The organism is Acinetobacter sp. M5A5_2a, assembly GCF_053345265.1.
The window spans coordinates 342,573-400,243 of record NZ_JBKEZV010000004.1; the positions used below are offsets into that span (position 1 = coordinate 342,573).

Annotated in this window: 50 protein-coding genes and 2 tRNA genes (2 of these 52 cut by a window edge); 27 read left to right on the plus strand and 25 right to left on the minus strand. The window is 38.0% G+C overall.

Annotated elements, in window-relative coordinates; translation table 11 throughout:
- Nucleotides 1–127 carry the 3' portion of a hypothetical protein gene (locus ACLBWE_RS08485; RefSeq protein WP_003652849.1) on the plus strand. The gene continues 125 nt to the left of window position 1, outside the view, so only the last 127 of its 252 coding nucleotides appear in the window; the start codon falls outside the window, past its left edge; the stop codon is at nt 125–127.
- A gap of 60 nt (nt 128–187) precedes the next feature.
- Here ACLBWE_RS08485 and ACLBWE_RS08490 read toward each other — a convergent pair whose 3' ends face one another.
- Entirely contained in the window at nt 188–589 is a 402-nt protein-coding gene (locus ACLBWE_RS08490; protein ID WP_447602299.1) for a MerR family transcriptional regulator, read from the minus strand.
- Nucleotides 590–654: 65 nt separating this feature from the next.
- Here ACLBWE_RS08490 and ACLBWE_RS08495 point away from each other — a divergent pair, with 65 nt between their 5' ends.
- Nucleotides 655–1,296, plus strand: a complete 642-nt coding sequence (locus ACLBWE_RS08495; RefSeq protein WP_447602301.1) for a cation transporter — start codon at nt 655–657, stop codon at nt 1,294–1,296.
- Nucleotides 1,297–1,352: 56 nt separating this feature from the next.
- Here the strand turns inward: ACLBWE_RS08495 and ACLBWE_RS08500 are convergent, their stop codons facing one another.
- Nucleotides 1,353–1,955 carry a LysE/ArgO family amino acid transporter gene (locus tag ACLBWE_RS08500; RefSeq protein ID WP_281835576.1) on the minus strand — a complete coding sequence of 201 codons (603 nt, stop codon included), beginning with the start codon at nt 1,953–1,955 and terminating at the stop codon, nt 1,353–1,355.
- Between the two features lie 105 nt (nt 1,956–2,060).
- On the opposite strand from ACLBWE_RS08500, the gene ACLBWE_RS08505 reads away from it, so the two are divergent.
- The gene (locus ACLBWE_RS08505; protein ID WP_447602304.1) at nt 2,061–2,951 is read left to right on the plus strand and encodes a LysR family transcriptional regulator ArgP; all 891 of its coding nucleotides are present in this window, start codon (nt 2,061–2,063) and stop codon (nt 2,949–2,951) included.
- A 131-nt stretch (nt 2,952–3,082) separates the two neighbouring features.
- Here the strand turns inward: ACLBWE_RS08505 and rsmI are convergent, their stop codons facing one another.
- Entirely contained in the window at nt 3,083–3,919 is an 837-nt protein-coding gene (gene rsmI, locus ACLBWE_RS08510) for a 16S rRNA (cytidine(1402)-2'-O)-methyltransferase (protein WP_016138874.1), read from the minus strand.
- Between the two features lie 210 nt (nt 3,920–4,129).
- Between rsmI and ACLBWE_RS08515 the strand changes: the two genes are divergently transcribed.
- The 3 genes from ACLBWE_RS08515 (at nt 4,130) to ACLBWE_RS08525 (ending at nt 6,183) form a co-directional block, all read left to right on the plus strand.
- Entirely contained in the window at nt 4,130–4,531 is a 402-nt protein-coding gene (locus ACLBWE_RS08515) for a YraN family protein (protein WP_003652834.1), read from the plus strand.
- Between the two features lie 77 nt (nt 4,532–4,608).
- The gene (locus ACLBWE_RS08520; protein WP_003652832.1) at nt 4,609–5,316 is read left to right on the plus strand and encodes a BON domain-containing protein; all 708 of its coding nucleotides are present in this window, start codon (nt 4,609–4,611) and stop codon (nt 5,314–5,316) included.
- Nucleotides 5,317–5,319: 3 nt separating this feature from the next.
- On the plus strand, nt 5,320–6,183 hold the full coding sequence (locus ACLBWE_RS08525) for an alpha/beta hydrolase (protein WP_004641862.1): 864 nt from the start codon (nt 5,320–5,322) through the stop codon (nt 6,181–6,183).
- Between the two features lie 28 nt (nt 6,184–6,211).
- Here ACLBWE_RS08525 and nudC read toward each other — a convergent pair whose 3' ends face one another.
- The 3 genes from nudC to dnaQ form a co-directional block, all read right to left on the minus strand.
- Nucleotides 6,212–6,955: an NAD(+) diphosphatase gene (nudC, locus tag ACLBWE_RS08530; RefSeq protein ID WP_447602307.1), complete on the minus strand. Its 744-nt coding sequence runs from the start codon at nt 6,953–6,955 to the stop codon at nt 6,212–6,214.
- Entirely contained in the window at nt 6,955–8,598 is a 1,644-nt protein-coding gene (locus tag ACLBWE_RS08535; RefSeq protein ID WP_447602309.1) for a chemotaxis protein, read from the minus strand. The genes nudC and ACLBWE_RS08535 overlap by 1 nt, the downstream gene beginning before the upstream one ends.
- A 130-nt stretch (nt 8,599–8,728) precedes the next feature.
- Nucleotides 8,729–10,105, minus strand: a complete 1,377-nt coding sequence (gene dnaQ / locus ACLBWE_RS08540; RefSeq protein WP_447602311.1) for a DNA polymerase III subunit epsilon — start codon at nt 10,103–10,105, stop codon at nt 8,729–8,731.
- A 232-nt stretch (nt 10,106–10,337) separates the two neighbouring features.
- Between dnaQ and ACLBWE_RS08545 the strand changes: the two genes are divergently transcribed.
- From ACLBWE_RS08545 to ACLBWE_RS08570, 6 genes are all read left to right on the plus strand, one after another.
- Complete coding sequence (locus ACLBWE_RS08545; protein ID WP_348950330.1) at nt 10,338–13,547, plus strand: lytic transglycosylase; 3,210 nt, start codon at nt 10,338–10,340, stop codon at nt 13,545–13,547.
- A 15-nt stretch (nt 13,548–13,562) separates the two neighbouring features.
- The gene (locus tag ACLBWE_RS08550) at nt 13,563–15,398 is read left to right on the plus strand and encodes an extracellular solute-binding protein (RefSeq protein WP_447602314.1); all 1,836 of its coding nucleotides are present in this window, start codon (nt 13,563–13,565) and stop codon (nt 15,396–15,398) included.
- Nucleotides 15,399–15,429: 31 nt separating this feature from the next.
- A complete protein-coding gene (locus ACLBWE_RS08555) occupies nt 15,430–16,482 on the plus strand; it encodes a microcin C ABC transporter permease YejB (RefSeq protein ID WP_348950334.1) in 1,053 nt (350 codons plus the stop codon).
- A complete protein-coding gene (locus ACLBWE_RS08560; RefSeq protein WP_447602316.1) occupies nt 16,482–17,492 on the plus strand; it encodes an ABC transporter permease in 1,011 nt (336 codons plus the stop codon). Before ACLBWE_RS08555 ends, ACLBWE_RS08560 begins: the two co-directional genes overlap by 1 nt.
- Complete coding sequence (locus ACLBWE_RS08565) at nt 17,467–19,062, plus strand: ABC transporter ATP-binding protein (RefSeq protein WP_447602318.1); 1,596 nt, start codon at nt 17,467–17,469, stop codon at nt 19,060–19,062. Before ACLBWE_RS08560 ends, ACLBWE_RS08565 begins: the two co-directional genes overlap by 26 nt.
- Nucleotides 19,063–19,247: 185 nt before the next feature.
- Nucleotides 19,248–20,492, plus strand: a complete 1,245-nt coding sequence (locus ACLBWE_RS08570; RefSeq protein ID WP_447602320.1) for an NADH:flavin oxidoreductase/NADH oxidase family protein — start codon at nt 19,248–19,250, stop codon at nt 20,490–20,492.
- Between the two features lie 5 nt (nt 20,493–20,497).
- Here ACLBWE_RS08570 and ACLBWE_RS08575 read toward each other — a convergent pair whose 3' ends face one another.
- The 5 genes from ACLBWE_RS08575 to pyrC all read right to left on the minus strand — a co-directional run bounded on the left by ACLBWE_RS08575 (nt 20,498) and on the right by pyrC (nt 25,471).
- A complete protein-coding gene (locus tag ACLBWE_RS08575; protein WP_447602322.1) occupies nt 20,498–21,181 on the minus strand; it encodes a glutathione binding-like protein in 684 nt (227 codons plus the stop codon).
- A gap of 216 nt (nt 21,182–21,397) precedes the next feature.
- Entirely contained in the window at nt 21,398–23,512 is a 2,115-nt protein-coding gene (locus tag ACLBWE_RS08580) for a TonB-dependent receptor (protein WP_447602324.1), read from the minus strand.
- A 183-nt stretch (nt 23,513–23,695) separates the two neighbouring features.
- Nucleotides 23,696–23,771 (minus strand) — tRNA-Glu (locus tag ACLBWE_RS08585).
- An 18-nt stretch (nt 23,772–23,789) separates the two neighbouring features.
- Nucleotides 23,790–24,452: a ribonuclease T gene (gene rnt, locus ACLBWE_RS08590; RefSeq protein ID WP_003652803.1), complete on the minus strand. Its 663-nt coding sequence runs from the start codon at nt 24,450–24,452 to the stop codon at nt 23,790–23,792.
- Nucleotides 24,437–25,471: a dihydroorotase gene (pyrC, locus tag ACLBWE_RS08595; RefSeq protein ID WP_447602327.1), complete on the minus strand. Its 1,035-nt coding sequence runs from the start codon at nt 25,469–25,471 to the stop codon at nt 24,437–24,439. The genes rnt and pyrC overlap by 16 nt, the downstream gene beginning before the upstream one ends.
- A 149-nt stretch (nt 25,472–25,620) precedes the next feature.
- Between pyrC and ACLBWE_RS08600 the strand changes: the two genes are divergently transcribed.
- Nucleotides 25,621–26,883, plus strand: coding sequence for a GGDEF domain-containing protein (locus tag ACLBWE_RS08600; RefSeq protein WP_447602329.1), 1,263 nt, complete (start codon nt 25,621–25,623; stop codon nt 26,881–26,883).
- 62 nt (nt 26,884–26,945) lie between these two features.
- On the opposite strand, the gene argG is transcribed toward ACLBWE_RS08600, so the two are convergent.
- Nucleotides 26,946–28,304 carry an argininosuccinate synthase gene (argG, locus tag ACLBWE_RS08605; protein WP_080026529.1) on the minus strand — a complete coding sequence of 453 codons (1,359 nt, stop codon included), beginning with the start codon at nt 28,302–28,304 and terminating at the stop codon, nt 26,946–26,948.
- A 230-nt stretch (nt 28,305–28,534) separates the two neighbouring features.
- Between argG and ACLBWE_RS08610 the strand changes: the two genes are divergently transcribed.
- From ACLBWE_RS08610 to ACLBWE_RS08635, 6 genes are all read left to right on the plus strand, one after another.
- Nucleotides 28,535–28,870 carry a hypothetical protein gene (locus ACLBWE_RS08610; RefSeq protein ID WP_005042104.1) on the plus strand — a complete coding sequence of 112 codons (336 nt, stop codon included), beginning with the start codon at nt 28,535–28,537 and terminating at the stop codon, nt 28,868–28,870.
- A gap of 128 nt (nt 28,871–28,998) precedes the next feature.
- Nucleotides 28,999–31,029 carry an oxidoreductase gene (locus ACLBWE_RS08615; protein WP_447602332.1) on the plus strand — a complete coding sequence of 677 codons (2,031 nt, stop codon included), beginning with the start codon at nt 28,999–29,001 and terminating at the stop codon, nt 31,027–31,029.
- 86 nt (nt 31,030–31,115) lie between these two features.
- A tRNA-Ser gene (locus tag ACLBWE_RS08620) sits at nt 31,116–31,205 on the plus strand.
- Nucleotides 31,206–31,306: 101 nt separating this feature from the next.
- Nucleotides 31,307–32,233 carry an aminoglycoside phosphotransferase family protein gene (locus ACLBWE_RS08625; RefSeq protein WP_447602334.1) on the plus strand — a complete coding sequence of 309 codons (927 nt, stop codon included), beginning with the start codon at nt 31,307–31,309 and terminating at the stop codon, nt 32,231–32,233.
- Nucleotides 32,234–32,455: 222 nt separating this feature from the next.
- Nucleotides 32,456–32,746, plus strand: a complete 291-nt coding sequence (locus ACLBWE_RS08630) for a hypothetical protein (protein WP_348950351.1) — start codon at nt 32,456–32,458, stop codon at nt 32,744–32,746.
- A 327-nt stretch (nt 32,747–33,073) separates the two neighbouring features.
- Complete coding sequence (locus tag ACLBWE_RS08635) at nt 33,074–33,397, plus strand: hypothetical protein (protein ID WP_447602378.1); 324 nt, start codon at nt 33,074–33,076, stop codon at nt 33,395–33,397.
- Between the two features lie 154 nt (nt 33,398–33,551).
- Here the strand turns inward: ACLBWE_RS08635 and ACLBWE_RS08640 are convergent, their stop codons facing one another.
- The 3 genes from ACLBWE_RS08640 to ACLBWE_RS08650 form a co-directional block, all read right to left on the minus strand.
- The gene (locus ACLBWE_RS08640; protein ID WP_447602337.1) at nt 33,552–34,643 is read right to left on the minus strand and encodes a M48 family metallopeptidase; all 1,092 of its coding nucleotides are present in this window, start codon (nt 34,641–34,643) and stop codon (nt 33,552–33,554) included.
- Nucleotides 34,644–34,663: 20 nt separating this feature from the next.
- Nucleotides 34,664–35,752 (minus strand): YjgN family protein, encoded by a 1,089-nt coding sequence (locus ACLBWE_RS08645; protein WP_447602339.1) that lies wholly within the window; start codon nt 35,750–35,752, stop codon nt 34,664–34,666.
- Nucleotides 35,753–35,997: 245 nt separating this feature from the next.
- Entirely contained in the window at nt 35,998–36,309 is a 312-nt protein-coding gene (locus ACLBWE_RS08650) for a hypothetical protein (protein ID WP_447602341.1), read from the minus strand.
- Between the two features lie 811 nt (nt 36,310–37,120).
- Here ACLBWE_RS08650 and ACLBWE_RS08655 point away from each other — a divergent pair.
- Nucleotides 37,121–37,675, plus strand: coding sequence for a TetR/AcrR family transcriptional regulator (locus ACLBWE_RS08655; protein ID WP_447602343.1), 555 nt, complete (start codon nt 37,121–37,123; stop codon nt 37,673–37,675).
- A gap of 111 nt (nt 37,676–37,786) precedes the next feature.
- Here ACLBWE_RS08655 and ACLBWE_RS08660 read toward each other — a convergent pair whose 3' ends face one another.
- Nucleotides 37,787–38,257: a hypothetical protein gene (locus tag ACLBWE_RS08660; protein ID WP_348951567.1), complete on the minus strand. Its 471-nt coding sequence runs from the start codon at nt 38,255–38,257 to the stop codon at nt 37,787–37,789.
- Nucleotides 38,258–38,534: 277 nt separating this feature from the next.
- Here ACLBWE_RS08660 and ACLBWE_RS08665 point away from each other — a divergent pair, with 277 nt between their 5' ends.
- The 4 genes from ACLBWE_RS08665 (at nt 38,535) to ACLBWE_RS08680 (ending at nt 44,460) form a co-directional block, all read left to right on the plus strand.
- Nucleotides 38,535–41,162: a type VI secretion system Vgr family protein gene (locus tag ACLBWE_RS08665; protein ID WP_447602346.1), complete on the plus strand. Its 2,628-nt coding sequence runs from the start codon at nt 38,535–38,537 to the stop codon at nt 41,160–41,162.
- On the plus strand, nt 41,163–42,068 hold the full coding sequence (locus ACLBWE_RS08670; RefSeq protein WP_447602348.1) for a DUF4123 domain-containing protein: 906 nt from the start codon (nt 41,163–41,165) through the stop codon (nt 42,066–42,068).
- Nucleotides 42,069–42,352: 284 nt separating this feature from the next.
- A complete protein-coding gene (locus ACLBWE_RS08675) occupies nt 42,353–42,778 on the plus strand; it encodes a hypothetical protein (protein WP_348951573.1) in 426 nt (141 codons plus the stop codon).
- A complete protein-coding gene (locus ACLBWE_RS08680) occupies nt 42,778–44,460 on the plus strand; it encodes a T6SS phospholipase effector Tle1-like catalytic domain-containing protein (RefSeq protein ID WP_348951575.1) in 1,683 nt (560 codons plus the stop codon). The genes ACLBWE_RS08675 and ACLBWE_RS08680 overlap by 1 nt, the downstream gene beginning before the upstream one ends.
- 131 nt (nt 44,461–44,591) lie before the next feature.
- Here the strand turns inward: ACLBWE_RS08680 and ACLBWE_RS08685 are convergent, their stop codons facing one another.
- The 9 genes from ACLBWE_RS08685 to ACLBWE_RS08725 all read right to left on the minus strand — a co-directional run bounded on the left by ACLBWE_RS08685 (nt 44,592) and on the right by ACLBWE_RS08725 (nt 54,360).
- On the minus strand, nt 44,592–44,951 hold the full coding sequence (locus ACLBWE_RS08685; protein WP_348951577.1) for a hypothetical protein: 360 nt from the start codon (nt 44,949–44,951) through the stop codon (nt 44,592–44,594).
- Between the two features lie 379 nt (nt 44,952–45,330).
- Complete coding sequence (locus ACLBWE_RS08690) at nt 45,331–46,689, minus strand: amino acid permease (protein WP_447602351.1); 1,359 nt, start codon at nt 46,687–46,689, stop codon at nt 45,331–45,333.
- A 148-nt stretch (nt 46,690–46,837) separates the two neighbouring features.
- Nucleotides 46,838–48,283, minus strand: coding sequence for an NAD(P)/FAD-dependent oxidoreductase (locus tag ACLBWE_RS08695; protein WP_447602353.1), 1,446 nt, complete (start codon nt 48,281–48,283; stop codon nt 46,838–46,840).
- Nucleotides 48,284–48,301: 18 nt separating this feature from the next.
- Complete coding sequence (locus tag ACLBWE_RS08700) at nt 48,302–49,633, minus strand: APC family permease (RefSeq protein ID WP_198496246.1); 1,332 nt, start codon at nt 49,631–49,633, stop codon at nt 48,302–48,304.
- Between the two features lie 197 nt (nt 49,634–49,830).
- The gene (locus tag ACLBWE_RS08705) at nt 49,831–50,538 is read right to left on the minus strand and encodes a cache domain-containing protein (RefSeq protein WP_017391632.1); all 708 of its coding nucleotides are present in this window, start codon (nt 50,536–50,538) and stop codon (nt 49,831–49,833) included.
- A gap of 65 nt (nt 50,539–50,603) precedes the next feature.
- Nucleotides 50,604–51,323 carry a FadR/GntR family transcriptional regulator gene (locus tag ACLBWE_RS08710; RefSeq protein WP_151745179.1) on the minus strand — a complete coding sequence of 240 codons (720 nt, stop codon included), beginning with the start codon at nt 51,321–51,323 and terminating at the stop codon, nt 50,604–50,606.
- A gap of 55 nt (nt 51,324–51,378) precedes the next feature.
- Nucleotides 51,379–52,149, minus strand: a complete 771-nt coding sequence (locus ACLBWE_RS08715) for a nuclear transport factor 2 family protein (RefSeq protein ID WP_447602356.1) — start codon at nt 52,147–52,149, stop codon at nt 51,379–51,381.
- 28 nt (nt 52,150–52,177) lie between these two features.
- Nucleotides 52,178–53,608 carry a gamma-aminobutyraldehyde dehydrogenase gene (locus ACLBWE_RS08720; protein WP_056478623.1) on the minus strand — a complete coding sequence of 477 codons (1,431 nt, stop codon included), beginning with the start codon at nt 53,606–53,608 and terminating at the stop codon, nt 52,178–52,180.
- A 329-nt stretch (nt 53,609–53,937) separates the two neighbouring features.
- Nucleotides 53,938–54,360: an Lrp/AsnC family transcriptional regulator gene (locus ACLBWE_RS08725; RefSeq protein WP_002120489.1), complete on the minus strand. Its 423-nt coding sequence runs from the start codon at nt 54,358–54,360 to the stop codon at nt 53,938–53,940.
- A 135-nt stretch (nt 54,361–54,495) separates the two neighbouring features.
- Here ACLBWE_RS08725 and ACLBWE_RS08730 point away from each other — a divergent pair, with 135 nt between their 5' ends.
- The 3 genes from ACLBWE_RS08730 to ACLBWE_RS08740 all read left to right on the plus strand — a co-directional run.
- Nucleotides 54,496–55,731 (plus strand): bifunctional succinylornithine transaminase/acetylornithine transaminase, encoded by a 1,236-nt coding sequence (locus ACLBWE_RS08730; protein ID WP_447602359.1) that lies wholly within the window; start codon nt 54,496–54,498, stop codon nt 55,729–55,731.
- A complete protein-coding gene (gene astA / locus ACLBWE_RS08735) occupies nt 55,728–56,822 on the plus strand; it encodes an arginine N-succinyltransferase (RefSeq protein ID WP_447602361.1) in 1,095 nt (364 codons plus the stop codon). Before ACLBWE_RS08730 ends, astA begins: the two co-directional genes overlap by 4 nt.
- 400 nt (nt 56,823–57,222) lie before the next feature.
- On the plus strand, nt 57,223–57,671 hold the beginning of the coding sequence (locus ACLBWE_RS08740) for an amino acid permease (RefSeq protein WP_056478627.1). 1,015 nt of this gene lie beyond the right edge of the window; the window shows 449 of its 1,464 coding nt (coding positions 1–449); its start codon is at nt 57,223–57,225; its stop codon lies beyond the right edge, outside the window.

Here is a 57,671-nt window from a genome sequence, read left to right on the forward strand (position 1 = left end):
GGCAGAAACGCTGACTGTCACTGCTAAACAGAAACAGCGCCAAGCGCTGGAAGATGAAATCGCTGCATTTTTAGCTCGGGGTGGGAGAATTACCGAAGTTCCTCCTGATGAACATAGCGACCATTAATCTTAAAAAAGCATCACATGAGTGGTGCTTTTTTATTTGTATGAATTTACTAAAACAGGTTTAAGGAGAGCTTTGCAGTTCTTTTAAAATCCCACACTCATCCACTGTTCGATTGGTAGAGCAGTGCTGTTTTAAATCAATTAAAGATTCTTTTAGAAGCAATAATCGTTCAATTTTTTCTGATACTTCATTTAAGTATTTATCTACTAAATTATCAATTTTCGTACATGCCTGTTTAGGTTCAGCTTTCATTTCTTTTAACGTTTTAATATCACTGAGTGAAATATCTAATTCGCGGCAATGTTTAATAAACAGTAGGTCGCCAAGTGTTTGCTCGTTGTAAATACGATAATTATTCTCTGAACGTTGGATACGATCAAGTACACCTACTTTTTCGTAATAACGGATCGTATCAATGGGAACATCCGCTTTTTTTGATAATTGACCAATAGAAAGACTCATAAGGCTTGACTCTGGAGCTACTCAAGGGTTTTTAATCACTATAAAAGAGTTTTAGAGGAAATAAAATGGCTGGATGTGGTTGTGCTTCAACATGTTCTCCTTCAAAGAAAGTGAGTCCACGGTTTAGAAAAGCGTTATGGATTGCACTTATCATTAATGCATTGATGTTCGTAGTTGAAATCTTGGGTGGTTACAAAGCCCAATCTGTTTCACTATGGGCAGATGCATTAGATTTTGCCGGAGATGCAGCAAACTATGCGTTATCGTTAGTTGTTCTTTCGATGAGCTTATATTGGCGTGCAACAGCGGCATTAATGAAAGGATTAACGATGACAGCTTTTGGCGTTTTTGTTATTGCAAAAGTGGTGTGGTCATATTTTCATGGTGTTCCACCTGAACCTATGGTCATGGGCGCAATTGGCGTGATGGCTTTAATTGCGAATGTTTCAGTTGCTCTGATGCTTTATGCATTCCGTGATGGAGATGCCAATATGCGTTCTGTTTGGTTGTGCAGCAGAAACGATTCTATTGCCAATGTTGCTGTAATCTTAGCGGCGGTTGGGGTATTTGGAACAGGCAGTGTATTTCCCGATTTATTTGTTGCCTTTGTCATTGCCTACTTAGGTGTATCTTCTGGTTATGCTGTTATAAAGCAATCACAGCAAGAAAGAAAACAGTCAAAGCTGGTGTTGGGTTCTCAAGCATAATTTTGAGCGCATAAAAAGTACCATTGAAACATGGTACTTTTTACTGTTTGAATGCATTAGATGAGAAGCGATATTGCGATACTCCACATGACAATACCGATAATGAAATCTAAAACTTTCCATGCTCTAGGATTGATAAATAATGGTTTTAATAATCTTGCGCCATAGCCCAAACTGAAAAAGAAAATCCAAGAGGCAACAATGCTACCCAAAGCAAAACTAACTTTGTCTTCTAGCTGGGTTGCAACTGAACCGATCAGAACGATGGTATCTAAATAGACATGTGGGTTAAGCCAAGTAAAGGCAAGACAGGTCACTAGGGCTTGAGTTAAAGTCTGTTTCTGGCTGCTATCAAGCTCCATGCTTTGAGTGGTTTTTAAGGCCGCATAGAATGCTTTCGCACCGTAGACGAATAAGAATGTTGCCCCTAAATATTTAGCTACCGTAATTAGAATAGGAGAGGCCGTCATGATTTCGGCAAAACCTAATACACCAAAAGCGATTAGAATCGAGTCGGAAAGCGCACAGATTAAACATAGCCAAAATACATACTGCTGTTTAAGCCCTTGTTTTAAAACAAAAGCATTTTGAGCACCAATTGCTACAATAAGCCCGCTACCAATACCGAAACCTTTAAAAAATATACTAAGAGAGAACATAACAGTAAGGTGAAAAAATCAGATGTGAGAATTATCTGACTTTTTATTAAAAAATAAGTAAAATTAAGAATATTTAGGTTTAGCTAAAAAAAATTTAGGTTTGATATGTTGGATAGCAAACAATGTGAAGCCTTTCTTGCAGTAGCAGAAATTGGAAGTTTTGATGCAGCAGGTGAGCATTTATATATTACTCCCTCGGCAGTATCCTTACGCGTGCAGGCTTTAGAAAAGTATTTAGGCCAAATTTTAATTATACGCGGACGCCCATGTGTACTCACGCAAGCTGGACAAACGCTACTAGAGCATTTACGTCATACACGATTAATGGAGCAAAACTTATTACAAGGTTTGATGGGTAAATCATCTGAATCAGAGTTCTATAAAATTGCTCTGGCTTCAAATGCAGATTCATTAGCCACTTGGCTTTTACCTAGCATTCAGCAAACGCTTTTTAAAGAGAAAATAGTATTAGAACTAAAAATTGATGACCAATCGCATACACATACTTTATTAGAAACAGGACAGGTCAATGCCTGTATCTCGGCAGAAGAGCAGGTCATGTCAGGTTGTTTAGCTCAACCACTCGGAAAAATGCGTTATAAAATGTTGGCTTCGGCGGAATTTGCTGCTGATTGGTTTAAACATGGCGTAACCAGAGAAACTTTAAGAAAGGCACCAGCTGTAATTTTTAACCATAAAGATCTCATGCATTCAGAGGTATTACTGAAACATTATGGGTTGCCTTTGCAAAGCTATCCTTACAGTTTTATTCCAGCTACAGATGCCTTTGTGAAAGCGATTCAATTGGGTTTAGGATATGGCATGGTTCCAGAACTACAGGTGCAATCTTTGTTAACCAATGGAACTTTAGTGGATGTTATACCTGAGGCAGAGCTCGACATCCCGTTGTATTGGCATCATTGGAAAAGGCAGTCTAAACAGTTGGATGCACTGACGGAGACTATTGTGGAGTCAGCAAAATACATATTGAGATAGAATTTAGGTACTTTTAAAAGCCATAAAGTTTGTTCTGATTTTGAAGTTATTTTTATCTTTAATACTATTATGCAAAATTTAGTCATGGTGATGACACAGACTATTTGTCATCACCATGCTTAATTAAAAAATTACGATTGTGTTAACTCTAACGCACGTTGATAAGCGACTTTCTTCTTAATTCCTGTTAAATCGGCTGCAAGTTGAGACGCTGCTTTAACAGATAAGTCCTGAAGTAAACGCTTTAAAAGCTCGTCTAGTTTTTCTTGCTCTAGATCTGTTTTTGCAGCTGCACCACCTACAACAACTACAATTTCACCTTTTTCTTGGTTATGGTCATTTTCAATGAAGCTGACTAAATCTTTTAAGGTCATTTTTTTGATGGTTTCAAAGGTTTTAGTAATTTCACGTGCAAACCCTACAGGACGGTCTTCACCAAATACTTGAGCCATATCTTTAATAGACTCTAAGATACGATGAGGTGCTTCATAAAAAATTAAGGTCTGTGTTTCGTTTTTTAGTTTTTCTAATTGAGAAATACGTTGTGAAGCTCGAGATGGAAGGAAACCTTCAAAGCTAAAACGATCACTCGGTAAACCTACAGCACTTAAAGCAGCAATCGCTGCACACGCACCCGGCACAGGAACGACTCTAATGCCGTGCTCTTGAGCCGCGCGAACTAACTTAAAACCAGGGTCACTGATGAGCGGTGTACCTGCATCACTAATTAAAGCAACGCTATCGCCAGCAAGTAGTTTTTGAACTAACTGCTCAATTTTATTGCTTTCATTATGGTCATGACATGCAGTAAGTTGAGTCGATATATTATAGTGCTTAAATAATTGTGCTGATTGGCGAGTATCTTCGGCAGCTACAATAGAAACTGATTTTAAAATATCAATTGCACGGAAAGTCATATCATCTAAGTGCCCGATTGGGGTGGCTACAACAAATAACTGAGCACTCATTTGGTTTTACTCCGTACAGATAAACAATTTTAATGGGGTAGTTTACCCGAAATTATGATTTGGGCGTGAACAATGTCTGCTAGCTTGAGCTTTTTGAAAATGATCTGATTTTCATTTGTTCAATTCAGATCTGAATATGGTAGATGAATTTAAGAAAATAACTTACGCATAAAAACATGTAGAGCTACTTTTTAATTTGGGGAAATAGAAATGTTATTAGCACAGCAGTTGGGGAAATGGGCAGAGCAAACTGCGTTAAACCTTTTACAAGCCCAAAACTATGTGTGGGTCACAAGTAATTACCATTCACGCCGTGGCGAAGTTGATTTAATCGTCAAAAGAGGGCAAGAGCTAGTTTTTGTTGAAGTAAAAGCACGCACTATAGGAAATTATGGGCAAGCTTGTGAAATGGTAACGTGGACAAAACAGAAGAAAATTATCAAAACTGCGATGCGTTTTTTACAGCGCTATCCATCTTATCAGGATTTTTATTGTCGTTTTGATGTGATTTGTTTTGATTTTCCACAGAAAATTGCAAAAACAGTACAGCATGACTTTTCAAAATTCCATTATGATCTGCAATGGATCGAAAATGCATTTACTTTGGATTAAGAGTTCATTACTCTTTTGAGCAAATTTAAGTCTGATGCTTTATGATCAAGCCAAGAAATTGATAGGAGTCTGGTGGAGTGTTAAAACGTATTGCTGTAACAATGCTTTGTGTCGCAAGTTTATCAGGTTGCGCAAGTTTTATTTCTGGTGGAACAGGCACAGCTCCAGTGGGCACAGATAGCGGTGTCCGCAGTCTAGGCCAAGTATTCATTGACTCTTCAATTAAACGTACAGCCAATATCAACATTTATAAACTTGATCAACGTTTCAAGCAGTCACGTATTAATATCGAAAGCTTCCATAGTACAGTTTTATTAACTGGCCAAGTGCCAGACCCGTACTTGAAACAATTGGCAGAAGACAATCTTAAAGCCATGAGTGATGTGAAAGCTGTACATAACTATATTACGGTGGGTAACAAAGTCAGCTATAACACCATCATGCAAGATGCAGGTGTAACAGCAAATACGCGTGCTCTTTTAATGAAGGCACCTGTAGTTTCTGATAGTAAGGTTCTGGTACATACCGAAGATGGCGTACTTTATGTAATGGGACGTTTAAATACAGCTGAAATTAATGATTTAAATAGCGTCTTACAAAACGTCGGTAACGTTACCAAAATTGTCACTTTAATTGATAACGTTGATTTAGCGCCTGCGCCAGCCGCAAGTACAGGTAGTGCAACAACTACACCGATTATTAATAATGTCATTGCTCAACCAACAGTTCAAACACCTGTTGCAATTGATCCTGACCAAACAGATCCTGCTTCGACTGCACAGTAATATATGAATCTGATTGAACAACTACAAAGCAAAATTGAACAGGCGCGAACTCTCTATAAAGAGTTCCGCCTGTATGATTTGGGGAGTTTTGCTTTAAACCGTTTTACGCCAAAAGATGGTTTTGAACAGGTTCCAAATGTTCGTTATGGCCTAAAGCCTCGCCACCGTTTGGATGTTTACCGGTCTGTTAAAAAGCTAACTCATCAGCCTCTCATTGTTTTTGTGCATGGCGGGGCTTGGCAGCATGGTAATAAACGAGATTATCTTTTTATTGGTGAGACATTTGCCAAAGAAGGTTATGACGTTGCTGTTATTAACTACCAGCTAGCACCTAAAAATATTTTCCCAAGTTTTGTTGATGACTTAACTCAGGCATTGAATTATTTGCATCAAAACCAAGGGAAATTGGAAATTTCTACAGAAAATATTGTACTTATGGGGCATTCGGCAGGGGCATTTAATGTGATGTCTGCTGTTTATCACCCTGATTCAACTAAAATTGAGTGTTTAGGGAAAATTAAGGCAATAATCGGTTTAGCTGGCCCATATCATTTTGACTATAAAGGTGATCCACTGGCCGAAGATGCTTTTGATCAAAGCACCTCTTATAAAGAAGTCATGCCATATTATTTCGTTAATCAAAATAATATTAAACATTACCTTTTGATGGCTGAAAATGATCAGATTGTAAAAAAACACAATACTTTAGATATGGATCAAGCGCTTAGAGAGAAGGGTAATCACAGCCATATCGCCGTGATTCCTAAAACTGGACATATTACAATTTTGGCCAGCCTTTCTAGTTTTATTAGTCATTATTTCAGGACTAAAAGAACGATCTTACATTTTCTTGAAGAAGTGTTTTAAACGAGAATATCGTTTAAAACACAACAGATTACCCAGCTTGGGTAATCTGCATAATCATTGAATGAGCAATACTACCTTTAAATGGAATTTCAGGTAATTGATCAATTTTGAAGAATTGTGCATCTGCAATTTCTTCTTCTTGCAGCTTAATTTCACCAGACTCATATTCTGCTCTAAACGCAAGCATAAGGTTACTTGGGAAAGGCCAAGGCTGACTTGACATATATTGAACATTTTTGAGTCTTAGGCCTACTTCCTCAAAAGCTTCACGTTGTACCGCTTCTTCAAGAGTTTCACCAACTTCAACAAAACCTGCAATCAAACCATACATATTGGTTTTATTGTGGACTGACTTCGCCAGTAAGATTTCATCATCACCTCGAGTAATGACGGTAATAATGCACGGGTTTACACGAGGATATTGGTGATAGCGACAAGAAGGGCACACCATTGCATATTCAGTTGGATGAACTTCTGTCGGGTGTCCGCAGTGACTACAAAACTTATGATTGCGTCGCCATTCAAGTAACTGTACAGCACGGCTCGCTTGCAAAAACTGTTCTTTCGACCAACTTGTAATGAGTTGGCGAATTGGAACCAGTTGTAAGCCTTCTGGTATAGTTTCCTCAGCAAGCAAGTCACGTGCAATGACCTGCTCATCATGAGTGAAAAGTAAATCACTTGCTAACTTTTCGACTTTGGGTAGTTGAAGGTTTTGATCAACCAGTAATTGTTGATGATGGAAAATATAAGCAAGTGATAATTCAGACATTAAGCTGCCTTTTTTTGAAGTTGTTGACTACTCGACAATGCTACATTAAACATGGATTGTAGAACAGGTTGTTTATTTTTTAAATTGTCAACCAACATGTCAAGGCCTGCTAATACATTAAAAATACAGTGAATTTGGTCTGTATTAAACGGCTGGTTTTGTTCAAGTTGTTGTTGAACAAATTGAGCAGTTTGAAGTAAAGCATCTTGTTGAATTGTACTTCCTAGAAATTCGGCTGCGCCAGCTAGCTCTTTTAATGAACCTGCAATTGCTTCAATATTTTGTGTCTGATCATTTGCATACAACGTAAGACTCTGACAAATGAAATCAATTAAATTTTTTGTCTCGGTGAGTAAGGCTTGATGTGCCTCATCAAGACGATCTAAAGAAATATTTGTATTATTCACATTAAGCTGTAAACGACTAGACGTATATTGGCGTACCAAAATACCAATTGAGTTCATGGCAGACAAAATGCTGTCCATAAGCTGCTGAGCATAGTTTTCATTACTTAGTATGTTGAGCTGACTTAAACTATTTGCTTGTTGAGATAGTTCAGATGCAGCTTCATCAAGATTAAGCAGTTTAAATGTATAGGCTAATTGCAAAAGGCTCGTTTGTAATTGTTGTGCTTTTTCAGTCGACATATTTTGATAGTTATATTCAATATCATTACGCACTTTGTTCATTTCGCTCAATATTAATTGGCTGACTGTGTGCATAGTATCAAAGTCAGGCCCATAAAGATGACGGCTTAAAACGAGCAATTGAGTGTCTGTAGGTATTTCTTCACCGATATGGAGTTGGTTGCGAATATGGTGAGCAACCTCATCTTCTTGAGCGATAACTATACTTAAAATATCTGCAAGTGCAGCCAAATCAGGCTTAAAAGTTTCAGGACTTGCTAAGAACTGATCAATATAACTTTCAATATTAATGAGTACACGTAGGCGTGAATCATTTAAAAACAGGTTATCAATATGACCGAAAGCATAATTTACGAGTTGCCAATATTGTTGGCTTGGCTGATGGTTTGCCATGCTGACCAAATAGGTACCAATAAGTTTAAAAGCTTGAAAATTATGATTAGCTTCTGTCTTGTTTAAAAATTGATGTAGAGATAGCTTATAGAGTTGATGGATAAACTGAGTTTTTTCATTAATGAATACTTCTGGTAATGGGAGTTCAAGCGCAGTATTTGCAAGTAAAGGAGCAATTGCTTGTCCAGAAGATGTCAGTGGTTTATTTAAAGCTAATTCTAAATTGTTTAAGGTATTAAGAAGGAACTGAGGTACTTGTAATTCACGTAAACAGATAAACTCAATATACCGTTTTACCATGGTCGTGCCTTCACTCAGTGCAACGACATCGTTGGTGTTAATTTGCGTTGGCTTCGCAATAATTTTTTGCATCAGCTCAGTTGAATATTGAGTGATTTTTGCAAGATAGGGGATATCAATTAAACGGAGGACTTGAGTACATTGCTTAAATTGTTCTAATGCATCATCAATACCGAAAGGGAGTGTTTGTTCCTCAATTAAAGTACTTACTGCGCCTTCAACCAGTTTTATTGAACGATCAATTTCATGTTTAATGATGAGTAAAGCTGTTGGATCGAAATGAATCGAAGTATGCTCAGACATAAACGTTCCCCTTTGCAAAAAAATCAATTGTTATATTCGTAGTGCTCGGTAATTTGAGCTAAAAATCTATGTGACTAATATAACTTAACTTACAAAGGGGAAAAGCGAAAAACGCTAAAGAATCAAAAATTTATTTTGCAAAAAGGCAAGGTTCTCCATGCTTTTTCTCAAATTCTTTGACCCAAGTCTCATGTCTATTTAGCTCTTCTTCGGAAGGAAGAATAACAGGTAGTTCAATTTGAACTCTGGTTTTATTTGCTGTGTTCAGGCTATTTTCACTTTGAGATAAGGCATCTATATCAAAAGAAACCTGCCCACCTGTCATTGCTAGGTAAACATCTGAAAGAATTTCAGCATCGAGTAATGCACCGTGGAAAGTACGATCACGTGCTGGAATTTCATAACGTCTTACGAGGGCATCAAGTGAGTTTTTTTGTCCAGGATGTTTGCTTTTCGCTAAAGCTAAAGTATCTGTTACCTCGCATACTTCGGAAAGCGCAGGAAGGCCTGCGCGTCTAAACTCCATATCAAGGAAGTTCATATCGAAGGTCGCGTTGTGGGCAATAATCTCTGCGCCTTTTAGATAATCAAAGAGCGTATCGGCAATGTCTGCATAGAGCGGTTTATCTTTTAAGAAATTATCACTGATACCATGGATATTTTCTGAATCGCCCACTGGTTTTTGCGGGTTAATATAAATATGAATCGAGCTACCGGTGAGTTTTCGGTTAATCATTTCAATGGCGCCGACTTCAATAATGCGGTCACCATCTTGGAAATAGAAACCAGTGGTTTCTGTATCAAGAATCAGTTGTCGAGGCCCTTGTAATTGTAATTTGGCTTCGGTCACAACAACTTGAGGATGAATATTATTAATTGGTTGCTTACTTTCTGGCTCAGCAACTTCAACTTCAATAACTTCTTCTTCCACAATAATCATCTCAACTTCTTCGGACTGTTCAAGATCAATATTATCTTCTTCGGTTACTTCTGCCATATCAAACCCAAAAGGGTCATCAAGCAACCAATCCTCTTCAGGCTTTTTTATATCTTGCAGGGCAGTCGCTTGAACTGTTTTTTTTTGCAGGGCAGTTTGATCAGCTCCGATATTTGCAAGCTCATCGGCCATTTCGTTGCCTGCATGTCCAGCATGGCCTTTAATCCAATGCCATTCAATATTTCGACCGGCACAGACGGCATCTAATTTTTGCCAAAGGTCAGGATTTTTTACATCCTTCCAGTTTTTCTTTTTCCAGCCATGAATCCATTCAGTAATCCCTTGCTTCACATAATTTGAATCTGTCCAGATAATTAAATGAGCATCGGTTGGGCAAAATGAAACGCCTTCAATCGCAGCAGTGAGCTCCATGCGGTTATTGGTTGTATCCGGTTCACCGCCAAATAATTTATGTTCACCCTGCTCGGTAATGACATATGCGCCCCAACCACCTAAACCCGGATTGCCACGACATGCACCATCAACATACAGTGTGATTGTTTGAGACATAAATCGAAACCTAAACTAAAAGAAAAAGAACTGAATATGGTGTATTGTATACGCAAAAAGTTCGGTTCCATCGTAACAAAGCAAGGTTTTTTTAATTTCTTGTAACATTTCCATGCAAATGACATCAAATTATTGCCTTGTCTATCTTGCACGCTTTAATACAATGGCATCGAAGACCTAGGGTTTGTGGCCAGACCCCAAAAAATATTACGCGAGTTGTTTGGAAGTTTTTATGTATAAACCAACCACATTTGTGTGGCAGCCATCTGCGGCATCATTGTTCAAAATTACCGTACTTAGCTCTGCTTTAGCTGCGTTGGGTATTACAACAGGCTGTTCATCGACTCCGCAATCTGCAAAAACCTCTAAATCGAAACAGGTGAGTGGTGCAGGTTATTTAGATGCAAGTAGTCTTGACTCTTTGGAAGACTTACTTTCAGCAACCGATATGCGTGCTGTAGAAGGTGATCGTCTGCTTATTTTAAAGCATGGTGATGTCTGGAAGCGTATGTCTGTTGGTTTCAAAATGGACTTGAATCATTGGGATTCACGTATTGAAGCTCAGCGTAGCTGGTTTATTTCTCGTCAGCCTTACCTTGATCGTTTAAGTGCTCGTGCCAGCCGTTATTTGTACCATACTGTGAAAGAAGCAGAACGCCGTGGATTACCGACAGAACTCGCATTATTACCGGTAATTGAAAGCTCTTATGACCCAGCTGCAACAAGTAGTGCAGCAGCAGCAGGGCTATGGCAGTTCATTCCAAGCACTGGTCGTATTTATGGCTTAAAGCAAACAGGTATGTATGATGGGCGTCGCGATGTGGTTGAGTCGACTCGCGCAGCTTATGAATTTTTAGGAAGCCTCTATAATCAATTTGGTTCTTGGGAACTTGCTTTGGCGGCCTATAATGCTGGCCCGGGACGTATTCAACAGGCGATTAACCGTAACCAAGCTGCGGGTTTACCGACTGACTATTGGTCATTAAAATTACCTCAAGAAACGATGAACTATGTTCCACGTTTCTTAGCTGTTGCTCAAATTATTAAAAATCCAAAGGCTTATGGCGTAGAACTACCACCTATTGCAAATAGACCCCATTTCCGTGAAGTGACTTTATCAGCACCTTTAACGTTAAATGAAATTGCTTCTACAGCAGGATTAAGCCGTGCAGAACTTTATGCATTGAACCCGGGATATCGTGGTGAAGCAGTAGACCCTGCGAGTCCAATGCGTATTTTGATTCCAGCAGATTTAAGTCCTTCAATTGATAATAAATTAAGAGGAACAAAATCGGGTGGTAGCTCAGGTTGGTGGGCAAATGTAACGTCACCGTCTACACCTACGGTTAGTCCTTCTACTTCAGTAACAACAAGAACAACTCCTAAAACGCAAGTTCAGCCAGTTAAACCTTCTTCGCCAGTGAAGACCAGTTCAACTCCTTCAAAATCTACACCACGTGGTTCCGATGCGTTAGCTGCCTTTGCCGCATCGGCAGATGTACCGAGTGCGCCGCGTATTCCTGTAGCTGTAACAAATGCAGCTAACATTAAGCAGCCTGTTAAGATGGAGCCCCCAATTTCGGCTTCTGAACGTGAAAAGATTTTAGCTGCAGTTCGTGCTGAAGGCGCAAAAGAAACTGTAGATCAAGCTTTACAACCGCAAGCAACTCAAGCCGAGAAAGATCAAGTCGTTGCTGAATTAAAAGCAATTGCACCGCAAGGAACTGAAATTGTCGATCCTTATGATGGCAAAATTAGGTTAACCGCAATTCAGACGAGCCAGTCAGTTGCAGAGCAACAAGGTAAAGAGGTAAGTAGAGGTTTTGCTTATCCAAAAACTTTAGCTGAAGATGCGACTGTAGCTAACTCTGAAGATGGACAACGTAATAAAGATAAGCCTTATATCAAAACTGATACTGATGTCGTAGTTGTACAGCCTAAAGGTAAGCGTAGTACTTATACAATTCAACCCGGCGATACTTTAGCAGTTATTGCCATGAAGAATGGTGTGAACTGGCGTGATGTTGCTAAGTGGAACCAGATTGATCCAGAAAAGACTTTGTTTGTAGGAACTAGTCTTTATCTTTATGATGCTAGACCACAAGAAACTCAAAGTACTTCGAAAAGTACGGCTAAACCAGATGTGTATGTGGTTCAAGCCAATGATAGCTTAAGCGGTGTCGCTAACCAGTTTAATTTGTCAGTAAAGCAATTAGCTGAATATAACGATTTATCAGTGACCGATGGTTTGTTTGTTGGGCAAAAACTACAGCTAAAAGAGCCGAAGAATAGCCGCTCAACTGCTAAAACAGAACCAAAAGTAGTTCAAGCAAATGCACGACGCATTGCAACTAAAAGTTATACTGTGAAGCGCGGTGAATACCTTAAATTGATTGCAGATCGTTATGCGCTCTCTAATCAGGAACTTGCTGAATTAACTCCAGGTTTAACTGCGGGCAGTAACTTGATGGCAGGCCAAAAAATTAATGTGCCTACACAAGATATTTCTGTAGATGAAGTTGCTGAAACTAAGACTGCTAGTAAATCTGAGAAAGCGACGCTAAGTGTTTCTTATAAAACAGAAGGCTATAAAGTACAGCGTGGTGATACTTTATCGAGTATTGCAACTAAATCAAAAATTAGCTTAGCTGAGTTAGCCGAATTAAATAACTTAAAAGCGAGTAGTCATGTACAGCTTGGGCAAACTTTAAAAGTACCTGCTACTAATACTGTTCCAGAACAATACGTTGTACAGTCTGGGGATAGTCTAAATGCTATTGCTAGTAAATATAACTTACAAACAGGCTATTTGGCTGACTTAAATGGTTTGTCTCGTACGGCAGGACTACGTGCGGGTCAACGTTTAAAACTCACAGGTACAGTTGAAGAAGCACCAAGTAAACCTTCTAAAAATACTAAAGAAGAAACACCTGAGAACTACACAGTTAAATCTGGTGATAGCTTAGGTAATATTGCTAACCGTTACCACTTACAGTTGGATTATCTTGCTGCATTGAATGGTCTTTCACGTAACAGTAGTGTTCGTGTAGGGCAACGTTTAAAGCTAACAGGTGATGTGCCTACAGTAGAAACAGCTAAAGTTGATACCAAGTCTTCAACTAAAACAGTTGCGGCTGGTAAAAACACTGAAAGATATACTGTTAAATCTGGTGAGTCTTTAAATAGTATTGCGAGCCGTGCGGGTATTTCAGTGCGTGAACTGGCTGAAATGAATGCATTAAAAGCGAGTGCTAATTTACAGCGTGGTCAAAATATTGTGATTCCAAAAACTGTTGTGGAATACAAAGTGAAGCGTGGTGATACGTTAATTGGCCTTGCCAGCAAATATGGTTTAGAAACCAATTTATTGGCTGAACTGAATGATTTGACGCCGTCTACTCAGCTTCGCATTGGTGATGTCATTAAAGTGCCTAATTTATAAAATAATTAGTAACTTATGCATAAGTCATATTTTCAACTGAGCCTGCTAGTCGGGCTCAGTGCCGTTTCTCATGCTGTTTTTTCTGCACAGCAAACCACCACATATATAGCGATTCATTCCAAGCCTAAATATTTAGGAATGCTGGCTATGCCATATGCAAACCCTAATGCACCTAAAGGTGGCTTGTTAAGTCAGGCGGCTCAAGGAACTTTTGATAACCTCAATAGTATGAATGGTAAGGGGAATGCGACAGAAGGCGTTAATTATCTTTTTGATACATTAATGACACAATCGCTAGATGAGGTCGGGGTTTTATATCCTCTTTTGGCAGAGAAAGTTACTTATGATCCAGAAAAAACGCAGTCTGTTACTTTCTATTTAACCCCTAAGGCGCGTTTTAGTAATGGACAGCCAGTCACTGCGGCAGATGTTAAATTTAGTTTTGATGCATATCAGACTAAGTCAAATTTAGGTTTGCAAATGTACCTTGCTGATTTGGCAAAAACAGAAGTAATAAATGCCCATCAAGTAAAGTTTAGTTTTAAGTCTACACATAATCCTAAAATGCCTTTCATTTTGGCAACCTTGCCGATTTATTCAAAAACAGATTGGCAAAAAAAAGATTTTTCCCGAATTACTCTACAACCAATTGTTGGCTCGGGACCTTATGTGGTTGAACGAGTTGATGCAGGTAGAAGCATTAGTTATAAAAGAAATCCGAATTACTGGGCAAAAGATTTGCCTATTAATAAGGGGCGCTATAATTTTGATCGTTTAAAATATGTCTATTATCGAAATTGGGATATTGCTTTTGAAGGGTTTAAATCTGGGCAATACACTTTGCACGAAGAAAACAATCCTAAAAAATGGGTAACAGATTACCGTTTTCCAGCCGTAAAAGCAGGGTTGGTTACTCAATATAAATTTCGTCACCATAACCCGATTGCCACTGAAAGTTATGTTTTTAACACCAGACGAAAACCTTTAAATGATATTCGTTTTAGACAAGCTTTAACCTATGCCTATGACTTTGAATGGCAAAATAAAGCTTTGTTTTATGGACAATATCAGCGCCTACAAAGTTATTTTGAAAATAGTGAATTAGCAGCAACGGGTCGACCTTCAAAAACTGAATTAGAGTTGTTAAAACCGTTATTGCCTAAGTTATCTCCACTCATGCAACAAGGTGTTTTAGCTGAATGGAAATATCCAGTGTCGGATGCAAGTGGGTTCAACCGTCAGAACTTGTTAACAGCCAGACAATTACTCATACAGGCTGGTTATAAAGTTAAAGAAGGGCAATTATTTACGCCAGAAGGCAAAAAAGTTCAGCTTGAGTTCTTAATTCAGCAAGATGGTAAACAACGAACACTTTTACCTTTTATTCGTAACCTAAAAAAGTTAGGTATTGCAGTTAATTTGCGTCAGGTCGATGCTCCGCAATATTTAGAAAGGACTCGTCGTTATGATTTTGATATGACCACAATGAATCTGCCGCAATCTCTCAATCCGGGCAATGAGCAGACTCAGTTTTGGGGGAGCATCGCCGCAGCGCAGGATGGAAATTACAATTATGCGGGAATTCGCAATCCCGTAATTGATCAAGTGATTTCAAAACTTGTTGCAAGTAAAAGTCGTGAACAACAGATTATTTATACTCGTATTCTCGATCGATTACTGAGGGCTGGTTATTATCAAATTCCGACCTATGGTAAAGGTGAAAACTGGTATGCTTATTGGAATATGTATCAACAACCTAAAATTAAACCAGCACTTTCGTCTGGAATAGATTATTGGTGGAGTGATGCAAATAAAGCCAAAAAAGTTGCCAAATATTTACATCAACAATAAAAAGCACCTGCCATAAAGGAAATCCTGTTATATGGGTTCATATATTCTCAAGCGACTTCTTTTAATGATTCCCACTTTGTTTTTCATTTTATTGATTAACTTTGTGGTTGTGCAAATTGCGCCAGGTGGGCCAGTTGAGCAAGCAATACATCAAGCTGAAGGTGATTTGGGAATTGGACGTGCATTAAGTGCAGACACTTATTATCAAGGTGCTCAAGGTTTAAGCCCTGAAATGGTTGAACAAATTAAGGCGCAGTATGGCTTTGATCGTTCTGCTCCTGAACGTTTTTTTCTAATGTTAAAAGGCTATTTAACTTTAGATTTTGGACAGAGTTTTTTTAAAGATAAACCAGTCGTGCAATTGCTGTGGGACAAAATGCCTGTTTCTATTTCGCTTGGGCTGGTAAGTACTTTTCTGATTTATTTAATTTCTATTCCGCTTGGTATTAAGAAGGCAAGACAGCAAGGTTCATGGTTTGATCGCTCCACTTCGTTAGTACTTGTGGTGGGATATGCTGTACCAAGTTTTGTATTCGCTATTTTGCTTGTGGTTTTTTTTGCAGGTGGCTCTTATTTTCAATGGTTTCCATTACAAAATCTTGTGTCAGATAATTTTCATCAACTCAGTCTTTGGGGTAAAGTTACCGACTATTTATGGCATATGACTTTGCCACTTATTACGATGGTATTAGGCGGTTTTGCCAGTTTAACGTATTTAACCAAATATTCGTTTTTAGAAGAACTCAATAAACCCTATGTTTTAGCTGCTTATGCAAAAGGATTGAATAGCCAGCAAGTCTTATATAAGCATGTATTTCGTAATGCTATTTTAGTCGTACTCGCAGGGTTGCCAGAAGTGCTAGCGGGTATTTTCTTTGTGGGTAATCTCTTTGTAGAAATTATTTTTCATTTAGATGGTGTGGGCTTATTGGGCTTTGAAGCCATTGTCCAGCGGGACTATCCTGTTATTTTTGGTGTCCTATTTTTCTTTACTTTATTTAGTCTAATCTTACGTCTCATTTGTGATGTGCTGTACCAATGGATTGATCCTCGGGTTCACTTTGACGCACAAGGAGGCAAATAATGTCTTTGATTGTGCGGACACGATTACAACGTTTTAGACAACATAAATTAGGTTGGGCTAGCTTTATTTTATTTAGTCTAATTTTGATTTTCTCATTAGCTGCGGAGTTGATTGCTAACGATAAGCCCTTACTGGTGAAGTATGACGATTCCTATTATTTCCCCATGTTTAAGACATATCCAGAAACGACGTTTGGTGGCATGTTTGAAACAGAAGCAGATTATAAAGATCCGGCTGTGCAAGAACTTATTCATGCTCAAGGATGGGCAGTCTGGCCGCTCATTCAATTTTCATATCAAACTCCCAATTTAGATTTAGCAGTTCCTGTGCCATCACCACCCTCTAAGCAGAACTGGTTAGGAACTGATGATCAGGGAAGGGATGTTTTGGCCCGTATTCTTTATGGTTTAAGAGTATCTTTACTTTTTGGTTTGGCCTTAACCTTTTGTTCTGCTTTGTTTGGCATTACTGTGGGGGCTATTCAAGGTTACTATGGCGGTTGGGTAGATTTATTGGGACAACGTTTGGTTGAAGTCTGGAATGGCTTACCCATGCTTTTTATGGTCATGATTTTGGTCGGCATGTTTGTACCCAATGTATATTGGCTATTTTTCATTATGTTATTTTTTGGCTGGACAGTTTTAGTGGGGATTGTCAGGGCAGAGTTTTTAAAAGCTCGCCAGCTTGATTATGTTCGTGCAGCCCAAGTTTTGGGAGTGACTGATCGCGTTATTATTTTTAAGCATATTTTGCCGAATGCAATCAGTTCGAGCTTGTCCCAATTGCCATTCATTTTAACAACTAATATTAGTGCCTTAACTGCTCTTGATTTTTTAGGCTATGGCTTACCACCCGATGCAGCATCGTTAGGGGAGTTATTGCTCCAAGGTAAAAATAATTTAGATGCACCATGGCTAGCGATTTCAGGTTTTTTTAGTCTGGCTATTGTTCTTTCACTTTTAATTTATATTGGGGAGGCTGCTCGTGATGCTTTTGACCCAAGAAAATAATACAAATGTTACTCCTGCATTGTTGAAGGTTGAACATCTTTCGATTCAAACTAAAGATCAAAAGGTTTTATTAGAAGATTTGAATTTTGAGCTGTTTGCTAAAGAAACACTGGCTATTGTTGGGCAAAGTGGCTCTGGTAAATCACTTAGCTGTTTAGCAATCATGGGGTTACTACAAGAAAAATTAGAAATAACAGGTCGTGTTTGGATTGGCCCTCAAAATATTCTTGAGCTAGATGAAAAAGCTCAATCCAATGTGCGTGGTCGACAAATTGCAATGATTTTTCAAGAACCTGCTACGGCTTTAAATCCACTACATCAGGTTGAAAAGATTGTGGGTGAAAACCTTCTTTTATTAGGTTTGAGTAAAAAGGATGTTCGACAACAAGTCATTGAGTTACTTACAGATGTAGGAATTAGTGAGCCAGAACAGATTTTAAAACGTTATCCGCATGAGCTTTCTGGCGGTCAAAGGCAACGTGTCATGATTGCCATGACATTGGCACTGCAACCCAGACTTTTGATTGCTGATGAGCCGACTACAGCACTTGATGTAATTTTACAGATCCAGATTTTAGAACTATTAAAATCTTTACAATCAAAATATGGAATGGCACTTATTTTAATTAGCCATGACCTAAATTTGGTACGTCAATATGCCGATGAACTGGTTGTATTGCAAAGTGGGCGTGTTGTAGAGCAAGGTGAGCTTAGCCAGATTTTTGAAAATCCTAAAACCGCTTATACACAGCAATTATTAGAACATGATTTTGGAAATGCAGCATCTCTTGAAATAGAAAATAATGTTTTGTCCGTTCAGCAGCTTAGCGTGCAATTCCCAATTAGAAAAGGTATTTTCAATCGCGTTCAGGGCTATGTGACTGCAATAGAAGGTTTAAGTTTTGATCTTGCTCAAGGTGAATCACTTGGGGTCGTTGGGGAAAGTGGCGCTGGAAAGTCATCTTTGGCTCTGGCTTTAGTACGGCTCATTAAAAGTGAAGGGCGGATTAATTTTTTAGGACAAGATTTGAATCAGTTGGCTCCCAAAGCTTTACGTTTGGCGAGATCTGATTTTCAACTTGTATTCCAAGACCCTTTTGGTAGTTTGAACCCCCGAATGACGGTGGGGCAGATTATTGCTGAAGGTTTAAAAGTAAAAGAAGTATTGAACAGTCAGATTCAAGAACAAGTTAAATCTGTTCTTAATAAGGTTGAACTGCCTGAAGATTTTCAACATCGTTACCCACACGAACTCTCAGGTGGCCAACGTCAACGGGTTGCTTTGGCAAGAGCTTTAGTGGTTCAGCCTAAACTTTTAATTTTGGATGAACCGACTTCAGCATTAGACCGAACTACACAAAAAGCTATCATTAAGCTTTTACGACAATTACAGAAAACTGAACATTTGAGCTATATCTTTATTAGCCATGATCTAAATATAGTCAAATCGTTATGCCATAAAGTCATGGTATTGCGCCATGCACAAGTTGTTGAATATCAGAAAACCGAACTGTTGTTTTCTAAGCCTAAAACTGAATATACAAGACAATTAATTAAAGCAAACTTTTAAAATAAATTATTAAATAATTGTTTTTAAATGGAATAGTTTATTTTTTGATTTTATGCAAAAAGTTGCATATTTTTATATTCTTTAAAATTGACATATGCTATTGTCAGTTATCGATTATGACTTGACATGCCCTATAACTCGTCTAAATTAGAGTAATTGCTCTAAAAACTAAAAAGAGGTTAACCATGAACCAGATTGCTCAACCCATCACAATTCGCAATACCACATTCAAAAACCGAATTATTAAAGGTGCAATGAGTGAGGCGCTTGCAAATCATGAAGGTCAACCAAATGACTTACATTTAGGCTTATATGGGGCGTGGGCAAAAGGTGGGCTTGGCTGTGCAATCACAGGCAACGTCATGGTCAATGTGGGTGCAAAAAATGAACCCGGTGTTGTTGTTATTGAAACCGAACGGGATTTAGAGCGCTTAAAAGAGTGGGCAGCATTAGGTAAGAAATATGGAATGGTGCAGTTAATCCAATTGTCCCACCCGGGGCGTCAGTGTCCAAAAGGATTAAATAAAGAGACTGTCGCGCCGTCAGCAGTACCATTTAGCCCAGCTTTAGCGACTATGTTTGGAACGCCACGTGAACTGGCTCATGATGAAATTCTAGATATCATTAATCGATTTGCAACCGCTGCTCGTATTTGTGAAAAAGCAGGTTTTGAAGGAGTGCAATTACACGGTGCGCATGGGTATTTGATTAGTCAGTTCTTATCGCCTTTAACGAATAAGCGTACCGACCAATGGGGTGGTTCTGTTGAAAACCGTACACGCTTTTTATTAGAAGTTTATAAGGCTGTTCGCGAAGCAACTTCCGAGAATTTTATTATTTCAGTCAAACTGAACTCTGCTGATTTCCAACGTGGTGGAATTACTGAAGAAGATGTGATTTCAGTATTTAAAGCGATCGATGAAGCTGGCATTGATTTGATTGAGATTTCAGGCGGCACCTATGAAGCACCTGCCATGGCTGGGGCTAAAGCTGACAAGCGCAAGACAAGTACAATTGCGCGTGAAGCTTATTTCTTAGATTTTGCTGAAAAGATCCGCCAACATGTTAAATGTAAACTCATGGTGACAGGTGGATTCCGTACTGTAGAAGGGATGAATGCAGCACTCGCAAGTGGGGCTTGTGATTTTATTGGTATTGCGCGTCCTCTTGCAGTTGAGACTGATTTAACAGACCGTTTAATTGCAGGGCAGGACGTACGCTATGCAGTAAAACCAATTAAAACAGGCCTACCTTTTGTCGACAAAATGGCAATTATGGAAATTATTTGGTATGCCGCTCAATTTAAGACAATTGGTAAAGGCAAAAAGCCAAATCCAAAACTTTCACCACTAGTCGTCTTTTTTAATTATGCCAAAGGCAATATTAAAGCTGTGGTAAAAGGTCGCGTGAATTCCCGTAAATCTGCGTAAATTAATTACCATGCAATAGTCCAGTAAGCGTTAAATGTAGAAGCAGACCATTGGCCTTTAATTAAAGCATTTTTAAAGGCAGGTCTGTTTTCTATTTGGGCAAGATAACGCTGTATATGTTTAAACTGGCTGTAATTTTGTGAGCAAGCCAGTAATGGGAACCACATCAAAATATCAGCAATAGTCAAATGATCTCCAGCAAACCATAACTGGTGCTCTAAATGTTTATCAATCATGCTCATTTGTCGTTGTAATGATTGATTGAGATAGCCTTGATCAAATCCATATTTTAAAAATTTAGGAATGAAACGGATTGGAAAAGGTGTACGTTGTACAATTTGGTGAAAGATTTGTTTGAGTACCAAATCGGGAATGAATGTCGCCTCACAATAATTTTTCCAATAATAAAAATTTTGGAGCTGTTGGCTTAATAAATTGTTCTGTCCCAATTGGGGGTGTAAATGAGATAAGTAATCTAAGATAGCTGAGGTTTCAGCTAAGATTGAAATCTCTCCTTGTTCAATGATTTCGATAGTAGGAAATTTTGATAATTGGTGAGGTGAGTTTTTATTTTCGTCTACGTCTGAATGGTATTTAATAATGAGCTCATAATTGAGTCCTAATTCTTCTAAAAACCAAATAATGCGTTGAGAGCGTGAATTTTGTAGATGAAATAATCGAATTTGCATGTCATGTTCAAATTATAGTTTTGATCTATTCTTAGTATAGGACAGAAGATAACTTAAGTATAATAAAGTATTTATAAATCAAAAGATTATATTTTTTATGAGAGAAGGTCAGTAAAAAGCCACTGCCTTAAAAATGCAGTGGCTTTTTAGAGTTTGACATCCTTATGGGATTAGTACTTGGGTTATCGCCGTGAAAGGATTTTTTATATTTTCAAGTTAGAACGTATAGCTCATACCAAACTGAACGGTACGTGGTTCGCCCGGATAAGCATATAAATTAAAGGCACTTTCATCATAAACTTTATCAAAAATGTTTTTCAGATCTAAGTTAAGACGAAGTTTTGGTGTTGTTTGATAATAAGAAACCAAATCAGTAACTGCATAACCTTTCATAGTGTAAGTACTATTGGCTGTTTGTCCTGCGCGCTTATCAATATATTTTTGATTAACCCCTAGACCTAAACCTTGTAAAGCTCCACCCTGAAATTCATAAATATTTAAAAGGTTAAAACTATTCTTTGGAATATTGGCTAAAGCGGTTCCTTTTTGCAAAGTGTTGTCTTTAGTCACTTCAGCATCTGTATATGCGTATCCACCAATAATTTTCCAAGCAGGTGTAATCTGACCTGCAATATTTAGCTCAATACCACGACTACGAACTTCACCAGCAGAAACCTTATAGGCTGAATCAATAGGATCGATAGTTAATACATTTTCTTTTTCAGCATAAAAAATAGCAGAGTCAACCGACAACATATTGTCGAGAGCTAGCCATTTAAAACCTAACTCGTAAGCGATGCCTTCTTCAGGGTCAAAACCTTCTCCATTGCGGCTAGCGCCAGTGTTTGGTTTAAAAGATTTTGCTGCATTACTATAGATTGAAAGATCATCACGGGCTTTAAAGACTAACCCTAAACGGGGAATAAAGGCATCATGACTAGTATTCCAGTTTACGGTGCTTGGTAATAGGTTTTTATAGTCATGCTCATAGTGCTCAAAGCGCAAGCCTAATAGCGCGCTTAAACGCTCATTTAAATCGATTTGATCTTGTACAAAAACGGCCGTGGTTTTTAAATTTTCACGATCATGGGTAGTCACACGATTAAGTTCAGGTAGTGGTTGTCCTAAAACAGGATTATAAATATTAATAGGGTAGCTACCGACATCTCCACTTGAGCGAATAATATATGACTTGTAATCATAGTTTTCATATTCAAGCCCAGTCACTAAAGTATGTGCTAATCCTAAAAGCTGGAAATTACCTGTTAGGTTAATTTGTGCATCAGTGTCTTGCCATTTTAATTCGCGGTAGTTGTAATTTCGGCCTAAAGTTTCGCCGTCATTTTGAATGCCATTTGCTTCTACCGCATAGCCATATAATTTGCCATTTAAGTATTGCACACCCGCATTAAGCTTCCAGTCATTTCCAAGGTCATGTTCGACTCGTAATTGAGTCATGTTGTTATCATTGTAGAGTCGGTTGTTATATTTACCTGTTTCCCACAAATATGTTTCTGATGAACTGTTAAAAGACTTTTGTGTAGGATAACGAGTATGCCCACGATCAAGCGGATGTTGATTCCGTAAAATATCGGCCTCAAAAGTGACTTTAGTGGCGTCAGAAGCTTGCCATTGAATGACTGGTGCAATTCCGTATCGTTTAGATTCGACATGGTCACGATAACTATCACCACCTTCTGCAATCACATTTAGGCGATAACCGATATTTTCTGCATTTGGTATCGTACCTGTGCTATCTACAGTGGTGCGGTATAAACCTTCACTGTTAAGCTGAGCACCTAAAGTAGTTTGTTGCTCAGACTTTGGTGTTTTAGAAATTAAGTTAAACGTACCACCTGGGTCACCACGACCATATAAGCTAGAAGAGGGGCCACGTAAAACGTCTATACGTTCAATGGTGTTGCTATCTGGTGCATTTGGATAACCACGATTAATTGGGAATCCGTTACGATAAAATTCGCCACTGGTGAAGCCACGAAGGTTAAAACCAGTTAAGCCTTGACCGCCAAAGTTATTCGCTCGTCCAACGCCACCTGCTAAATCAAGAGCCTCAATTAAGCGTGTCGCACCAATATCTTCAATTACTTTTTGGGTCACAACACTGACCGATTGCGGTGTGTCCTTTAATGCGATTTCACTACGTGTGGCGCTACTCGAGCTATCGACTTTATAAGTTTGGTCAGATGTCTGTTGGGCTTTAATTTTAATGGTAGCAAGAGTCATTGAAGAATGATCTGTTTCTGCAAAAGCAGTTGATAAACAGCAGATTTGAGCAATGCTCAGGGAGAGGAGGCGAAGCTTAAGATCCATTTAAAACCTATTTGATAATAAATATCAGTATGAAAATAAGAATTATTATATTGTAAAACTATGTAAAGGAAATACCGGATCAGTGATATTTAAATACAAATGTATTTTATTTGAAAATAAGAGGGGTTAAAAAATAAATAGAATGTTAAGAAAATAAAAAGAAATTTTATAAGAATAGAATAATGGCGTCCCTACGGGGATTCGAACCCCGGTTACCGCCGTGAAAGGGCGATGTCCTAGGCCTCTAGACGATAGGGACGTTGAGGATGGCGGTATCTTAAGAAGCCGCCACCAAACTGTCAAGTAGGTAAGGAGACAGTTTGTTCAAAATATAGCAAAACAGTTCAGCAGTTTTCTGAGTATCGTATAAAGCAGAGTGTGCTTCTTTACCATCGAACTCAATTCCAGCTTGTATGCAGGCTTTAGCAAGGACAGTTTGTCCAAACATAACAGCACTTAAAGTAACCGTATCCATCACTGAAAAACTATGAAAAGGGTTCTGGTTTTTTGTGCTTGTACGTGCAATTGCCGCTTGAACAAAGCCAAGATCAAAATGGGCGTTATGACCAACCAACACTGCATGGGTACAATGTTGTTGTTTACGAACTTCATTTACTGATTTAAAAATACGGCGTAATGCAGTTCGTTCATCTTCAGCCATTGCCATACGCATTGGATTGAATGGATCAATACCAATAAAGTCTAGCGAACGGCGGTCGAGGTTAGCCCCTTCGAACGGGTTAATATGCGCATGAAATGCTGGACCAGGGACAAATTGCCCCTGAGCATCATACACAATTGGAATGCACGCAATTTCTAGCAATGCATCTGTCTGGGCATTAAAACCTGCCGTTTCAACGTCAACAACAACAGGTAAGAAGCCACGAAAACGTTGGCCAATGACCGGGACAGAGGTTTCTTGTGTCACACTTTTCTCCATTGCAGCGTTTTCCCGGCATGCAGCGGGATAATTTTTTGATCATCTAAATAATCAAAAGATTCTGGTACAAGATTATCTTCTTTTACCAAAGTAATAGTAGAAGTATTACGTGGTAGACCGTAGAAGTCTGCGCCAAAATGGCTTGCAAAGCCTTCTAGGCGTTCTAATTTACCCACTTGGTCAAATGCTTGGGCATAAAGCTCAATTGCATTTGGTGCACTATAACAGCCCGCACAGCCACACGCATTTTCTTTTGCATCTTGCGAGTGCGGCGCACTGTCTGTACCTAAGAAAAATTTAGGATTACCACTCGTTGCAACTTCAAGCAAAGTTGTTTGGTGTGTTTGGCGCTTTAAAATTGGTAAACAATAAAAATGCGGTTTAATACCACCGACCAACATGTCATTACGGTTAAATAATAAATGCTGAGGGGTGATTGTTGCAGCAACATTACGGTCATGTTCTAAAACAAAATGAGCCGCATCGCTTGTGGTGATGTGCTCAAGTACCACTTTAAGTTTTGGAAACTGTTTTAAAAGCGGGTTGAGTACTTCATCAAGGAAGCGTTTTTCACGATCAAAAATATCGACGTGGTTATGAGTTACTTCACCATGAAGTAGTAACGGAACTTGATGCTCTTCTAATTGCTCAATAACTGCATAAACCTTACGAATGTCACTTACACCGTTATCAGAGTTGGTGGTCGCGCCAGCTGGGTAAAGTTTAATTGCATTTACATGTTCAGATTCTTTAATTTTACGAACTTCGTCTGGTGAGGTGAAGTCAGTAAAATAAAGCACCATACGTGGGTCAAAATTGAGACCCTCTGGAACATGAGCAAGAATACGTTCACGGTAAGCTAATGCTTCTTCCACAGTTTTTACTGGCGGAACAAGGTTTGGCATACAGATCGCACGAGCAAACTGTTTAGCCAAATCAGGTACGGTACGTTTTAATGCTAAACCATCACGTAAATGTGCATGCCAATCATCTGGCTGGAGCAGGGTAATAGAGTCCAAGGCAGTTCAAACTTCGAAATAAAACAAATGATAATCGATAAAGTGTGAAAATGGTAACGAGAATTACGGACAAATGGCAAAATAAAGAGCAAGAGGCGATAAAAAATAATGTTATATTTTGTTAATGTGTAAGAGGCAGGAAACGGGTAGTGGTAAATAGGGGAAATGTACATGAATTACTCAAAGCAAAAGAAGAAATAGAATATCTGGTAACTTTACATACCCATCGTTATGCCAATACACCTTTGCCTCATCAATTAGAAAAAAAATTCTGGTGCTTAAATCTTGAGCGAACAAAACAAAATATCTCAAAATTTTTAGCAAGTGGTGTTCTAACCTATCTTATTTTTATTTTGCTAGCGCTACCTACAGACTATTTAGTGATAGGTGTACCTTACATAACTTGGGATTTTATTTACTGCATATTAAGTGCAATTAATATTGCAGGTGCGCTACTGTTATTTTGGGTTTTTGCCAAGTTTAAAAAACTCTCCGAATATTTTTATATTGCTGCGTGCGGGATTGTATTTTTTACCATTATTGTCAATGCAATGTTGCTGCTGAGTGTAGGAAATATCGCTCTTAAAAATCAGTCGATGTTACTACTTTCTTTTTTATATATGCTCGGCTTTATCTTGAGCGGTATAAAGCCTTTGCATATGCTTTATGTGGGTTTGATCGCAGCCATTTGTGTTTTTTCTCTATTGATTTTATTGCAAGCAAATTGTGACTATATTGCTTTGGGAAGAGCACTGTTTGGGAGCTGTATTTTAGGTTTTTCAATTAGCACGATGCTCACATCTAGAGAAAGAAGCCTTTTTTTAAATAATCAGCTTGCTGAGCTTAACGAACAGATTTTACGTATTGAGGCATCTGAGTTGCTTCATTTAAGTCAGCAAGATGCGCTCACTAAAATTTCTAATCGACGTACTTTCGATGAGATGTTTGACTTTTTTTACTATCGGGCTAAGCAAGAACAACGTCCATTGGCTGTTTTATTTATCGATATCGATTTTTTTAAAAACTATAACGATTGTTATGGACACCAGATGGGAGACAAGGTTATCTCATCTATTGCCTCTGCAATTAAAAATTCAATTCGTCATGTTGATTTTGTTGCCCGTTATGGCGGAGAGGAGTTTGTCGTTCTTTTACCAAAAACACCGGCTCAAGGTGCATATGCGGTGGCTGCCAATATTTATAAAGCGATTGAACGTCAAGCGATTCCTCATGCAGCATCATTAGTTTCTCAGCATGTGACCATTAGTCTAGGTTTTACTGTTTATACAGAAGGCTTAAGAGTAACTCAGGAAAATTTAATTCATGCTGCCGATCAAGCTTTATATCGGGCTAAGGAGCTTGGACGTAATCAGATTTATTATCAGCCTTTACAAGTCGCCGAAATTGCCTGAATGAATTTTAAAAAATAAAAAGGCCACCTTAATAGGTGGCCTTTTTTGACGCTATAAGAAAATTATTTTTTCTTACTGTCTAATTGAGGAATAGCAGAACCTTGACCGATTGAAAGTAAACCAGCATCTGTATAGATCCCAAGTTTTGCACGTGTATCGGTAATGTCGAGGTTACGCATAGTCAACTGACCAATACGGTCCATAGGCGAGAACATTGAATCGCCTTTTTCCATTGTTAAACGTTCAGCTTCGTACGTTAAGTTTGGAGATTCAGTGTTCATGATGGTGTAGTCATTACCACGACGAAGTTCAAGCGTAACTTCACCGGTAACAGCTTTAGCAACCCAACGCTGTGCAGTTTCACGCAACATAAGCGCTTGAGAGTCGAACCAACGACCTTGGTAAAGTAAACGGCCTAAACGTAAACCGTTAATGCGGTATTGTTCGATCGTATCTTCGTTGTGAATACCAGTAACTAAACGCTCGTAAGCAATATGAAGAAGGGCCATACCCGGTGCTTCATAAATACCGCGAGATTTCGCTTCGATAATACGGTTTTCGATTTGGTCAGACATACCTAAACCATGACGACCGCCAATACGGTTTGCTTCAAGAATAAGTTCAACCGGATTGTTAAAAGTTTGACCGTTTAACGCAACAGGCACACCTTCTTCAAAGCGTACAGTCACTTCTTCTGGTTTGATTTCAACTTCATCTTTCCAGAAAGCAACGCCCATAATTGGGTCAACGATTTTGATACCAGCATTTAAGTATTCAAGATCTTTTGCTTCGTGAGTTGCACCCAACATGTTTGAGTCAGTTGAATACGCTTTTTCTTTTGACATTTTATAGTCAAAACCGTTGTCGATCAGGAACTGTGACATTTCAGCACGGCCACCGAGTTCATCGATGAAGTTTTGATCTAACCAAGGCTTGTAAATTTTAAGATTCGGGTTGGTCAACAAACCATAACGATAGAAACGTTCAATATCGTTACCTTTATAAGTTGAGCCGTCACCCCAGATGTTAACGTCATCTTCTTTCATTGCAGTAACTAACATTGTACCTGTTACTGCACGACCCAATGGAGTCGTATTGAAATAAGGAACACCACCTGTACTGATATGGAATGCACCACACTGAATTGCAGCAATACCTTCAAGCGCAAGTTGTAAGCGGCAGTCAATTAAGCGAGCTTTTACAGCGCCGTATTGTTCTGCTTTCTTTGGAATTGCATCGTAGTCATCTTCATCAGGCTGGCCTAAGTTTGCAGTGTATGCATAAGGCTCTGCGCCTTTTTGTTTCATCCACAATAGAGCAGCTGAAGTGTCTAGGCCTCCGGAGAAGGCAATCCCAACTTTTTTGCCTACTGGTACATGCTGCAAGATAGTTGCATTATCAGTCATTGCTAATCCTAACATTTATAAAAAAGACCCCGTGTAGGTGGTCTCGAGAATTCTGAATGGCGGCTATTGTAGCACTATTCATGGTGCTTTTTTTGGCAAAAAAAGCATTAATTCACTTGTTCTGATTTGAAGTTTTAATTTCATAAAAAATCTAAGCGTATTTATAGAATGAGAAGGGGGAATGAAGTATTGTTATTCCAAATAAGAAAAGACTTTTAATGACTTAAAAAGAAAATAGGATAAATATGAAGAAAAATTTTGGCTTATCGCGTGCACACTATGTTGTGGCTGCGATCACCGCGCTCGACGTGATTTATATGATTTACCATTATATGGCAATCAGTGGCTCAACCTCTACTTACTTATTCGGTGGAGTTACTGGAAAAGCGGTTGTGATTGGGCTTCATTTATATGCTGCTAAAAGAGTTTTAGATGGCTCAAAAAATTCTAGATATATTTCACTTTTCTTAACGGTATTTTTACTTTTTGCATTCCCAATTGGAACTATTCTTGGTGTGATTATGCTGTGCTTATTATATAAATGGGAAAAAGAGCCAGATTTCCTTAGTGTCATTAAATAAAAGTAATAGGAGTGTTTTTGATGGATTGACCATAAGCTCCAATAAATTTCTTTACTGGGTCATCCAAAAGCGGAAAAAAAGTATTAAAGTACTATGCAACAAGTTGCAAAAAACTATTGGGACGCAGCATGACAAGTTACGCCAATCTATTAAAACCATTACATTTAGGCTTTACCACTATTAAAAACCGTGTGGTGATGGGATCCATGCATACGGGCTTAGAAGACCGTTTCTATAATTACCCTAAACTGGCTGCTTATTTTGAAGAGCGTGCCAAAGGTGGGGTTGGCCTGATTGTGACAGGCGGTATTTCACCGAACCGTCAAGGATGGTTAGCACCTGCTGGCGGAACCATGAACAGTCTATTTGATGTTCCTCAGCACCGTCTGGTAACGCATGCTGTTCATAAACATGGCTCTAAAATCTTAATGCAAATCTTGCATGCGGGCAGATATGGTTATCAACCGTTTGTTGTGTCTTCAACAGCCATTAAATCTCCAATTTCGCCGTTTAAACCACGCCAGCTTTCTGAAAAAAATATTCTCAGTACAATTGAAGATTATGCTCAGTGCGCTGACATTGCCAAAAAAGCAGGCTATGACGGTGTCGAAATTATGGGCTCGGAAGGTTATTTAATTAACCAGTTTTTAAGTAGCCACGTGAACCAGCGTACTGACCGTTGGGGCGGTGACATTGAAAACCGTATGCGTTTTCCGGTCGAGATTGTTAAAGCAATTCGTGCCAAAGTCGGCGAGAAATTTATTATTTGTTTCCGCTTGTCTTTACTCGATTTAGTTCATGACGGTAACACCATGCAAGAAGTCGTGATTGTTGCTAAAGCTTTAGAAAAGGCAGGCGTAACGTTATTAAATACGGGCATTGGCTGGCATGAAGCACGTGTACCAACCATTGTAACGTCTGTACCTCGTGCTGCTTTTGTCGATTACACAGCACATGTAAAACAACATATTTCTATTCCGATTATTGCTTCAAACCGCATTAACATGCCTGAAACTGCCGAAGAAATTTTGGCAACTGGCAAAGCAGATATGGTTCAAATGGCACGTCCATTATTGGCCGATGCTTTTTGGGTAAACAAAACAGCGACTAACCGTGTTGATGAAATTAATACCTGTATTGCTTGTAACCAAGCGTGTTTAGACCATGCTTTTAAAAATAAGCGCGTGTCTTGTTTAGTGAACCCACGTGCAGGCCATGAAACTGAACTGGTCTATTTAAAAACCAAGCAGCCTAAACGTATTGCGGTAGTAGGTGGTGGAGTGGCAGGAATGTCCGCAGCAACCGTTGCGGCGAGCCGTGGTCATGCGGTCACTTTGTTTGAAGCGACTTCAGATGTGGGTGGTCAGTTTAACTTTGCCAAGGTAGTGCCGGGTAAAGAAGAGTTTCACGAAACGATTCGCTACTTTAAAGTCCAACTCGAAAAAACTGGGGTGGATGTACGTTTAAATACTCGCGTGAACCGTGAGCAACTTGAACGTGAAGGTTTTGATGAAGTGATTGTTGCAACTGGTGTAATCCCTCGCGCATTAAAAATTGAAGGTAGCAATGCACCACAAGTTCTTTCTTATGCTCAGGTTTTAAAAGGTGCAGAAGTTGGGCAAAAAGTTGCAGTGATTGGTGCTGGCGGTATTGGTTTTGATGTGTCAGAGTTTTTACTTAAACCTCCAAATCAACCACAGCCTCAACCTTTAGCCGAGTGGCAACGTGAATGGGGCGTAGACCCAGATCCTAACTATATTTCTGAAGGTGGTATGCAACCACCAGTAGTTGAACTTCCCGTTCGCCAGATTTATTTACTGCAACGTAAGACAACACCTCTAGGTATTGGCCTTGGTAAAACTTCAGGTTGGGTACATCGCGCACAGCTTAAAAAGCATGGCGTGCGTATGCTCCGTGGTGTGCAATATAAAGCGGTCACTGATGAAGGGCTTTGGATTGAGCACAATGGCCAAGACCAGCTTTTACGTGTCGATACGATTGTGGTGTGTGCAGGTCAAGAGTCGGTAAAAGACTTGATGCCAAAAGAAGGTGAGTCGACTATAGCGAACTACTACATTATTGGTGGTGCAAAGCTCGCAGCGGAGCTAGATGCAAAGCGTGCGATCAAAGAAGGAGCAGAATTAGCTGCTCGATTGTAATATTTGATGAAACAATACGCACTTGAACACAAAGTGATGATTTTTTTCTTGAATAAAATGAATAAGCTTTGTATTCTTACGCACATGGAAGCGTGGCAGAGCGGTTTAATGCACCGGTCTTGAAAACCGACGAGGGTGTGAGTCCTCCGTGAGTTCGAATCTCACCGCTTCCGCCAAATTAGAAAAGCCCCTGTAAAAGCAGGGGCTTTTTTTATGTGTATGTTTTTTAGTACATAATAAATATAAGTTATGGCTTTTAGATATTTAATAAAACACTATGAGAAATTTAGAAGGTTTGCTAAATAGACTTCACGCGGATAGATTGAAATTAGTTACGCATAGAGATGGGGCTTCTGTATACAAAGGGCAAACTACGCAGGGAGATATCTTTGTAAAAGCATATAAACGTAAAGTAGATAATGATAGATATTGTGAAATATTAAATGAACTTACAGAGTTTTCACTGGTTCCAAAAGTATTAGATAAATTTGATTGGGAAAATTATTCTATTGTTGTAATGAGTGCTTTAGAAGGGCAGCCAGTAAATAACATATTAAAAAATTGCTCAAGAATAGAAAAACTATTATTACTAAAATCCGCAGGATCAACTTTAGGAAGCTTTCACCGAACGATTAATTCTTCGCGGTTACTTGAGATGAGATTTTGGCAGGCGCGAGATAGCGCTTCGAAAATTCCAATTTTATGGAATGAACATTTGGAACTAATGATATCAAAGTGGATGTCACGTCTTGATCCATTAAAGCCAGACTATCAAGAATTTAGTCATGAATTGGGTGAGTTGGTTTTATATTGCAAAGCATTACACGAACCAACCCAGTTTAGCCTTTTACATTGTGACTATATTGGTCGGAACCTTCTTGCAACTAGCTGCAATAAAATCTCTGGTGTTTTAGATTTTGAGGCTGCTCGCATTGGCGATGCAGTTTATGATTTAGCGAAGATGGTTTGGGTCGATATAGATTTCTCTGATTTAGAGTTAAGAAATGCTTTTCTACAAGGTTGGGAAATAACTTATGGGGAAGAAGTTCCTCAAAGAGAGTTTTTATGCTATGTCGGTATTCAATGTCTCGCAGCAATAGCATGGACAGATAAAAATAAGCTTATGGACGGTAATCCTATTTTTAGAGCTTCGGCAATCAGAGCATTAAGAATAGTATTAAATGAGTTACGAACAGGTTTTTAGTAAATTCCTAGTTCTATAGCTACTACTAATTTTTAATTGAAAAAGTTTTATTAGAAATTCTCAAAAATCTTTTTGAAAGGTTATAATCTTAAAACTAAAATTAGAAAAAATGGATCAGTTTTCAGATAATGCAACTAGGGAAATTAAAGCTATTAGTTCGGCGTGAATATGTTTTATAGGTTCAATTATGATAGTGAAAAATAAACTACTTAAGTCTATTTTATGAAAAAATCTGAAATGAACAAAATTTTAATTGAAAGAATTTCATTGGAAAGTCTGAGGAAAATTTTAAATGAAAATAATGCTTATGATTTAGATATTTTTGAAGATGTTAATTCTCTAGTTTTTAAATTTGATAATATTAGAGTAGATGCTGATTTATATGAAGTATTGGTTTATGTTTGTAAGATAGATATTTTATCTGTGGATAATTTGAAAATAGCATATTATAAGACTGTTTTTGATATGGATTATAATATTGTCGATGATTTTTTTGTCTCTCTAATAGATTGATCTGTAAGTGATTTACTCTTATCTTCTCAATTTTATATACTCATTAACTAAAATGAATATTTCAAAACTATAATTTTATATTTTGTAGTTAATTGCGCCCTCATAATGGTCAATATCTTGTCATTGTTTGAAGAATTCTTTCGGGTCAACTATTGCTGCTATATGTATAATTATGGGTAAAATGGCTCCTTATAATATTAACCTCTTTGCATCCCTAACTTGTAAAGTAAAATCGATCTCGGTATACGCTGAATTTAAATTAATAGATATGGATAGTTCATGAATTTAATAAATCACTGTAGTAAGTCATTTCTTGCAATTTTTCTTATGATGAATCTTTCAAATACATATGCAGCAAAGATACAGGCTGTAGATGCTGAAGTACAGGAGAGTGCTTTAGACGTAATGGAAGCTGCGGGAGCAGAAGCTGTAGAGTTAAGTGGGCAAGAGGCTATATGCCATGCTGACGAGGCATGTGATGTTGCATCTGCTGTTTCTGAGAATGAAATGTACGGTGGCATTCAACAGGAATATGTCGTAAAAGGCTGTAAGGTAACGATTTACAATGATGGGCCGGTGAAAATGGTCAATATAAAGACGGATCAACCATGTGATGCTCCACTTCCTAAAGACCATAAATTTTCTAGATAGGCTCTGTGAGCCTATAAATTATTTTGTGGGCCTTTAAAAGAGTTTTAGTACTTAGAAACCCATATAAAAATTTGGATTGAGTTAAGCAGATTTAGATTTCAGCTTAACTTTATATTTCATAGTGTCTTGGGAATGAATCTTCGTTTTCTACTATTTAATCTTTAGCATGTTGTTTTTTCTCAAAATCATGAACCATTCGAATACGCTCTTCAGTTGCAGGATGAGAAGATAAAGTATCAAGAACAGCTGTAGATAGTTTATTAGTTGAAGATTCTTCTTGAGAAGTTGGCGGGTTGGACTGATTTTTTTTATCGATACCTTCTTTTGTTGTATCGCTTAAACGCTGTAAGAAATTTGCGAAGTGCGAGACTTCGATATGTTTCCTATCCATTAGCTGTAAAGCATATAGATCGGCTTCGGACTCAAATTTACGTGAGTAATTTGCACCAATCATAGCAGCCGGTAATGACGTAAATAAGTCTGAACTATCTCCGGTCATTGCAATGTATAATATACTTAGGCCTAAACTAGTTAACCCTTGTTGCAAACTATGGCGATAAACCAAATGGCCTTGTTCATGGGCTAATACGCCTAAGATTTCCTGATTAGTATGTGCCAATTTGATCAGTTCATCTGTGATAATAATCGTATTATTGGGTAGCGCTACAGCATTTGCTCCTAAATGATCGCCTTTACGGAAGACTAATTTGGCTGGTCTGTTTTCAGCAATAATATTCAAATATTGTTTAGTAATTTGGTCTTTTTGAGTTTGTGCTAATTGGCTGGGTGCAGTCCAATTATTTAATACATAATTCTCGGCTTCATCGCCTAGTTTCTTTAAAGTATTCTCAGGTAATTGAAAAGCAAGATAATGGGATGTAGCTGGAACACCCCATTTCACTAGACTGATCGCGAAAGTAATCACAAAAATTACACTAAAAAGAATAAGAGCTGGAGAGCGTTCAAATTTCCAGATCGAATGTTGAACCTTTTTAGTTGTGTAATTAAACCATTCAGGTAATGCGCTATGAAATTCAATCCGTGCATCATCAGATAATTCAATCACTGGGTGTAACTGTCCCAGCGCACCAATCAATTTCATATCAGTATATTGATAATGACGTTGTTGTTCTAATTGCTCACCATACTGAATGAGGACTTCAGATTGAGATTGAGCTGAAATCTGAGCACGGTGAGGTTTAGACACTATGCCATCATAGAAAATGATATCTACTGCTTGGGACATAAATTATTAAACTCAGATTATTATAGAGAGATGTCAATATCAAAAATATCACTGATTTCTTCAGCTAAAGCACTTTGTTCTTGCTGAGCGAGATTCATCATTTGATCTGGATCATCTAATAAAATTAAACTCATCGATTCAATCTGATATTTGTGAATACGAACTGCAGCCCAAGCAGACATTAAACCTATGGTTAAGATTTTTACAATCCAGTTTGAAGCTACAATCCATGCAAAACGCCATTGATTACAGTCTGTTTTAAATTGACTGTTTCCAACTGTAGTATTGTTCCATGTCGTAATAAAAATACGTGCAGCAATTAATGGATAAATAAATAATCCAATAAATGCATATACCATAACTATTCCGAAGACTGCAACGTTCGGTGAGAACCCAGCAATTGTTCCTGCCATAGCAAAGTAAATGATTGAAAAAATAGCAATTATACCAATTGCAATAAAAGCTGGTATATAAACTGCAGCCATATATGCAGACCATTTTGCGTTTAATTTAAAATTTAATTGTCCAGCATATAAGTTGTTTAGATAATATTTTTTATATAGCCAAATAGCTACAGGTGTAAAGATTCCTAATGTGAAAATATATACCAATATACTCAAAAGAAAGACTTTATAAGATTCTTTTATCGTTCCACCAAAATAAAAACGTGCGTTGCCGAACTTACTATTTCTTGCCGTAAAACGCAAAGTAGCGCGAATTAGCCAAGGTACTGCTGTATATAGTGCAACTAGTCCAACCACAGTCGCAATCATTGAATACTGTGATGAAATTGCAAATACGGCGTAAATTCCTAATGCAATTAAACGTCCAATCAAAATCTTGGTTGGAATGCCTGTAAAATCAAAGCGACGTTCAAAAAATTCTGTATTGCCATAGAAATAGCGTAAGCGACGAACTTTAGCCCAAGGTGCGTATAAGCTTAAAGTAATAATAGTCAAAAGAATATTAACGATCCAGATTCCAAAATATTCCGAGGCTTTACCATGAAACTTAAAATGATAAATTCCTGATTGTGAAATTGGTGGTGACGTAATATTTTGATCCTCATTCAAATCTTGAGGAGATGAGGGTAAAGCTTGTTCTTGCATTTTATTCTCTTTATTGAAACTAAATGATCTTGATTGAAAGTAATAGATAATTAGAAAGCTATTGAGAATATTATATATTTTTTATAAATAGAAAGAAATAGAATGAAAAGTCAACAACAATGCCACTCGTGTCCCTCTGCGGCGGAACGGGAGAAAACACCTTTTATTTTATATAAACCCTCTTATTATTTTAGTTGAGAATAATATTGTTTTCGCCAATCAAGATAGTTCAAATCTAAATAATCTTAATTCCCCAATTCTATGGAATAGTATGATCGCAAGGCTATTTCAAAAGCTCCTTCATGGTGTAAAAGCTCTGCAACTTGCTGCATAGTTAATCTACTTAATAAATTATGATAAAACTGATTCACAATTCGATCTGAGTTTTCTTTATCTTCTTTAAATATTGAGCTTAACTGAGATGATATAGTTTCTAGTAAATAAGGAATGTCACATTCAATAATAAAATCACTTTCTAATCTCTTTTCTATTGTTTCTTCTGCAATTGAGTGGATTATGAGTTTTGATATTATTTCTGAAGATTGTGAAAGAATCATTATTTCTCCTTTTTCTTCCAAATTTTCAAGTATTTTACTTACCTTGTTTATATAGTCTTGATCAGTGTTCGTTAGCATTAAATTTTTTAGCCTTAGAGATTATTATTAATATTATAAATTTTCTTCAATTAACATTGTACCCCTATACGAAATACTCGCATAAACCCAAATCGAAAAACCTATAAATCACTAAACTGTTCTTAACTTCTGTGACTTTATAAACCCCAATTTAACAATAAATTTTAATTATTTACCCTTACTTTTTAATGATCTATTTTAATGCAAATGTCGTTTTGTGTGCTTGACTGTAATAGGGTAGAGCACTATCCTTTGCCTGCTGGCCACATTGCCAGCCGGCTTTGACAGGCTGATTCAAACGAGCACTAAAGGTTTTATACTTTTGGTGTGTGCACCCTCGTGCCCCCTCTGCGGCGGAACGGGAGGGGGACACCTTTGGGTGTGCTGGCCTCGTTTGACCAGTCTGTCAACCTTCTTCCGTTCTGCCACCATAATTTTAATTTTTTGGCAGAACTCCCAATAAAAAGGAGTTGGCTTTGCACATTCATTATTTTTTGGCAGCCTTTGCCAAAAGCTATAACGACACAACTTAAACATTTAAAGCAGTTTGAAAGTCACTAGGCTTTTCGGACTTTAAATCTTTATCACTTAAAACTTAATCAACAATAAAACTTGAGATGTGCCAAGCACAGTCTTTATGGGCTTTGCTATGCCTTTTATTTGCTTAAAAAAGAGTGAAGGCATTTTTATCTCATTTATATACAACAAGAATTTATTTTATAACGGTAAAACTATGCCACATTCAGATCTTCCATTTCGTGCTTTAAGTGTGCTTCACACTTCCCGATATCTGTTTAACAACTATGGCTTTCATAATGTCGGGGTCGACCGAATTATTGAGTCAGCAAAAGTTCCCAAAGCCACTTTTTATAATTACTTTCACTCAAAAGAAAGGCTAATTGAAATGAGCCTGACTTTCCAAAAAGATGGTCTTAAACAAGAAGTGCTTTCAATCATTTATGTTCAAAAAGACTTAACTCTGCTTGAAAAGCTTCGCAAAATTTACTTTTTACATGCCGATTTAGACGGACTTTATCATTTGCTTTTTAAAGCTATTTTTGAGATTTCAAAAACACATCCCAAGGCATATCAGGTCGTGATTGACTATCGAAACTGGTTCATTAATGAAATCTATAATTTGCTTTTAACAACCGATGCAAATGCTTCAAAACCTGATGCTCACATGTTCTTGTTTGTGATTGATGGGGCAATGGTTCAGCTTTTAGATCCAAACAAGCCAGATGAAAGAGAAAGGCTTTTAGATTATTTTTTAATGCAGTTTATTTAGTGCAAATGAATAACTTAAATGACACAGCTTATAGATTATTTTGATCAGGCTTTTTGCTTTTTTGAGCCAAACAGATCGTTTGGCTTTTTATTTCCAGAGTTTAACTTCTATTTATTCGGACTCATTTAGGTCACGTTCACGACATGATAGTTCATAGTAGTTACCTTTAGGTAAGGAATTGATTTTAAATCCATAGTAATTACTATCTGACTCGATAGAATTGATATTACATTGATTAGTTTTTGCAAATTGTTGAATCAATTTCAAATGAGCTGTTTGTTTAAAAACAGCTCCCCAACCTTCGCTAACACAACATCCCACATATTCAGACATATATTCATCTGAGATTAGTACAACGTTTTGCCCCATAAATTGGTAAGACTTTTTTAATTTGTATACATCATTATAATCTGCTCTTGAAATATTGGCTTTTTTTGCTATAAAGCCTTGTTGTTTAAGTATTTTGAAATTTAAGAAATCATGATCGCTACTACCAAGTCCTCGATACACTGAACTATTATCTGCTGCAAAAGTATATGAGCTGAGAATGCTAAATAAACTAAAAAATAATATTTTTTTCATTTTAACTTTCAGAAGTTATATTGGATCGTAATTCTTTCATATCTTCTTAGCAGCGTAAAGTAAGTTACTGATTTTGATTGCTTCGCTTCACTAAAATTGGTCGTAAATATTTTTGTTATTAAAATTTAAGTTCAGTTTGTAGATCTATATAAAGCAAATTAGAAGAAGATGAGGATAAGGAAAGATACCAATATAAACAAAATATGGAATACCTTAAATTGAGACAGACAGGTCATTCTGATAAACTTATTCGGTTAATAATAAAGCGTGTTTCATAATGTTGAATAATATCTTTGGTATTTTGGAAAAAATGGGATTTGGCGTTCAGAAACGGGCGATTAGTATCCAGTTTTCAAATGCAGAGCTTAATTCTCAGATTATGTTACAACGTATAGATGGGTATCATGGGATTAATGATGGGCTATCAGCAGAGCTTATTTGCTTATCTATAAATCCATATATTGAATTAAAACAGTTTATTGGATGTCAGGTTGCAGTTGATCAAGTAACAGATGCAGGTCAGCTTTTTAGAACTACGGGTATTGTCACTGGTGCTAGCCAAGGTCAAAGCGATGGTGCTTTTAGTCTATATCGCTTGACTATGCAGGATGCAACGAGCTTATGGCATAAACGACGTAATAGTCGTGTGTTTATGAATAAAAGCGTTTTGGACATTATCGAAGTCATCTTTAAGGAATGGCAGAATAAAAGTCCGTTATTTGCGTCAAGTTTACAGTTAGATACGAGTGGTTTAACTAAAACGTATGATGTACGTCCATTCTCTATGCAGTCGAATGAAAGTGATTATGCATATTTAACTCGAATAATGCGTGAAGAATCGATTAACTGGCTTGTGGATGAGGCGAGTTATCTTGTAGCAAGTAATAGCCAAAGTATTGAAGCACAAAAACTACGTTTAATTGATGATAATGCTCAGTTTCAATCTCTTGAACGTAGAACCATTCGTTACCATCGTTCTAACGCAACTGAACAATATGACAGCATCACTAGTTTTATTGCTCAGCGACAGTTACAACCAACAGCTATTCATGTACAACGTTGGCAAGCTAATAGTCTAAGTCAGGAAGATGCCAGTGGTGCAGTACTTAGTTTACATAAACATAGTTCTCAGCGAGACAATGAAAGCTTAAGTCTAGAACAGGCATGGAATATATCTCCTGCTTGGATAAGCGATCTTAAAGGAGAGGATCAAGCCACCACTTCAAGTAACTCTCAGTTAGAAAAACTGAATATGCATTTAAACCAATATCAGTCATTACAAGCCAAGTATTTTACAGCGCATAGCAGTGTACGGGATACTCAAGTTGGTTATTGGTTCCAATTGCTTGATTACCCAGAGTTAGAAAAAAATCATAGTCAGCATGATAAGGAGTTTTTAATCCTTAATAAGCACTTTTATAATCAAAATAACTTGCCCAAAGATATCCAAGACCAAGTTGAAAAGCTATTGACCTTAAGTCACTGGCAAACCAGTAAAGACAGTGAACAAGAGCGTCAGGCCAATGAATTTGTAGTGGTTCGTAGAAATATTAATGTTGTACCTGAATATGACCCTTTGAAGCATCGTCCTATGGCTCATGTACAACGTGCCAAAGTGGTCAGTGATGGTGAAGAAATTCATGTGGATGAATGGGGACGAATAAAAGTCAGATTCTTATTCACGCGTACCGATGATCATGCTCATGATGGCGGTGCAGGCTCAAATAATAGTGACTCAGATTCGGCATGGGTCGATGTCCTCACTCCGTGGGCTGGTGAAGGCTATGGAGCACGCTTTTTACCGCGTAAAGATGAAATTGTGGTGATTGATTTCTTTGATGGCAACATTGATCGCCCATTTGTAACAGGGCGTATTCACGAAGCGCAGCGTTCGCCAACGAAGTTTGATATTAAAGGACAATTACCGGATACCAAAAAACTGAGTGGTATTCGTTCGAAAGAAGTTGGGGGTATGGGCTATAACCAACTTCGCTTTGACGACACAACTGGCCAGATCAGTGCTCAGCTACATAGTAGTCATGGTGCTACACAGCTTAACTTGGGGAATTTAAGTCATCCTAAGGAAAGTGCGACGAGTGAGGGGCGTGGTGAGGGATTTGAATTAAGAACGGATCGTGCAGGTGCAATCCGAAGTAAAGGATTATATATCTCAACATTTGTTCAGAGTAATGCAACGGATATACATTTAGAGGCAAAAGAAGCAGTTCAAAACTTCACAGAAAGTTTAGAAAGTATGAAAGCTTTATCTGAGTATGCTGTGAAACAGAAAGCAGAAGCTGCTGACATGCTTGAAAATATTAATCAGTATATTAAAACGATCGAATCTCAGTGGTCTGACTTAAAAGCTACCAAAGAAGCTTTAATGTTATTAGCTTCTCCAGATAGTATTTCTTTAGTTTCTGGAAAAGATATACATATTAATGCTTTGAATAGTGTAACAGTTGGCAGTGGGCAATCCATTAATGTGAGCACAGATGAACATTTGATTTTAAATGCTAAGAAAAAAGTAAGTTTGTTTGCGGGGGAGGAAGATTTAAAAATTTATGCAGCAAAAGGGAAATTTGATCTGCAATCGCAAGATAATGTATTAGATGTTTCTGCAAGACTCGATATAAAAATAACATCCTCTGAAGGTAAAGTAGAAATCCATAGTCCAACTGAAATTGTATTTAAAGCAAAAGACAGTGCTCTAAAAATTAATGGTGATGGAGTCACGGTCATTACACCAAATAAGTTTACTGCTAAAGCAGGACAACATCTCTTTACAACAGGTGCAAGTGAAAGCCCAATGCTTCCGATATTTCCAAATAATATTTGTTGGGAATGTCTTGCTCGACGCGCAGCACAACGTGGAGCTTTCATTAATAAAGGAGATGGAATGTAAATGATGATTAATCAAAGTCTCCAGTTTTTATTTAAAACATTTGAAAAATATCCACTTGATCAAGTTGGATTAAATATTTATGCAATAGCTGATGCAGCTCAAGATAAAAAGTTTTTAAAGGTTTTAGAGCATTTACGTCAAAAATGTTTATTAAAAGAAGCTAGTGGTGAAAAGGCTAAAGAGATTTCTCCACATTTAATTCAGCTGCCTAAAAATTTTACGTCACTTGAATGGGAATGGATTGAAAGTAATATCGCTGGCACAACCAAAATGACAATTATTATTACGCCCTTAACTTTTGATTATCTATATAAACATTTAAGAAATTTTTTAGATGTTGAATTTGACGGTGGTCTAGAAATGATGCTGGCATTTTGGGATCCGACTATCTTGGCGACATTGGTTGGGCACAAAGCTGATAATACTTTATATGTACAAGGCCCTGTATTTACCCCCCGGCAAATTGAAGCTTTACTTAAACCTATTCAAAGCTGGTGGTATTGGGATCGCTTAAGTAATCTGCAAGGAATATTTGGATTAAATGAGCGAGTTGAAGTGCTGCCATCCATCGAAAAGCCTTTACATTTTACGGTGGAGCAAGAAGAAATGATGGTAGAGGCAACTTTTCCTGACAATCTAATTTATTACCTCAAACTCAATAACTCATTTTTGGTTGATAAAATTGATGATGAGTCATTATATGAATTTGTAATTGAAAGCATCCCTGAAGCAAGAGATCACTGTTTATCTGGTACTCGCGATATTTTAAATTTTATCTGCCTAAAATTGATGTATGGAGTCCACTTTGAGTCGGACCATAACTTACAGCATTTATTAAATAATCTGAAAGATAAAAAGCTAACAATGGATCAGATTATGAATAGCTTAATGTCTGACGCTGGATAATTAATTTTTTAATCATGGCTAATATACTTTTATTGAAATAAATTAATAAGAGTTCTAAATGGAGAGAAATAATGAAATATAGAATACTATTTATTTTACTTGCTATACCAGTAATTTTAACTGGTTGTAATTGGATGTATGGGCAAATTTAAGTGGTGGTAGGGAGTTCAATGGTATGAATATTTATCTGCATATTTATATCCTAATGATACAGTAGAAATTACTACATCTAACAATTGACCAAGTCCAGCTGTAAAAGGTCTAAGATAGCAAGAAGAAATACTATGATTCTCAAAAAATTATTACTCCTACCAATAAGTTTAGTGTTTAGTGCAGCAGGTTGTGCAGGTATTGGGCCAAATGCAACATATTATATGGGGACAACATCTGTTAATTATAATCCGTCATATAATACTTATGATGTGAAGCTAAATAATCATATTATTGGTGGAGCACTAGGTTCAATGAATACTTCGCCAGTGATACTAGGTTTACAGAATGTAACTTGGAAAGATGCTAAAACTGGTGAATTACATACAGCGAAAAATCAAGTTTTTTTAAAAAAGAATGACGTTAAGGATATGAAATATCTTGTTGTCCATCTATACCCAGATGACACTATTGAAATAGTTACATCTCTTAATTGGCCAAATCCAACTGAAAAGGGTTTAAGGTGGCAAGACAGAATAAGAAAGAATGGGGCTAAATAATGTTTAAAAAAACAATTATCAAACGAACTATAGAAACTAATAGTGATGTTCCAAACACCTCACCTGAGGCAAAACAAGATTGTTCAGATGTGGTTCATATTTCTGTCTTTTTTGATGGTACAGGTAATAATAAAGATGCAGATGAAGAACTAAAGAAATGGTCAAATCCTGCAAGGTTATGGAAAACCGCTGATCAATATGCTCAAGAAAGTGAAAGTAATGGGATTAGAACAAATTACTCAATATATGTATCAGGGGTAGGGACACGTTTTAATGGAGAATTAAATATCTTCCAACGAGCACTTGCTATGATCCAAGATCATGGTGGTTTTGGACTTGGTGTTGGATCGGGTGGTACACGACGACTCGATTATGGAGAAGATCAACTCAATGATGCTTTAAAACAAGTCATGATTATGAATGCCAAAAAAGCAGAAATAGATACGAGTAAATATGCTAGCGAAAAAAAAGTTTATAGTTTTGCTGAAGTAGAGAAAAGTTTAAGTCAACATCGTCTCATCAAAAAAATTAATATTTCTACTTTTGGCTTTTCACGTGGCGCTGCCTTAGCACGTGCTTTTACCAATCAGTTTATGTGGCAGTGTGAATCTGATTGCAATGGTTTAACTTATGGTGCTGGAAAATATCCTATAGAGTTTAAATTCATGGGAATCTTCGATACAGTTGCCTCTTTTGGTTTACCTGCGACTAACTTAAATAATAATTTAACTTTTGAAGGCCGTGATATGGTCATTGATGAACGAGTCAAAATGTGTGTTCATCATATTGCGGGAAATGAACAGCGTTTCGCCTTTCCAGTTGATTTAATTCATAAAGAAAATGGTGAAATTGCGAACTCTAACTGGAAAGAAATTGTTTATCCGGGTATGCATTCAGATGTGGGGGGAGGTTATGCTCCTGGAAGCCAAAATGTAAATGATAACTATGCTCGCATTCCACTTAAGGATATGTTGGAGGAAGCTGTCAATGCGGGTGTTCGTATGTTTGACTATAATCAATTAAAAGAAAAATATGGGGCTTTATTTGCTGATCAGTTTGAAATTCAAGATAAAACCCTACATTTATATAATGCTGTGAAAGCAGAAATGCAATCTAGCGGAAAAATTCAAGATCAAATTATTGCCACCATGAAAGTCTACTATGCGGCTTATGGAGCTTTAGCTGAAAAGAAAATTGTCTCTGTAAGTCAGCAAGCGCGTAATGACAATAAAATTCGTGAATATATTCCGATTGGCCCGTCAGATATGGCAACTGAGATTAGTCGTTTGGAAAAACTACAGAAACTCACTGCTTCAAATACAACAGGGGGAATGAATATCTTTAGATTATTATCGCCTGTTTCGAAAGCTTATGAGTTTTACTTGGGTATTGATGATTGGGAGTTTGCAAGCTGGAGAAAAGGAGCAAGCCCAGAAATTATGGACTTTTATCAGAATTATATACATGACTCCAAATATGGTTTTATTAGCAACGCGGAACCATTTAGTTACTTCCGACAGAGAACAGTTTATGAATCTCGTCGTAGTGGAAAAGGTGAAGATGTAGATAAAAAAGTTGCTGAAGATAAAGCTGTATGCAGTGTAGGTAGTCAAGAGGTTAAGCAAGAACAGCTTTTTGATGAATACCAACAAGTCCAGCAGGGCTTAAAAGCAGCTAGTTAGGTCGATAAGAGTCAGATAACAGTCTAAAAACTTTCTCATCCTTGAAAAAATTAAGACTTATATTTGTAGAATCCTGTGGTATTTATGATAGCAGGAGAGCTAGAGCAACTAGTTCTCCTACTTAATTCATTTTACTTCTTTTGTTTAAAACGGTATTTACATTTTAGGCAGCGGTAATCCTGAAAAATGTTCTTATCGATCATCACACCCGCTTTTTTACCAAAAATATTACCCACCACACCGCCAGTGATTCCTGCACTAATTGCACCGACAAAAGTTCCTACAGTTCCGCCAACAATCACACCTAAAGGACCAGCAATCGTACCAATAGCTGCACCAACAGTAGCGCCAGTTGCTGCACCACCTACAGTGCCTGCCGTTGTGCCAGCAGCTGTCAGTAAAACACCGCCAGTTGTTCTAAGTAATTTGTCATGGTCACGTGCTTCAACTTCTGTAGAACCACACTTAGGACATTGCAGAGCTTTTTCCATAAAATTTCCTGTCTTTCATCATTGAGTGACACAGTTGACGGCGCTAAATCAGTAAAGTGGGTAAAAAACCTGTCTTTCGATGAAGTGTCTTTTGCCTATTGAGTGATTGCAACAATAAACTGGTCTGCTTTGATTTTAGCTGAACATTAGCGCAAATATTTATAGATCATGTAAACACTTGTACTTTAATAATTATCCCATTAAATACCAATGTTTAGAATGACTAAGGGTTACATATCAATGTGTCTAGTAGAGAGTTATTCAACAATGATGAATAGAATGTGAATGGTTTTTTGAATAGATTTTCTGAAGTTGCTTAGAGGGACGAGCTGTTAAATGATAAAAGGCTTATCCTGTTTGAATAAGCCTTCTTTGAATATTAGAGTGCTTTTTTCCAACTCAGAAATTTATATAGCCCAAACATGAAAGTGATCCAGATCGGAAGTAAAATCACCGATTTTTCAAATCCTTGAGTCCACATAATATATAAAATCATGCCAATGAAAATTAAAACAATATAGTTACTCAAAGGCGAGAATAGCGCAGGAAATTTGACAGCTTTACCTTCAAGTTTCATCGCACGTTTAAACTTCAAATGGGTAAAGCTAATAACTGCCCAGTTTAAAACCAGTGCAGCTACTGCCATGTACATGAGATAGCTTAGCGCTTCTTCTGGTACGAAATAGTTAAGTAATACACAACCAAAAATCAGAATAGAAGAGAAGATAACAGCAGCTTTAGGAACACCTTGTTTGCTCACTTGTGCAAAAACTTTCGGAGCATGGCCCTGTACTGCAAGTCCATATAACATACGGCTGTTGGCATACATGCCGCTGTTATAAACCGACAGTGCAGCAGTCAAAATAATAAAGTTGAGTAAATGTGCAGCCCAACCAATGCCAAGCTGGCTAAAAATCATGACAAATGGGCTTTTATCTAAACCACCGAGGTCAAGCTGATTCCACGGAATAAGTGACATAATGATAGCAAGCGAAGCCACATAAAAAATCAAGATTCGAAAGATGACTTGGTTGATGGCTTGTGGAATACTTTTTTCAGGATTTTCAGCTTCGGCGGCAGTCATCCCAATCAGTTCAATGCCGCCAAAGGCGAACATTAAAAAGGCGAGCATATAAAATAAGCCCGAGAACCCATGTGGGAAAAATCCACCATGCTGCCATAAGTTTGAAAAGCTAGCTAATGAGTCGCTACCCGCTGTAAGCAATAAATATAGACCAAACACAATCATCGAAATGACAGCAGCGACTTTAATAATGGCTAACCAAAATTCAGATTCACCATAAAATTTAACATTGCCCAAGTTTAAACATGTGACTAGAACAAAGAAAAATAAGGCTGATATCCAAGCAGGAATATGGGGCCACCAGTAATGCACATATTTAGCGACCGCTGTTAGTTCTGTCATTGCAACGAGAATATAGACAACCCAATAGTTCCAGCCCGATAAAAAACCTGGGAATCTTCCCCAATACTTTTGTGCAAAGTAACTAAAAGAGCCGACTACAGGTTCTTCTACGATCATTTCACCCATTTGGCGCATAATTAGAAATGCGACCAAACCAACGATGGCATAACCTAAAATAATAGAAGGACCAGCGGACTGGATGACTTGTGCAGAACCTAAAAATAAACCTGTCCCGACAGCACCACCCATAGCGATTAACTGGATGTGACGATTTTTAAGTCCACGTTTTAATTGGGAAGATGAGTTGCTCAAAATATATGCGCTGAATTATAAATCTGGCGCTATTGTAATAGATTGGTTAGGGATAACCTAGTTTGAAAAGGATTTTACTCAGTTAAATAAAAAAGGATCCGTACAAAGCTATACGAATCCTTTTTCTGAAAATTAGTGGTTCTATAAATTAGAAAGACACCATTTTGCCGGGGTTCAGCATTGCGCCGATGCCATACATGCTTTTTGCGAGTGGAATGACAACGGGTGCAAGTGTGCGGCCAAACATAATATTTTGGTGGTCGATTTTAGATAACATTTCAAAGTCATTAGATTGCCCAACAAAATCACTTGCGATGGCTTTACCAATACGAACAGTCTGCGCCACACCATGACCGCTCCAGCCGTGAACAGCATAAATTGGGAATTTATTGCCAAACTTACGGCTATCAACTGCACCATTTACCGTTAAATCAGTCGTTCCACTCCAGACAAAATCCATCTCTAGATTTTTAATTTGAGGGAACACGGTATGAATTCGATGTTCTAGATAATTTAAAGTTTTCTCTGGTCCCCAACATGTTCCTGTGCCTTGACCACCAAACAATAAGCGGTTGTTAAACACAGGGCGGTAGTAATCAATCTGGAACTGAGTGTCATAGACTGGATGCTCAAATGGCAAAAGCTCTTTTGTATCAAGCTCTAGTGGGGCAGTCGTCGCAACATAAGTGTAAAAAGGAATAGTCGTATTGTTTTGTTCTGATAAAAGTTTAAACGAAGCATGGTGAACTGCCAAAACTACAGACTTTTTAGCTTTCACGACAGCATTTGCTGTTTGAACATAAATACCATCTGCTTTTTCTTCTATTGAAATAACTTCTGTTTGTTCATAAACAGTACCGCCATTTTGGCAAAAGCCATAAATTAAGCCACGGTTTAAAGCTAAAGGATGAATTTGTCCCCCCAACTCATCAATTAAACCGCCCGTATAGTAGTCAGACTTAATATAGTCCATGAGTTCGTGTTTACCTACAATGCGGGTATGGTCTTCACCTAAATATTTTCGTGCATCGGCGCCTTGGGTCAGACCCACTAAATGTCCTTCATGAACAGCAGCAGTAATATGACCATATTTTCGGTCAAAGTTGAGTTGGTATTTTTCTGAGATGTCATCAATGAGTTGCATGGCTTCCGTAGAGGTAAAATGCCACAGTTTTTTTGCATCTTCATAACCTAAGCGATCGGCCATTTCTTGAGCTTCCCAGCGTGCCAAACCAGGGGTAAGTTGTCCGCCATTTCTACCAGAAGCTGCACTACCAATACAATTTTTTTCTAATAAAACGGTATCTACGCCTTGTTCAGCTAAATGTAAGGCTGTCGATGAACCTAATAAACCGCCACCAATAACAACCACATCACATTCTAAATCGGCCTTTAAACTGTCAAATGTATGCCAGTCAGAAAGTGAGCTTTCATAGTAGTTCGCTGGATTATCTACGGATGTGCCTTCTACGGTTGTTGTGTCAAATTTTGCATGTTTCGGATTTAACCAGCTCCACTCTTTGCCCACTTGTAGAGATTTACTTGGTTTATATTCCACGTCTTTTAAAAATTGGGGTTTAGAAATAATATTCATGATGAAGTTCCTTAAAAATTAATAAGCATTACTAATTGCAATGCTTTGTTTTTTAATCGTTTTATAGATAAATAAAAGAATGCCTAAAGATAACCAGAAACATCCGAAAGTCAGTGAAGATGAGTCAAGGTTAAGCCAGAGGCAAATAATGCTAATGACAGATATAAGCGGTAAAAATAGGTTTAGAAATTTATTTTTAAACCCTGAGCGCTGTTTATCTTTAATATAAAATTTCATAAAAACTGAGAAGTTTACGGCTGTAAAAGCGACTAGAGCACCAAAGCTAATCAGGCTTACGACTTGTGCTAAATCTAGAAAAACCGCGGACATCGAAATAAGACCAACAAATAAAACCGAGAAAAATGGTGTACCTAAGGAGATATGAATTGTCCCAAAATACTTTTTAGGAAAAATATTGTCAGTGCCCATTATATACAGTAAACGTGAAGCACTGGCATGTGAGGCTAGGCCAGAGGCAACAGTGTTCATAATTTGCCCGCATAAGAATATGGACTGGAAAAAAGCCCCGCCGACATAAAGCACAATTTCAGGAAGCGCTTCAGTAGGATGCTGAAAGCGAAGATTGTTTGGAAAATAAAGCTGAATAAACCAAGCGGCAGTAAAGAAAATAAGCCCGCCAGCAAGTGTTGTTAACATGACTGCTCGTGGAATATTTTTGGTGGGTTGTTTGGTTTCATTTGAAAGCGTAGTAACCGCATCAAAACCTAAAAATGAAAAGCACAAAACTGAGGCGCCCGCCACGAGCGGTAGTAAAGATTGGTGCTCATGCCAGAGGGGAGCCAAGGTAAGCACATGCTCATAACCTTGAGTTGAGCCAATACCCTGAATCACTAAATAGACAAAGATAACCATGAGTATGATGGGGGCAAAAACAAACAATAGACTTAAATTGGCAAGTAACCGGATGCGGAAACAATTCACTAAGGTGACAAGACTCGCCGATACAAGCACCCAAAACCAGTAAGGCAGACTTGGAATGAGGGCAGTGAGATAAATTGCGGCAAGCAAAACATTAATGAGTGGTAATAACAGATAGTCGAGTAGGGAGCACCAACCGACAAAAAATCCACTTTTAGGACCTAGGCTTTCAGCAGTATAGCTATATGCCGAGCCTGATTTTTCTGAAGTTTTACTGAATCTTGCATAGCTCCAAGCGGTGAGTAACATGGCACCAAGTGCGAGTAAATATGCAAGTGGCACGTGACCATTGGTAATTCCAGAGACAATGCCGAAAGTATCAAACACTGTCATTGGCGTCATGTAGGCAATACCAATAATCGTGACTTGCCAAAGAGACAGTTTTTTTAAGGAAGACGTTTTATTTTCCATGTCATTTCAACCTCAAATTTCGTTGTTTTGCTTTTCATCCGGAAAAGCGATGCTATTTTTGAGCCAAAACTTCCCCAAGACCTGAATGAGCAAGTCTGTTTGAAGAAAGTTTGAACAAAAGCCAGAGGCTTCAGGTGCTGTTTCGCTTTGGTGATGCTCTAAAGCAAGGTCAAATATTTAGTATTTTTGACTTTGCTCTAGATAACGACCAATTGAAAAGATTGACACGGTCGTGAGAGAACTTGCTCGGGGCTTTGTCCTCTAAATAATGTGCCTGTCCTGATGGTGACGTCATTTGACGTAATGACTCGAGAAGAATCGTTGATCACGATTGCTTTTTGTTTAATGTTCTTAAGCTTCGGCATGAGAAGTTTTTCGAGTGCAGAAACTAAAATGTCGGTGGCAATCACACCGATAAATTGATCACGAATCATGACTGGATGGGCAAGGGTGATGGTGTATGCACCATTACAAATATAATCGACATAAGGTCCATGGATGCATGGACTTTTATTTTGAGCAGGTTTATGGAACCACTCAAAAGAGCGAAAATCTAAAAATCGCTGAGCATTTTGATAGTTTTCAAGTTTGGCTTGTTGTAACTGATCTTCTTTTTTATACCACCATTCGAGTGTCCAATAATCTTGTTCTTCTTGCGTCGCAGGGCTATAACTTGCAAAGCCGATACCTTGACTGTAATGGCTTTCCTGTAATGCCTTTTTAATTTCTTTTTGCAAAGCTGAACGTTCTGAACCTGAAAGCTTAACGTCTTTTGTTTTTTCAGGTTCATGTTTTGACAGAATTTTGCTCGCTTTAGCCGCCAGTTTTTCTGTAATGGCTGTCGTTTCTTCAACCACCGTCTTTAACAAATTTTGAAGCTCTTCTATATCTAAATGTTGGGTCATTCCTATAACTCCTAAAATTCCGTATTTCTCACTCGATATTTGATAAGCGCTCTGTTTTATTGTTTTTATTCGATAGATAACTTATATCGAAGCATTTGGTCTGTTAGCATCGAAATAATTTTTCGTGCTTGAATAACAGCATCATCTTCATTGCCTTGAACAAAAGATGATAAAAGTTGGTGGTATTGCGCGACGACCAATTGATGAAAATGATCATCTTGGTAAAGCACTGCGATGAGCGGAGCCCATTCGGCTTGTATAGTTAACTCTTGATTTGCCAGTCGAGCTGATTGGGCAAAAGAGGTGAGAGTGAGCAAGCAGCGTAAATCAAGCTGGGCACGAGTGTCTGCTTCAACGGCTTGTTCAAATTGCTCAATCAATTCTTTGATTTTGCTCAGTTCATATTCAGTGGTTCTTTGTGCAGCCAAATAGGCACCATGGCTTAAAATTGCACTATGAAATTCACCTAGATCAGCAAGATATTCATTTGAAGCCTGACGCAAAGGATGTTTGTTTAAGAGTAAATCGGAAGGTAACTCACAAACAAAACTTCCACCATTTCGTCCGCGTCGTGTATCAATCAGACCTTTTACCCGTAAAGTATTTAACGCTTCACGAACGGTAATCGGTGACACTCCCATTAAGCGAGCTAAATCCGCCTCGTTAGGAAGTTGTTCATTGCTTTTGAGCAATCCAGAGATAATTGCATTTTCCAAGCGTTCAACAACTTGTTCCGAGCGAGTTGCCTGAGCGATAGGTGCAAAAATTATCGTATATGCTGACATGGCGAATTCTCTAAAAGCTAAGTCAGTGACTTAGCTTAATGAAACGGATAAATGATTAAAACACGCCATATTGATGGACTGCCTGTTCATCTTCAGGCACAGCTGGTATTGCATCCCAAAGTTCAACAATTTTGCCATTATCTACACGCCACAATTCAAAATAAGCATGTCGATTTCCAGCAATATTTCCTTCAGAATGTGTCAATACAAATTGACCATCAACAATGGAGCGATGAGTTTTGGAGTATACCAAACCTTGCCCTTCATTACGGATATTGTTCAAAAAATCAATCACTGCCTTGACGCCATCCCCAATATCTGGGCTATGCTGAATGAACTGATCGCCGTGGGTGTATTCTTTAAATGCTTCGTAATTGCCATCAATTAATGACTTCTTAAAGAAAGAGGTCACAATCTCACGATTTTCCTCTGGGTCATGGTGAGTTACGATTTCGGTCGGACCATCTAATTGTGTTCTGCCACTTACATTCGGAGCTGCTTCTGCTACCAGACCATCCCAATGTTCTACAATTTTTCCATCTTTAACGCGGTAGATATCAAAGCCAACTAACGGGTTTTCATCTAATCCCTGAAAGCGCCCATGAATCGCAACCAAGTCGCCATCTGCCAATACACGTACAGCTTCATGTTGCATGTCGGGGCAGTCTTCTACCAGTTGACGCAATCCTGAAATACCGTTGGCAACCAGTGGAGAGTGCTCAATAAAGTCTTTAGAAAAATAACGGTCTAGAGCAGTGGTGTCATGTAAATTAAATAACTCGTGGTGCGCCTTACTCACAAAGTCTTTCATTTCTTGTTTATTCATTTTGATCTCCTTTCAAATCTGATTTTTATTATTCATTTGAACTCATTACATGTTTAACGCGGGTATATTCTTCAAAGCCATAGCCTGATAAATCTTTACCATAACCTGATTTTTTGAAGCCGCCGTGTGGCATTTCTGCGGTTAGAGGAATATGGGTGTTAATCCAAACGGTTCCGAAATCAAGTTCACGAGACAGGCGAGTTGCGCGTGCATGATCTTTGGTCCAAACACTTGAAGCTAGGCCATATTCAATGTCGTTGGCTTTTTCAATGGCATCATTTTCATCTGTAAATTTTTGAACAGTAATCACTGGCCCAAAAATTTCATTTTGAATTGCTTCATCGTGTTGTTTTAAACCACTAATCACAGTTGGTTCAAAATAGAAGCCTGGACGATCGGCTTGCTTGCCACCCGTTTCAACTTTGGCGTGAGCAGGTAAGTTATCAATAAAGGTTTTAACATTCTTTAATTGATTAGCGTTGTTGAGTGGACCATAAAGTGCATCTTGATCATCTGGTTCACCAAAGCGTGTATTTTTTGCGGCTTCAATTAATTTACCTAAAAATTCATCATGAACTGCTTCAGCAACAATCACGCGTGTTGCAGCAGTACAGTCTTGTCCTGCGTTGAAGTAACCCGTTAAAGCAATCATTTCAACAGCTTTATCGATGTCGGCATCTTCAAAAACGACGACAGGTGCTTTTCCACCAAGCTCAAGGTGGGCTTTGGCTAAATTTGCTGCCGCAGAAGCTGCAACTTGTAAGCCTGCACGAACCGAACCTGTAATAGAAACGAGCGCAGGTGTTTTATGTGATACAACTTTTGAACCCACTTGAGCTTGGCCTAACACCACGTTAAATGCACCTTTAGGAAAAAATGGTGCAGCAATTTCTGCAAGCAAAAGTGTACTTTCTGGTGTTGTGTCACTTGGTTTAAGTACCACAGTGTTACCAGCTGCTAAAGCAGGAGCAATTTTCCAAACAGCCATCATGAGTGGATAGTTCCAAGGTGTAACTTGGCCAACTACACCGACTGGTTCGCGGCGAATAGAAGAGGTTAAACCTTCTAAATATTCACCTGAAGCTGTGCCATTCAGTAAGCGGGCAGCACCTGCAAAGAAACGAACCTGATCTGCCGATGCACCCACTTCTTCAGATGCAATTAAGTGCTTTAACTGACCCGTATTACGGCTTTGAGCCTCAATTAAACGTTCAGCATTTGCTTCAATAGCATCTGCTAAATTAAGCAATGCTTTTTGACGGGTCGAAGGTGTACTGCGTCCCCAAATTTTAAAAGCTTCTTTTGCAGCAGCGTAAGCAGCATCAACTTCTGCCTCGGTTGCATTAGGCGATTGACCATAAACTTCGCCAGTCACCGGACTTACCAAGTCGAAATAATCATTTCCTTTGCTAGCAACATATTCGCCGTTAATAAAGTGTTTTAGTTGAGTTTTAGCCATTTTTTATACCTTGTCCTTAGGTTTTAACATATAACATATAATACTATATGTATTATGTTTTAAATTTTCTGTCAAATGCTTTGACGGGGGGAGAGAGCGAAAAAGGTTTGAATTTGAATCAAATTAGATTTTAAGTTTTTGATTTGATTGTTTAAAAAAAGTTAAAAATTTATTGAAGATTTTTAGAATAGGTTGAACGTTGTAATAGTTTTGTTGATTTGACGAAAGACAATAGAAGAATTTTTCTAATCGAGAGCAGCTTGATGAGCCAAACCTTATGCTTAGCTCATCAATTTTTCGTTCTTATTATTTGAAATTAAAGTGAGTTATCAGGTCTTATGACTCGCAAGCAGAATGCTGGTTTCACTGTTATAAATACCTGAAATATTCCTGATTCTCTCTAAAACTTTGTCGAAGTTTTCTAAAGTGTCAGATCGTAGCTCGACCAAAATATCCCATTTGCCATTCGTTTTATGCAAACATTCCACGGCACTTTCTAGGCGTAATTCTTTAATCACAGACTGTGCTTTAGTGCCTTCAACCATAATGCTCATCCATGCACGAATAACGTTGCGTTCAGCATTGGGTTTAAACCGTACTGTGTATCCGGTAATGATGCCCGAAGATTCTAAATATTCGATTCTCTTTTTGACCGTGGCACGTGAAACGTGAACTTTTTCGGCTAACTCGGTAACAGACATCCGTGCGTTATCTTTAAGTAAACCTAAAATAATTTGATCAATGTTATCCATATTGTAATTGTCAATTATCAAATTGGTAAAAAATAATTCATTTTTGACTGAATTACAAATTTTGTGAATCAATTTGATTTTGAATAATAGGGTCATCAGCTAACCCTAATAATTCAATTTAATGGACTAGATAAGATGGATAATTTTGCAGTTTCTCGTAGTGACTTTAACGACTGGATGGTTCCAGTTTTTGCACCGGCAAATTTCATTCCTGTACGTGGTGAAGGTTCTCGTATCTGGGATCAAGAAAATAAAGAATATATCGATTTTGCAGGCGGGATTGCAGTAAACGCATTAGGTCATGCACATCCAGTGGCAGTAAATGCTTTAACAGAACAAGCAACAAAACTCTGGCATGTGGGCAATGGTTATACAAATGAACCTGTTCTACGCCTTGCAAAACAACTCACTGAAAATACATTTGCAGACAAGGTATTCTTCTGTAACTCAGGTGCAGAAGCCAATGAAGCTGCATTGAAACTAGCTCGTAAAGTCGGTTTAGACAGCGGTGTTGCTAGTAAAAGTGGCATTGTGGCATTTAAAAATGCTTTCCATGGTCGTACTTTATTTACGGTTTCAGCAGGTGGTCAACCTAAATATTCACAAGACTTTGCACCGCTTCCAAATGGCATTAACCATGTTGCCTTTAATGATTTAGAAGCTGCAAAAGCGGTGATCAATGAGCAAACATGTGCAGTTATTGTTGAACCGATACAAGGTGAAGGCGGTGTTATTCCGGCTGACATCGAATTTTTAAAAGGCTTACGCGCACTATGCGATGAGTTTGGTGCCCTACTTATTTTTGATGAAGTGCAAACGGGTGTAGGCCGTACAGGTGCACTTTATGCCTACATGAACACTGGTGTTACTCCAGATGTGTTAACAACTGCAAAAGCACTAGGCGGTGGTTTCCCAGTCGGTGCAATGTTAACAACCGATAAGTTTGCACCGCATTTTTCAGTGGGTACACACGGTACGACTTATGGCGGTAACCCGTTAGCAAGTGCAGTTGCAGGTGCAGTATTTGAATTTATTAATACACCTGAAGTGCTTAATGGTGTTAAAGCACGCCATGATTACTATAAAAAAGCTTTAAATAAATTAAACGAAAAATATGAAATCTTTGAAACAATTCGTGGTCAAGGTTTACTCATTGGCTGCGTCTTAAAATCAGAGTTCGCTGGCAAAGCAAAAGATATTAATAACCTTGCGGGTGAAGAGGGATTACTTAGTCTTATTGCTGGTCCAAATGTTGTGCGCTTTACACCATCTCTGATTATTCCTTTGGCCGATATTGATGAAGGTCTAAAACGCTTTGAACGTGCACTTGCTCGCTTTGTAGCAATTCAAAAGGATGAACAAGCGGCATGATGATTATTCGCTACATCGAACCTAAAGATGTTAATGACCTTTACCTGTTGGCTCAAAAAGCAGGTTTTGGCTTGACATCTTTACAGCCCAATATAGAAAAATTGGCAGCGCGCATCGACCGAGCTTGCAAGACTGTGGCAGGTGAGTTGCCAAAGGCGGATCAGGTTTATTTATTTGTTCTAGAAGATACTGAACTAGACAAAGTAGTAGGGGTCTGTGGTATTGAAGTCGCACTCGGTTTAAAAGAGCCTTGGTACAACTTTCATGTGGGTACTCAGGTTCATGCGTCAGAACCCTTAAGTGTTTATAAGGCCTTACCAACACTATATTTGAGTAATGACCATACCAACTGTAGTGAGCTTTGTACTTTATTTTTAGATCCGGACTATCGCTTAAATAAAAATGGCAAATTTTTATCTAAAGTTCGCTTCTTGTTCCTATCTGCATTTCGCCAATATTTTGAAGAAACCATTGTGGCAGAAATGCGTGGTTATTCCGATGCAAATGGACAATCACCATTTTGGAATGCGGTAGGCCATAAGTTTTTTGATATTGAATTTACCAAAGCTGATTATTTAAGTGGAGTCGGGCAAAAGGCCTTTATTGCAGAGCTGATGCCAAGACATCCACTCTATGTTGATATGTTGCCAGATGATGCTAAAGCAGCAATTGGTATTGTTCATCCAAATACTCGACCAGCCTATAATCTCTTGCAAGAAGAAGGGCTGCGCTATAAAGGATATGTCGATATTTTTGATGGTGGGGCGACATTGCAGGCCGATATCGAAAATTTACGAGCGATTAAAGAAAGTCAATCTCTAGAGGTCCAAATTGAACAACCTGAAAATATTGCGGTAGGGGATGAACCTTACATTGTAGCCAATGATGACTATGAAAATTATCGAGCCATTCTTGTATACAGCAAACCTTATAAAGAAGAGCTGCAATTAACACAAGAACAAGCAAAACAATTGAATGCCGAAAATGGTTGTTTAGTTCGTGTACTAAGTGTTCAAGCTAAACAGGTTTCGAGTCCAGAAGCGGTAAACAAACTCAAAGAGACTGATCATTTGCGAATGGCTGTTAATTAAGCAGAAATACTATACATTTCACCAAATTTAAGAAGGAATACTATATTATCGCTAACGCAAGATTGGTATATGGATAAACACAATCTTGCTCGCTGAGCTGGAATTCATTAGCCTGCCGCTATTCTATAAACGACAGACAATTAAAATATTTAATTAATTCATATATTTTAATTGTCTACCGAAATTATATTGATAGAGGTCAGGCTAATATAATAATGAAGGAAAGGATTTATGATTAATTTTTATTGTTATAGGTAATAGCTTTTAAAAAGGAATTTATAAGGTTTTAAATGATTTAATAATATTTTTAAAATGATTTAATGGACTAAATTGATAACCATATAATTTATTTATTATTAAAACATTTACGACAGTTGCTATAAATTGGAGTAAATATTACATGAGTAAGAATAACGGAAAGCAATTCCTGGAAGGAGATCTTCTTGGTAGTCAACATATGACTGAGCAAGAAGAAGAGAAATTGCAACGCTCATTAACCAATCGTCATATTCAGATGATTGCGATTGGCGGTGCAATCGGGACTGGATTATTTATGGGTTCCGGTAAAACATTAAGCATTTCAGGAACTTCAATTGTTTTAACCTATTTAATTATTGGTTTCTTCTTTTTCTTCGTAATGCGAGCAATGGGCGAGTTGCTTCTGGCGAATACCAATTTTAAAACATTCGCAGATTTTGCAACGGCATATCTTGGTCCGTGGGCGGGATTCTTCCTTGGTTGGTCCTATTGGTGTAACTGGATTATTACTGCTATTGCAGACGTGATCGTGATCGGAGGGTACATGCAGTTTTGGTATCCTGATTTACCCGTCTGGATTCCTGCATTTAC

Bases quoted from the DNA above. Each gene is read 5' to 3' on its own strand.
- nudC (WP_447602307.1), bottom strand. From the start codon at position 6,955: ATGTCTGAATTATCACTTGCTTATATTTTCCATCATCAACAATTACTG.
- ACLBWE_RS08730 (WP_447602359.1), top strand. From the start codon at position 54,496: ATGGATAATTTTGCAGTTTCTCGTAGTGACTTTAACGACTGGATGGTT.
- ACLBWE_RS08710 (WP_151745179.1), bottom strand. From the start codon at position 51,323: ATGTCAGCATATACGATAATTTTTGCACCTATCGCTCAGGCAACTCGC.
- rsmI (WP_016138874.1), bottom strand. From the start codon at position 3,919: ATGAGTGCTCAGTTATTTGTTGTAGCCACCCCAATCGGGCACTTAGAT.
- ACLBWE_RS08575 (WP_447602322.1), bottom strand. From the start codon at position 21,181: ATGCAAATTCGATTATTTCATCTACAAAATTCACGCTCTCAACGCATT.
- ACLBWE_RS08625 (WP_447602334.1), top strand. From the start codon at position 31,307: ATGAGAAATTTAGAAGGTTTGCTAAATAGACTTCACGCGGATAGATTG.
- ACLBWE_RS08675 (WP_348951573.1), top strand. From the start codon at position 42,353: ATGATTCTCAAAAAATTATTACTCCTACCAATAAGTTTAGTGTTTAGT.
- ACLBWE_RS08515 (WP_003652834.1), top strand. From the start codon at position 4,130: ATGTTATTAGCACAGCAGTTGGGGAAATGGGCAGAGCAAACTGCGTTA.
- dnaQ (WP_447602311.1), bottom strand. From the start codon at position 10,105: ATGTCTCAAACAATCACACTGTATGTTGATGGTGCATGTCGTGGCAAT.
- ACLBWE_RS08645 (WP_447602339.1), bottom strand. From the start codon at position 35,752: ATGCAAGAACAAGCTTTACCCTCATCTCCTCAAGATTTGAATGAGGAT.
- ACLBWE_RS08490 (WP_447602299.1), bottom strand. From the start codon at position 589: ATGAGTCTTTCTATTGGTCAATTATCAAAAAAAGCGGATGTTCCCATT.
- ACLBWE_RS08655 (WP_447602343.1), top strand. From the start codon at position 37,121: ATGCCACATTCAGATCTTCCATTTCGTGCTTTAAGTGTGCTTCACACT.
- ACLBWE_RS08495 (WP_447602301.1), top strand. From the start codon at position 655: ATGGCTGGATGTGGTTGTGCTTCAACATGTTCTCCTTCAAAGAAAGTG.
- ACLBWE_RS08650 (WP_447602341.1), bottom strand. From the start codon at position 36,309: ATGATTCTTTCACAATCTTCAGAAATAATATCAAAACTCATAATCCAC.
- ACLBWE_RS08670 (WP_447602348.1), top strand. From the start codon at position 41,163: ATGATGATTAATCAAAGTCTCCAGTTTTTATTTAAAACATTTGAAAAA.
- ACLBWE_RS08525 (WP_004641862.1), top strand. From the start codon at position 5,320: ATGAATCTGATTGAACAACTACAAAGCAAAATTGAACAGGCGCGAACT.
- ACLBWE_RS08610 (WP_005042104.1), top strand. From the start codon at position 28,535: ATGAAGAAAAATTTTGGCTTATCGCGTGCACACTATGTTGTGGCTGCG.
- rnt (WP_003652803.1), bottom strand. From the start codon at position 24,452: ATGGAGAAAAGTGTGACACAAGAAACCTCTGTCCCGGTCATTGGCCAA.
- astA (WP_447602361.1), top strand. From the start codon at position 55,728: ATGATGATTATTCGCTACATCGAACCTAAAGATGTTAATGACCTTTAC.
- ACLBWE_RS08535 (WP_447602309.1), bottom strand. From the start codon at position 8,598: ATGTCTGAGCATACTTCGATTCATTTCGATCCAACAGCTTTACTCATC.
- ACLBWE_RS08560 (WP_447602316.1), top strand. From the start codon at position 16,482: ATGTCTTTGATTGTGCGGACACGATTACAACGTTTTAGACAACATAAA.
- ACLBWE_RS08660 (WP_348951567.1), bottom strand. From the start codon at position 38,257: ATGAAAAAAATATTATTTTTTAGTTTATTTAGCATTCTCAGCTCATAT.
- ACLBWE_RS08545 (WP_348950330.1), top strand. From the start codon at position 10,338: ATGTATAAACCAACCACATTTGTGTGGCAGCCATCTGCGGCATCATTG.
- argG (WP_080026529.1), bottom strand. From the start codon at position 28,304: ATGTTAGGATTAGCAATGACTGATAATGCAACTATCTTGCAGCATGTA.
- ACLBWE_RS08555 (WP_348950334.1), top strand. From the start codon at position 15,430: ATGGGTTCATATATTCTCAAGCGACTTCTTTTAATGATTCCCACTTTG.
- ACLBWE_RS08580 (WP_447602324.1), bottom strand. From the start codon at position 23,512: ATGGATCTTAAGCTTCGCCTCCTCTCCCTGAGCATTGCTCAAATCTGC.
- ACLBWE_RS08705 (WP_017391632.1), bottom strand. From the start codon at position 50,538: ATGACCCAACATTTAGATATAGAAGAGCTTCAAAATTTGTTAAAGACG.
- ACLBWE_RS08700 (WP_198496246.1), bottom strand. From the start codon at position 49,633: ATGGAAAATAAAACGTCTTCCTTAAAAAAACTGTCTCTTTGGCAAGTC.
- ACLBWE_RS08720 (WP_056478623.1), bottom strand. From the start codon at position 53,608: ATGGCTAAAACTCAACTAAAACACTTTATTAACGGCGAATATGTTGCT.
- ACLBWE_RS08715 (WP_447602356.1), bottom strand. From the start codon at position 52,149: ATGAATAAACAAGAAATGAAAGACTTTGTGAGTAAGGCGCACCACGAG.
- ACLBWE_RS08725 (WP_002120489.1), bottom strand. From the start codon at position 54,360: ATGGATAACATTGATCAAATTATTTTAGGTTTACTTAAAGATAACGCA.
- ACLBWE_RS08615 (WP_447602332.1), top strand. From the start codon at position 28,999: ATGACAAGTTACGCCAATCTATTAAAACCATTACATTTAGGCTTTACC.
- ACLBWE_RS08640 (WP_447602337.1), bottom strand. From the start codon at position 34,643: ATGTCCCAAGCAGTAGATATCATTTTCTATGATGGCATAGTGTCTAAA.
- ACLBWE_RS08665 (WP_447602346.1), top strand. From the start codon at position 38,535: ATGTTGAATAATATCTTTGGTATTTTGGAAAAAATGGGATTTGGCGTT.
- ACLBWE_RS08570 (WP_447602320.1), top strand. From the start codon at position 19,248: ATGAACCAGATTGCTCAACCCATCACAATTCGCAATACCACATTCAAA.
- ACLBWE_RS08630 (WP_348950351.1), top strand. From the start codon at position 32,456: ATGAAAAAATCTGAAATGAACAAAATTTTAATTGAAAGAATTTCATTG.
- ACLBWE_RS08635 (WP_447602378.1), top strand. From the start codon at position 33,074: ATGATGAATCTTTCAAATACATATGCAGCAAAGATACAGGCTGTAGAT.
- ACLBWE_RS08500 (WP_281835576.1), bottom strand. From the start codon at position 1,955: ATGTTCTCTCTTAGTATATTTTTTAAAGGTTTCGGTATTGGTAGCGGG.
- ACLBWE_RS08695 (WP_447602353.1), bottom strand. From the start codon at position 48,283: ATGAATATTATTTCTAAACCCCAATTTTTAAAAGACGTGGAATATAAA.
- ACLBWE_RS08680 (WP_348951575.1), top strand. From the start codon at position 42,778: ATGTTTAAAAAAACAATTATCAAACGAACTATAGAAACTAATAGTGAT.
- ACLBWE_RS08550 (WP_447602314.1), top strand. From the start codon at position 13,563: ATGCATAAGTCATATTTTCAACTGAGCCTGCTAGTCGGGCTCAGTGCC.
- ACLBWE_RS08505 (WP_447602304.1), top strand. From the start codon at position 2,061: ATGTTGGATAGCAAACAATGTGAAGCCTTTCTTGCAGTAGCAGAAATT.
- ACLBWE_RS08685 (WP_348951577.1), bottom strand. From the start codon at position 44,951: ATGGAAAAAGCTCTGCAATGTCCTAAGTGTGGTTCTACAGAAGTTGAA.